40 protein-coding genes, 2 tRNA genes and 1 pseudogene (1 of these 43 only partly in view) are annotated in these 47,243 nt (G+C 67.4%); 19 read left to right on the forward strand and 24 right to left on the reverse strand.

The window, feature by feature from the left end:
* From scpB to MWN34_RS18310, 6 genes are all read right to left on the reverse strand, one after another.
* A protein-coding gene (gene scpB, locus MWN34_RS18285) for an SMC-Scp complex subunit ScpB (protein ID WP_247030749.1) crosses the window boundary here: on the reverse strand, window positions 1–328 show its 5' portion. Its footprint begins 416 nt before the window's first position; 328 of the gene's 744 nt are visible here — the first part of the coding sequence; it begins with the start codon at window positions 326–328; the stop codon falls past the left edge of the window.
* Window positions 325–1,158, reverse strand: a complete 834-nt coding sequence (locus MWN34_RS18290; protein ID WP_247030750.1) for a segregation and condensation protein A — start codon at window positions 1,156–1,158, stop codon at window positions 325–327. Before MWN34_RS18290 ends, scpB begins: the two co-directional genes overlap by 4 nt.
* Window positions 1,159–1,178: 20 nt before the next feature.
* Complete coding sequence (nagZ, locus tag MWN34_RS18295; protein WP_247030751.1) at window positions 1,179–2,207, reverse strand: beta-N-acetylhexosaminidase; 1,029 nt, start codon at window positions 2,205–2,207, stop codon at window positions 1,179–1,181.
* 113 nt (window positions 2,208–2,320) lie between these two features.
* Entirely contained in the window at window positions 2,321–4,429 is a 2,109-nt protein-coding gene (locus MWN34_RS18300) for an SPOR domain-containing protein (protein WP_247030752.1), read from the reverse strand.
* Between the two features lie 84 nt (window positions 4,430–4,513).
* Window positions 4,514–6,280: an arginine--tRNA ligase gene (gene argS, locus MWN34_RS18305; protein ID WP_247030753.1), complete on the reverse strand. Its 1,767-nt coding sequence runs from the start codon at window positions 6,278–6,280 to the stop codon at window positions 4,514–4,516.
* A gap of 56 nt (window positions 6,281–6,336) precedes the next feature.
* Window positions 6,337–7,509: a deoxyguanosinetriphosphate triphosphohydrolase gene (locus MWN34_RS18310; RefSeq protein ID WP_247030754.1), complete on the reverse strand. Its 1,173-nt coding sequence runs from the start codon at window positions 7,507–7,509 to the stop codon at window positions 6,337–6,339.
* A gap of 123 nt (window positions 7,510–7,632) precedes the next feature.
* Between MWN34_RS18310 and erpA the strand changes: the two genes are divergently transcribed.
* Genes erpA through xth form a run of 3 tightly spaced genes read left to right on the forward strand, consistent with a single transcriptional unit; the run spans window position 7,633 to window position 9,580 of the window.
* A complete protein-coding gene (gene erpA, locus MWN34_RS18315) occupies window positions 7,633–7,992 on the forward strand; it encodes an iron-sulfur cluster insertion protein ErpA (protein WP_247030755.1) in 360 nt (119 codons plus the stop codon).
* A complete protein-coding gene (locus MWN34_RS18320) occupies window positions 7,992–8,768 on the forward strand; it encodes a 5'-methylthioadenosine/adenosylhomocysteine nucleosidase (RefSeq protein ID WP_247030756.1) in 777 nt (258 codons plus the stop codon). Before erpA ends, MWN34_RS18320 begins: the two co-directional genes overlap by 1 nt.
* A 17-nt stretch (window positions 8,769–8,785) precedes the next feature.
* Window positions 8,786–9,580: an exodeoxyribonuclease III gene (xth, locus tag MWN34_RS18325; RefSeq protein ID WP_247030757.1), complete on the forward strand. Its 795-nt coding sequence runs from the start codon at window positions 8,786–8,788 to the stop codon at window positions 9,578–9,580.
* A gap of 45 nt (window positions 9,581–9,625) precedes the next feature.
* Here the strand turns inward: xth and MWN34_RS18330 are convergent, their stop codons facing one another.
* The 7 genes from MWN34_RS18330 to MWN34_RS18360 all read right to left on the reverse strand — a co-directional run bounded on the left by MWN34_RS18330 (window position 9,626) and on the right by MWN34_RS18360 (window position 19,331).
* Window positions 9,626–10,453, reverse strand: coding sequence for a tetratricopeptide repeat protein (locus tag MWN34_RS18330; protein ID WP_247030758.1), 828 nt, complete (start codon window positions 10,451–10,453; stop codon window positions 9,626–9,628).
* Window positions 10,440–12,167 carry a dihydroxy-acid dehydratase gene (gene ilvD, locus MWN34_RS18335; RefSeq protein ID WP_247030759.1) on the reverse strand — a complete coding sequence of 576 codons (1,728 nt, stop codon included), beginning with the start codon at window positions 12,165–12,167 and terminating at the stop codon, window positions 10,440–10,442. The genes MWN34_RS18330 and ilvD overlap by 14 nt, the downstream gene beginning before the upstream one ends.
* A gap of 300 nt (window positions 12,168–12,467) precedes the next feature.
* Window positions 12,468–13,184, reverse strand: a complete 717-nt coding sequence (locus MWN34_RS18340) for an MgtC/SapB family protein (RefSeq protein WP_247030760.1) — start codon at window positions 13,182–13,184, stop codon at window positions 12,468–12,470.
* A gap of 72 nt (window positions 13,185–13,256) precedes the next feature.
* Window positions 13,257–16,088: a valine--tRNA ligase gene (locus tag MWN34_RS18345; RefSeq protein WP_247030761.1), complete on the reverse strand. Its 2,832-nt coding sequence runs from the start codon at window positions 16,086–16,088 to the stop codon at window positions 13,257–13,259.
* Window positions 16,089–16,176: 88 nt separating this feature from the next.
* Window positions 16,177–16,545, reverse strand: a complete 369-nt coding sequence (locus MWN34_RS19670; protein WP_343311954.1) for a DUF2497 domain-containing protein — start codon at window positions 16,543–16,545, stop codon at window positions 16,177–16,179.
* 538 nt (window positions 16,546–17,083) lie between these two features.
* Window positions 17,084–18,496: a TolC family outer membrane protein gene (locus tag MWN34_RS18355; protein WP_247030762.1), complete on the reverse strand. Its 1,413-nt coding sequence runs from the start codon at window positions 18,494–18,496 to the stop codon at window positions 17,084–17,086.
* A gap of 172 nt (window positions 18,497–18,668) precedes the next feature.
* On the reverse strand, window positions 18,669–19,331 hold the full coding sequence (locus MWN34_RS18360; protein ID WP_247030763.1) for a protein-L-isoaspartate O-methyltransferase family protein: 663 nt from the start codon (window positions 19,329–19,331) through the stop codon (window positions 18,669–18,671).
* Between the two features lie 289 nt (window positions 19,332–19,620).
* On the opposite strand from MWN34_RS18360, the gene MWN34_RS18365 reads away from it, so the two are divergent.
* The 3 genes from MWN34_RS18365 (at window position 19,621) to MWN34_RS18375 (ending at window position 22,034) form a co-directional block, all read left to right on the forward strand.
* Window positions 19,621–19,694: transfer RNA gene (locus tag MWN34_RS18365), tRNA-Cys, on the forward strand.
* A 353-nt stretch (window positions 19,695–20,047) separates the two neighbouring features.
* Window positions 20,048–21,847 (forward strand): ABC transporter ATP-binding protein, encoded by a 1,800-nt coding sequence (locus tag MWN34_RS18370; protein WP_247030764.1) that lies wholly within the window; start codon window positions 20,048–20,050, stop codon window positions 21,845–21,847.
* A 111-nt stretch (window positions 21,848–21,958) separates the two neighbouring features.
* Window positions 21,959–22,034, forward strand: a tRNA-Asn gene (locus MWN34_RS18375).
* A gap of 142 nt (window positions 22,035–22,176) precedes the next feature.
* Here MWN34_RS18375 and MWN34_RS18380 read toward each other — a convergent pair.
* Entirely contained in the window at window positions 22,177–22,428 is a 252-nt protein-coding gene (locus MWN34_RS18380) for a GlsB/YeaQ/YmgE family stress response membrane protein (protein ID WP_247030765.1), read from the reverse strand.
* A gap of 108 nt (window positions 22,429–22,536) precedes the next feature.
* Here MWN34_RS18380 and MWN34_RS18385 point away from each other — a divergent pair, with 108 nt between their 5' ends.
* The 6 genes and pseudogenes from MWN34_RS18385 (at window position 22,537) to MWN34_RS18410 (ending at window position 27,919) form a co-directional block, all read left to right on the forward strand.
* The gene (locus MWN34_RS18385) at window positions 22,537–23,079 is read left to right on the forward strand and encodes a YidB family protein (protein WP_247030766.1); all 543 of its coding nucleotides are present in this window, start codon (window positions 22,537–22,539) and stop codon (window positions 23,077–23,079) included.
* 295 nt (window positions 23,080–23,374) lie between these two features.
* Window positions 23,375–24,694, forward strand: coding sequence for an NtaA/DmoA family FMN-dependent monooxygenase (locus tag MWN34_RS18390; protein WP_247030767.1), 1,320 nt, complete (start codon window positions 23,375–23,377; stop codon window positions 24,692–24,694).
* A 64-nt stretch (window positions 24,695–24,758) separates the two neighbouring features.
* Window positions 24,759–25,610: a transporter substrate-binding domain-containing protein gene (locus MWN34_RS18395; protein WP_247030768.1), complete on the forward strand. Its 852-nt coding sequence runs from the start codon at window positions 24,759–24,761 to the stop codon at window positions 25,608–25,610.
* Window positions 25,611–25,633: 23 nt separating this feature from the next.
* Window positions 25,634–26,359: an ABC transporter permease gene (locus tag MWN34_RS18400; RefSeq protein ID WP_247030769.1), complete on the forward strand. Its 726-nt coding sequence runs from the start codon at window positions 25,634–25,636 to the stop codon at window positions 26,357–26,359.
* The gene (locus MWN34_RS18405) at window positions 26,356–27,144 is read left to right on the forward strand and encodes an ABC transporter permease (RefSeq protein WP_247030770.1); all 789 of its coding nucleotides are present in this window, start codon (window positions 26,356–26,358) and stop codon (window positions 27,142–27,144) included. Before MWN34_RS18400 ends, MWN34_RS18405 begins: the two co-directional genes overlap by 4 nt.
* Before the next feature lie 14 nt (window positions 27,145–27,158).
* Window positions 27,159–27,919 (forward strand): annotated as a pseudogene (locus tag MWN34_RS18410) (amino acid ABC transporter ATP-binding protein).
* A 53-nt stretch (window positions 27,920–27,972) separates the two neighbouring features.
* Here the strand turns inward: MWN34_RS18410 and MWN34_RS18415 are convergent.
* From MWN34_RS18415 to MWN34_RS18425, 3 genes are read right to left on the reverse strand one after another with little or no spacing between them, the layout of a single operon-like run.
* On the reverse strand, window positions 27,973–28,485 hold the full coding sequence (locus MWN34_RS18415) for a flavin reductase family protein (protein ID WP_247030771.1): 513 nt from the start codon (window positions 28,483–28,485) through the stop codon (window positions 27,973–27,975).
* 32 nt (window positions 28,486–28,517) lie between these two features.
* Window positions 28,518–29,075 (reverse strand): flavin reductase, encoded by a 558-nt coding sequence (locus MWN34_RS18420; RefSeq protein ID WP_425532142.1) that lies wholly within the window; start codon window positions 29,073–29,075, stop codon window positions 28,518–28,520.
* 4 nt (window positions 29,076–29,079) lie between these two features.
* The gene (locus tag MWN34_RS18425; protein WP_247030772.1) at window positions 29,080–30,393 is read right to left on the reverse strand and encodes an NtaA/DmoA family FMN-dependent monooxygenase; all 1,314 of its coding nucleotides are present in this window, start codon (window positions 30,391–30,393) and stop codon (window positions 29,080–29,082) included.
* A gap of 281 nt (window positions 30,394–30,674) precedes the next feature.
* Here MWN34_RS18425 and MWN34_RS18430 point away from each other — a divergent pair, with 281 nt between their 5' ends.
* Window positions 30,675–31,898, forward strand: coding sequence for a LysR family transcriptional regulator (locus MWN34_RS18430; RefSeq protein ID WP_247030773.1), 1,224 nt, complete (start codon window positions 30,675–30,677; stop codon window positions 31,896–31,898).
* A gap of 6 nt (window positions 31,899–31,904) precedes the next feature.
* Here the strand turns inward: MWN34_RS18430 and MWN34_RS18435 are convergent, their stop codons facing one another.
* The gene (locus MWN34_RS18435; RefSeq protein ID WP_247030774.1) at window positions 31,905–32,369 is read right to left on the reverse strand and encodes a hypothetical protein; all 465 of its coding nucleotides are present in this window, start codon (window positions 32,367–32,369) and stop codon (window positions 31,905–31,907) included.
* 195 nt (window positions 32,370–32,564) lie between these two features.
* On the opposite strand from MWN34_RS18435, the gene MWN34_RS18440 reads away from it, so the two are divergent.
* From MWN34_RS18440 to sseA, 4 genes are all read left to right on the forward strand, one after another.
* Complete coding sequence (locus MWN34_RS18440; protein WP_247030775.1) at window positions 32,565–34,004, forward strand: cryptochrome/photolyase family protein; 1,440 nt, start codon at window positions 32,565–32,567, stop codon at window positions 34,002–34,004.
* A gap of 107 nt (window positions 34,005–34,111) precedes the next feature.
* Complete coding sequence (locus MWN34_RS18445; protein WP_247030776.1) at window positions 34,112–35,143, forward strand: cysteine synthase A; 1,032 nt, start codon at window positions 34,112–34,114, stop codon at window positions 35,141–35,143.
* 16 nt (window positions 35,144–35,159) lie between these two features.
* Entirely contained in the window at window positions 35,160–35,879 is a 720-nt protein-coding gene (locus tag MWN34_RS18450; RefSeq protein WP_247030777.1) for an alanyl-tRNA editing protein, read from the forward strand.
* A gap of 60 nt (window positions 35,880–35,939) precedes the next feature.
* The gene (sseA, locus tag MWN34_RS18455; RefSeq protein ID WP_247030778.1) at window positions 35,940–36,800 is read left to right on the forward strand and encodes a 3-mercaptopyruvate sulfurtransferase; all 861 of its coding nucleotides are present in this window, start codon (window positions 35,940–35,942) and stop codon (window positions 36,798–36,800) included.
* A 449-nt stretch (window positions 36,801–37,249) separates the two neighbouring features.
* Here the strand turns inward: sseA and MWN34_RS18460 are convergent, their stop codons facing one another.
* From MWN34_RS18460 to MWN34_RS18475, 4 genes are all read right to left on the reverse strand, one after another.
* Entirely contained in the window at window positions 37,250–38,047 is a 798-nt protein-coding gene (locus MWN34_RS18460; protein ID WP_247030779.1) for an amino acid ABC transporter ATP-binding protein, read from the reverse strand.
* 39 nt (window positions 38,048–38,086) lie between these two features.
* Window positions 38,087–39,475: an amino acid ABC transporter permease gene (locus MWN34_RS18465; RefSeq protein ID WP_247030780.1), complete on the reverse strand. Its 1,389-nt coding sequence runs from the start codon at window positions 39,473–39,475 to the stop codon at window positions 38,087–38,089.
* 10 nt (window positions 39,476–39,485) lie between these two features.
* Window positions 39,486–40,679: an amino acid ABC transporter permease gene (locus MWN34_RS18470; RefSeq protein ID WP_247030781.1), complete on the reverse strand. Its 1,194-nt coding sequence runs from the start codon at window positions 40,677–40,679 to the stop codon at window positions 39,486–39,488.
* 92 nt (window positions 40,680–40,771) lie between these two features.
* Window positions 40,772–41,788 carry an amino acid ABC transporter substrate-binding protein gene (locus MWN34_RS18475; protein ID WP_247030782.1) on the reverse strand — a complete coding sequence of 339 codons (1,017 nt, stop codon included), beginning with the start codon at window positions 41,786–41,788 and terminating at the stop codon, window positions 40,772–40,774.
* 380 nt (window positions 41,789–42,168) lie between these two features.
* Here MWN34_RS18475 and metC point away from each other — a divergent pair, with 380 nt between their 5' ends.
* On the forward strand, window positions 42,169–43,371 hold the full coding sequence (metC, locus tag MWN34_RS18480; protein WP_247030783.1) for a cystathionine beta-lyase: 1,203 nt from the start codon (window positions 42,169–42,171) through the stop codon (window positions 43,369–43,371).
* A gap of 42 nt (window positions 43,372–43,413) precedes the next feature.
* Here the strand turns inward: metC and MWN34_RS18485 are convergent, their stop codons facing one another.
* Entirely contained in the window at window positions 43,414–45,201 is a 1,788-nt protein-coding gene (locus MWN34_RS18485) for an ArnT family glycosyltransferase (RefSeq protein ID WP_247030784.1), read from the reverse strand.
* 220 nt (window positions 45,202–45,421) lie between these two features.
* Window positions 45,422–45,838: an RNA polymerase-binding protein DksA gene (dksA, locus tag MWN34_RS18490; protein ID WP_247030785.1), complete on the reverse strand. Its 417-nt coding sequence runs from the start codon at window positions 45,836–45,838 to the stop codon at window positions 45,422–45,424.
* A gap of 267 nt (window positions 45,839–46,105) precedes the next feature.
* Between dksA and MWN34_RS18495 the strand changes: the two genes are divergently transcribed.
* Entirely contained in the window at window positions 46,106–46,951 is an 846-nt protein-coding gene (locus tag MWN34_RS18495; protein WP_247030786.1) for an AAA family ATPase, read from the forward strand.
* Window positions 46,952–47,243 lie beyond the last annotated feature (292 nt).

Consider the following 47,243-nt stretch of genomic DNA (forward strand, 5'->3'; position numbering starts at 1 on the left):
TCTCCAGCGCGGCGCGGGAGAGCCTGCGAGGTTCCGGCTTGTCCCGCGCCAGCAGGAAGCCGAGGTCGGGTGCGGTGCGCATGGTCCAGCAACCGGCAACACGAACGAGGTTCACGCCGCGGACGGCATAGTCGGAGGACAGCTCGGCCAGCAGAGAGGAGAGGTCCGAACCCTCGGGCAGCCGTGCCGCCAGCGTTTCCTCGTCGAGCGGTTCGTCGCTCGCGAACAGCATCGCCTCCAGCAGCCGGAGCCCGAGCGCGCGATCCGGGGTCACGGAAGGATCGGGATGGGCGCGGAAGGCTTCCGAGCGAACAGCGTCCGCGCTCATGGCGCGCCCTCGCTGGCGGGGCCGGAAGGCGTGCCGCGCAGACGAATCCAGATGGGGGCGAAGGGGCCGTCCTGCTGCACCTCGATCAGCCCCTCCCGCACCATTTCGAGGCTGGCGGAAAAGCCGGAGGCAAGCGCGGTGGCGCGCATCTTCGGATCGGCCATCCAGTTCAGCAAGAACCCGTCAAGGCGCGCCCAATCGGCATTCCCCGTGCCATCTGCCGCCAGCCGGCCGATCAGCCGCTGCAGCCGCTCGCGCGCATCGGCCAGCGAGAGCACGTTGCGGGGGGCGAAGCGCACCTGGGAGAGCGCCGCGCGTTGACGTTGCGCGCCATAGGCGGCCAGCAGATCGTAAAGGGTCGCCTCATAGACCGGGCGCCCCTCGCTGCGCAGGGGTTCCGGCGCGCCACGGGCGAAGACCTCGTGGCCGAGGCGGTCGCGCGTCGCCAGATGGGCGGCGGCGGCGCGAATCCGCTCCAGCCTCCGCAGACGCTCGGCAAGGTCGGCCGCGAGATCGGCGGCGCTCGGACCTTCTTCCTTCGGCGGTTCGGGGATCAGCAGCCGCGACTTGAGATAGGCCAGCCACGCAGCCATCACCAGATAATCCGCCGCCAGCTCCAGCCGGATACGCCGTGCCTCCTCGACGAAGCGCAGATATTGCTCGGCCAGCTCAAGGATGGAGATGCGCGCCAGATCGACCTTCTGCGTCCGGGCGAGCGACAGCAGCAGGTCGAGCGGCCCTTCGAACCCACCGACATCGACGACGAGCGCCGGCTCGCCGGATGCACCTGCGGCATCCTCGGCCATGAAGGCTGGATCGGTCTGCGCCATTGCGGATGAGCCGTTCCCTCTCAGGAGACGGCGATCATAGCCGAAAATTGCGTGCGCGCTTCGGAAAGCTCGATGGATTGCCGCCCATTCAGCCGGGAAAGCGCGGCTGCACAGCGTCGCGCGGGCTCGCCCTTCAGCACGGGAGTCGCGCTCGCGACCTCCACCATCTCGTCCATCCGGCCGTTGCAATGGAGGGCGAGATCGCAGCCGGCGGCAAAGGCGGCTTCCGTCCGGGCGGCCAGCGTTCCGGACAGCGCACCCATGGAGAGGTCGTCGCTCATCAGCGCGCCGTCAAAGCCGATATGCCCCCGGATGATCTCAGCGATCACGGTGGGCGAGGTCGTCGCCGGGTGTCCCGGGTCGATCGCGGCATAGACGACATGCGCAGTCATAGCGAGCGGCAGGTCGCTGAGCCGGCGGAAGGGTTCGAAATCCGTCGCCTCCAGCTCGGCGCGCGAGGTTTCGACCACCGGCAGGCTCTCATGGCTGTCGGCGCGCGCCCGGCCATGGCCGGGAATGTGCTTGAGTACCGGCAGCACGCCGCCCGCCATCAGTCCCTCGGCCGCCGCCCGCGCAAGCGCGGCCACCTGCGCCGGCTCGGACCCATAGGCCCGGTCGCCGATGATGCCATGGCCTTCCGGCAGACGCAGATCGGCGCAGGGAACGCAATCCACATTGATACCCAGCGCCGCCATATCCTCCGCCATCAACCGCGCGCCGAGGCGGGCGGCCGCCTCGCCTTCGGCAAGACCGTCGCGCAGGGCGATACGCTCGAAGCACTCCGCAGCGGGATAGGCCGGCCAGTGCGGCACATTAAGGCGCTGGACCCGCCCGCCTTCCTGATCGACCAGCACCGGCGCATCGGGCCGCTCGACGACGGCGCGAAAAGCGTCGACCAGCGCCGCGACCTGCGCCGGACTCTCGATGTTGCGGCGAAAGATGATAAGGCCCCACGGATTGTTCGCGCGGAAGAAGCCCTCCTCCTCGGGCGTCAGCACGAGGCCGGCGCAACCGGAGATGAAGGCGCGGACAGAGGCGGGCTTGGACATGACGGGAATGCAGCTTCCGGGAGCGCGGGGACGGCGGTGCCGCCCTTGTTCTGGGACACACCTCCCGCCGGCACGGCCCTTTGACCGTCATCCGGCGGAAGAAGGGGTCTGGATCAGTACTTCTGCACCATGCACTGGCCGCCCTGGGTGCGCAGATTCTGGCACAGGTTCACGGCTTGGTCGCGATTGGCGAAGGGACCCACCTGCGTGCGGTAGTAGATGCCCTTGTCGGCGAGATCGACCCGACGGATGCTCGGCTTGTAGTTACCAAGCACGCCCGGATATTTCGTCTGCGCCGATTTCCACACGCCCTGCGCCTCGGCCTGCGAACCGACGGAGGCAAGCTGCACGAAGAAGCCGCTGGCGGTGGAGAGGCCCGAGGCCGCGTCGACGGCTGCTGTCTGGGTCCCGCCCGCGGGATCGCGGTTGGGCGGCAGCGGAACGCCGGCATCGTCACCCGCGGGCGTTGCCGGGGCATAGGCGATCGGCGTGGAATCGGTCGGCGAGGCACCGCCCACCGGCGTCGTCGGCGAGACCGGCGCGGGGGCCGGCGCGTCCACGACGGTGCCGTCGGCCCGCACGGTCAGCGTGCGCACGCGCCTGGGCTCGGTCGCCCCGGCGCCGGCCGCGGCGGGGGCCGCGCCACTGGCAGGCATCGCACCGGTGGGCGCGGGCGTGCTCGGGGTCGGGGCGCCGACCGTGACGTTGCGCGGCTGGGCGGCCTGCGTCACGTCCACCGGCTGCTCCTCGCGGGGCACCACCTTCTCGCCGCCCTGCGGCGCGTCGGCGCCAACGCGGTCATAGATCACCTTCTGGCCGTCGCCATTGGGGTCGCCGGTCGGCTTGTCGGGCGTCACCTTGTTGGGCGTGTCGTCCGCCTTGATGACGGGCGGCTGGCCATCGGCGCTGCTGGCGAAATGTGCCGAACCGCCGCCACCCTGACGCCAGACATAGAAGCCGGTGAGCGCCACCGTGCCGAGCAGAACCAGCGCGGTGACGACAACGAGCCGCTTGCGCTTGCGGGCGCGCTGCTCGGCATCGAACGCCTCATATTCCGCGGTGTAGTCGACATCGGCCTCGTCGTCATAGACGTCCTCGGCCGCACCGCGGTCATGGGCGCCGAGATCGAGGCGTTCATCCTCGTCCGCCTCGGGTCCGGGGCGGGCGGGCGCCGCGGGCTGGGCGGGCGCAACGGGAGCGAGAGGCTGGCGGCCGGCTGGAGCCGCGGGACGCTGGGCGGACCGGTCACGGGCAAGGAAATCGGGCAGTTGCGCATCGGAAGCGCGGGGCTCGGTGCCGCGGGCTTCCGGTACCGCCGCCGGACGGCCTGCCGGCTGCCGGGCCGCGCCATAACCCTGCGGCTGGCGCGGCGGGGGCACCGGCGCGTCCATGCCATCGAAATCGAACCCCTGCCCCAGCGCATCGGCCACCGCAGCGGCACCGGCACTGGACGTATCGCGTGCGCGCTCGGTCACGGCGGGGCGGCGCGTATCGACGAAAGGATCCTGCTGGCGCGAAACGGGACGGGAGGGGTTGCGGTTGAGCTCCCTCGCCTGATTCTCCAGCGCATGCTGGTGCGGTTGGCCCGGATAGGGATCGGCCGCATTGCGCGTGGGATCGGCATAAACGTCGCGGGCGTAATTGGAGAGCGGCCCGGGTGAACCGAGCGGCATGTCGCGCGGGGCCCGGTTGCCCTGGCCATAGGCCGGGATCCGCAGATTGGCGCGAGGATCGGTGGGCGCACGGGGAGCGTCCATTCGCGGATCGTGACGCTCCGGCTCCTGCCCGCGAGGAGCTTCGCCGCGTGGAGCCTGCCCACGCGGATCCGGCTGCCGCGGCTCCAGACGCGGATCGCGCGGACGCGGCTCATGGTTGCGCGGCGGCTGTCGCGGATCGGCGGGACGCGGCTCCGGGGCACGATAGTCCTGCCCACGCGTCTCTTGCCCACGCGGCTCCTGCCCGCGGCTCTCCGGGCCACGCGACGCCTGCGGCAAAGGCTGGCGACCACCCATCGGCGCGCGAGGTTCTTGTGCACGCGGCTCCGGCGCGCGAGGGGCCGCCGGTCGCGCGGCAGGCTGGCTCGCCATCAGGTCGGCAAAAGGGTCGTCCTGCGCGATCAGCCGCGCGAGTTCGGCCAACCGCTCGTCGGCCGCGGCCCGTTCCGACGCGGACTGGGGATGAGCCTCGTCCTGCCGGTAACGTCCCCTGCTCTCGTCAACCATCGCACCGATCCATCTGACTGCTGTCGCGTCCTGCCGGCTCGGGCGAGCCGGCACCATATACTGGGCGGCAGCCGATACCGGCGCTCACCGCATTTCTTCTGGCGCTGCGACCCCGAGAATGGCGAGCCCGGACGCGATTACGAGGGCGACCGCCTGCACCAGCGCCAGCCGAGCATGGCTCAAGAATCGATCATCTTCGATAATGAAGCGTAAATGAGGCAGGTCTTTACCGCGATTCCACTGGGCATGCAGGGCGCTGGCGAGGTCATAGAGATAGAACGCGACCCGGTGCGGCTCACGCGCCGAGGCTGCCTGCTCGATCAGCCGGGGATAGTTCGCGAGCTGCCGGATCAACGCAACCTCGCCTTCGTCCGTCAGCCGATCGAGCGGCGCGCCGGCATAGGCGGACAGGTCCGCGGGCAATTCGCCCAGCGCCTCCTTCGCATTGCGCAGGATCGAGTGCGCGCGGGCATTCGCATACTGTACGTAGAAGACCGGGTTGTCCTTGGTCTGCTCGATCACCTTGGCAAGATCGAAGTCCAGCACCGCGTCGTTCTTGCGGTTGATCATCATGAAGCGGACCGCGTCGCGGCCGACCTCGTCGACGACCTCGCGCAGCGTGACGAAGGAGCCGGAGCGCTTCGACATCTTCACCGGCTCGCCATTGCGCAGGAGCCGGACCAACTGGCACAGCTCCACCTCCAGCGTGCCCTCGCCGCCGGTCGCCGCGGTGACCGCCGCCTGCATGCGCTTCACATAGCCGCCATGGTCGGCGCCCCAGATGTCGATCATCCGGGAGAAGCCGCGGTCGAACTTGTCCTTGTGATAGGCGATGTCGGCGGCGAAATAGGTGTAGCTGCCGTCGGACTTCATCAGCGGACGGTCGATCTCGTCGCCGAAGGCGGTGGCCCGGAACAGGGTCTGCTCGCGATCCTCCCAATCCTCCACCGGCTGGCCCTTGGGCGGCGGCAGCCGTCCCTCATAGACAAGATCGCGGGTGCGAAGCTCATCCAGCAACCTGTCGATGATCGAGCCGTTGCCGCCCTCCCGGTCGTGCAGGGTGCGCTCGGAGAAGAACACCTCATGGCGGATGTTGAGGGCGGCGAGGTCGTCGCGGATCATCGCCATCATCAGGTCGATGGACACGGCCTTGGCGATGGCGATCTGCTGCACCTCCGGCATCGCGGCGAGCGCGGGGCCGTATTCCCTGGCCAGCGCCTCGCCGACCGGCACGAGATAGTCGCCGGGATAGAGGCCCTCGGGAATGGAGATCGTCTCGCCCAGCGCCTCGCGGTAGCGCAGCAGCGCCGAGCGGGCGAGCACCTCGATCTGGGCGCCAGCGTCGTTGATGTAATATTCGCGCGTCACCTGCCAGCCGGCAAAGGCCAGCAGGTTCGCCAGCGCGTCGCCGAACACCGCGCCGCGGCAATGGCCGACATGCATCGGCCCCGTCGGGTTGGCCGAGACATATTCGACGTTCACCGCCGCGCCCCGGCCGAGATCGGCCTTGCCATAATCGACGCCCGCCAGCAGCATCGCCTTGAGCAGCGCCGGCCAGGCGGCGCCGTCCAGCGCGATGTTGATGAAGCCGGGACCGGCCACATCCACCCGGGTGACACCCTCCACCGCGCGCAGCTTCTCCGCCAGCTTCTCGGCGAGGTCGCGTGGCTTCATCTTCGCGTCTTTGGATAGGACCATGGCCGCATTGGTCGCGAGGTCGCCATGGGCAATATCGCGTGGCGGCTCGACCACGACGCGGCTGCCATCCAGCCCTTCCGGCAGCGCGCCCTCGGCGACAAGGGCGTCAACGGCAGCGCGAACGTGATCGGCGAAGATCGCGTAGAGATTCATCGGGCAGGCTCCGAAAGGATCGGGCGGGGCGCTTCCCCCGCAAAGGTGCCGAGGCCCTAGCGCAGTTCCGGTGTCCGGTCAAAGAGCCGCTGGTGCTCGGCCAGCGCATAGCGGTCGGTCTGGCCGGCAATGAAATCGGCGATGCGGCGGGCTCGCCGGGCTTCGGGAAGGTTCTCCACCGTCTCGCGCCACTCCGCCGGCAGGGCCGTGCTGTCGTCCATGTAGCGGGCGAAGAGATCGCGCACCACCTGTCCGGCCTCGTCCATGATCCGCACGACCCGCGGGTGCCGGTACATGCGGCGGAACAGAAAGGCCTTGATGGTGCGCTCCGCCTCCGCCGTGCGTCCGGAAAAGCCGACCAGAGCCTGCCCGGCATGGCGCACATCGTCCGACGACGCGAGGCCGAGCGTCCCGGCGCGACGGTGCGTCTCGCGCACGACATCCTCGATCAGCACCGTGATCATGCGCCGGCCGATCTCATGCACGAAGCGCGAGGTGCCGATGCCCGGCCAATCCGCCCGGATGCCCGCCACCACCTCGCCGAGCAGCGGAAGCTCGGCCAGCTCATCGACGGTGAACAGCCGGGCGCGCAGGCCGTCATCCATGTCGTGGACGTCATAGGCGATGTCATCGGACAGGGCGGCGACCTGCGCCTCCGCGCTCGGCCAGCTCCACAGCCACAAATCCTGCCGCTCGGCATGGGCGGCGATCGCATGGGGCGGCGGCTCGGCGAGCGGACCGTTGTGCTTCACGATTCCTTCATGGCTCTCCCAGGTGAGGTTGAGCCCGTCAAAGGCCGGATAGCGGTTCTCCAGCCGGGTGACGACGCGGAGCGACTGCGCATTGTGGTCGAAGCCGCCATAGGCCGCCATGCAGGCATCGAGCACCCGCTCGCCGGCATGGGCGAAGGGCGGGTGGCCGAGATCGTGCGCGAGCGCCAGCGCCTCGGCCAGATCCTCGTCGAGCCCCAGCGCCCGCGCGATGGAGCGTGCGACCTGAACCACCTCGAGCGTGTGGGTGAGCCGGGTGCGGAAATGGTCGCCTTCATGATAGACGAAGACCTGCGTCTTGTGGGCGAGCCGGCGGAAGGCGCTGGAGTGGATGATGCGGTCGGCGTCGCGGCGGAAGGCACTGCGATTGCCGGCGTCGCTCTCGGCCACGATGCGCCCGCGGCTTTCCTCGGCGCGGGCGGCATAGGCCACGCGCGGCACGGCTGCGGCGACCGCCATCCGGTGTTCTCCCTGGCTCCGATGTCGCCAGCGCACGGCAGAAGCGCGCCGGCGGCCCTTTGACTCGCGGCCGCGCGCACTTAACTATTGCGGCAGATCATATTCAACCGCGAAGGCTGCGCGATGAACGCACCTCTTTCCCCGGAATCCGGCGACCCCATCCCCGTCATCGTGACGGAGCGGGCGGCGCGCCGCATTGCCGAGATCCTCTCCGGCGAGCCCGACGCCAGCGTTCTGCGCGTAAGCGTGGAAGGCGGCGGCTGCTCCGGCTTCCAGTATCGCTTCGACATCACCCGCGAACGCGAGGACGACGACCTCGTGATTGCCGAAAGCGGGGCGACGGTCGTGATCGACCCGGTCTCGCTGGAATACATGTCCGGCTCGCAGCTCGATTTCGTCGATGACCTGATCGGCGCGTCCTTCAAGATCAGCAACCCGCACGCCACCGCGTCCTGCGGGTGCGGCACCAGCTTCGCGCTCTGATGGCATCCTCGGGCGGCCCGCTTGGAGTGCTGTGCGCGCTCCGCGAGGAACTCGCCGTCCACATCGCCGAACTCGACCATGATGAGACCGTCGATGTCGCCGGCATGCGCTTCCATCGCGGCCGGATCGACGGGCAGGAGGTCGTTCTGGTGCTCGCCGGCATGGGCAAGGTCAATGCCGCCATCGCGGCGACCCTGCTGATCGCGCGTTTCAAGGCCCGCTGCCTCGTCTTTTCCGGCGTGGCGGGCGGGCTGGATCCGGCGCTTTCCATCGGCGATGTCATCATTGCCGAGCACGTCATCCAGCACGATGCCGGCTACACGGCTGCCGATGGCTTCGTGCCGTATCAGCCCGGGTTCCTGCCCTTCTTCAATCCCACCGATGCGCTCGGCCTTTCCGCCCACGCCGCGCTCCTCGCCCGTGCGCGCCTCGCGCTGGAGGCACTGACCCTCGCCCCGCTCTCGCAGGCGGCTGGCGGGGCGGGGCGGGCACCGGGGATCCACTTCGCCCGCATCCTCACCGGCGACCAGTTCGTTGCCTCCGAGCCGCTACGCGAGCGCCTGCACCGTGAGTTTTCCGCTGCCGCGGTGGAGATGGAGGGCGCCGCGATGGCGCAGGTCTGCGAAGCCTTCGGCGTGCCGTGGCTCGTCATCCGCGTGCTGTCGGATCTTGCAGGCCGGGATTCGCATATGGATTTCGCCGCCTTCGGCGCGGAGGTGTCCCTCGCCTGCTCCCGCATCCTTCGCACGCTTCTTCCGGTACTGTCGGCACCGTGATTCGAAGGGAAGACCGCATGCGCATCGCCACCTGGAACGTGAACTCGATCAAGCAGCGGGTGGACCACGCACAGGCCTGGCTGAAGGAGACGCAGCCGGACATCGTGTGCCTGCAGGAGATCAAATGCGTGGATGAAGCCTTTCCGCGCGAGGTTTTCGAGGGGCTCGGCTACAACGTCGCCGTGCACGGCCAGAAGGGCTTCAACGGCGTCGCCATCCTCTCCCGATACCCGTTCGACGAGGTACGCATCGGCCTGCCGGGCGATGACAGCGACGTGCAGTCCCGCCTGATCGAGGTGGTGGTATCGACCGCGAGCGGCGTGGTGCGCGTGTGCGGCATCTACCTGCCGAACGGCAATCCGCCGCTGACCGAGAAATACCCCTACAAACTCGGCTGGATGGCGCGCCTGAAGGCGCTGATCGCGGACCGGCTGACGCTGGAAGAACCTTTCATCGTCGCCGGCGACTACAACGTCATCCCCGCCCCGGAGGACGTTCACGACCCGGCCGCCTGGGCGGGCGACGCCCTGTTCCTGCCGCAAACGCGAGAGGCATTCCAGCAATTGCTCAATCTCGGCATGACCGATGCGCTGCGTGCCGCGAGCGACGCGCCGCAGCTCTACACGTTCTGGGATTATCAGGCCGGCGCCTGGCACAAGAACAACGGCATCCGCATCGACCACCTGTTGCTCTCGCCACAGGCCGCGGACCGGTTGAAGGCTGTCGGCATCGACAGGCACACGCGGAGTTGGGAGAAGCCCTCCGACCACGTGCCGGTTTGGGCCGATATCGACCTCGCCGCACGGGCTTAGGGACAGCCTGCCCGATCCATTCGCTTCGATTGCAAGCTCAGGCGATTAGCGATCGACCTTCAAGTGCTGCTCGAGATAGACCAGCGCCATCGCCCGCTCGTCCGAGTTCGCCGCATTGAAGGCATCGTCATACAGGTCGACGATCCACTTGTCGTTCGGTCCGGCCGCCCCGTCGCGGGCCAGCGTCAGCCACATAAGGCCGCGTGCCGCCTGCCTGGGAATGCCCTCGTCGCCCTTGAACAGCAGGCTGCCGAGCGCCGCCTGCGCCTGATACTGGCCCTTCTGCGCCGCAAGGCCCAGCCAGCGGGCGGCAAAGCGCGGATCGCGCTGCACGCCGTTGCCGTCGATATAGAGCCGGGCAAGCTGGTACTGCGCGTCGGGATCGCCAAAATAGGACGCCGCATAGGCGAACATATCCCGCGCGCGGCCGAGGTCGCGGCGCACCTTGCTGTTGGGAATCCCGCTCAGATAGTAGCTGCCCAGCGCCACGAAGGCATCCGCCACGAAACGCGCCTGCGGGGCCGAGGGGTTGTCGTCGGCATGCATGTTGGCGATCTGGGTGAAGTAGTCGAATGCCTTCATCTGGTCGCGAGCGACGCCCTCGCCATCGGCATACATGCGCCCGAGCTTCCACTGCGCGCCGGGGTGGCCCTGCTCGGCAGCATAGCGCAGCGAGTCGATGCCCTTCTCGGTATCGCCGGAGCGCAGCGCCTGCGTGCCATAGCGCACGGCTTCCTCCAGCGGCGCTCCGGCGGGAAGGGCCGGAGCCGGGGCGGGCGCGGATTCCGTGTCGCCACTGAACGCGGCAACCGGCAGCGGCGCAAGACAGAGCGCCACCAGAAGGACGAAGAGGGAGCGCTCAAATGTCCGCATAGCACGATATCTCGGCTGCGCCGCCGGGATGAGTGACCGCGCCCTGGCGGGCGGGCCCCACGGCCTGCGCGAACTTCCAGATGGCCCCCGAGCCAAACGAAGACGGACGCGATACCCACTCCGCCCGGCGGGCGGCGAGTTCCTCGTCGGACAGGGCCACGTTCAGCGTGCCCTCGACCGCGTCGATCGAAATAATATCCCCGTCGCGCAGCAGCCCGATCGGCCCGCCAACCGCCGCCTCCGGTCCGACATGGCCGATGCAGAAGCCGCGGGTGGCGCCGGAGAAGCGCCCGTCGGTGATGAGAGCGACCTTGTCGCCCATGCCTTGCCCGTAAAGAGCAGCGGTGGTGGCCAGCATCTCGCGCATGCCGGGACCACCTTTCGGCCCCTCATAGCGGATCACGAGCACTTCGCCTTCGGCATAGGTCCGGTTGGTGACGGCCTCGAAGCAAGCCTCCTCGCTGTCGAAGCAGCGGGCCGGCCCGGTGAAGGTCTGGTTCTTCAGGCCGGCCACCTTCACGATCGCCCCGTCGGGCGCGAGGTTGCCGGCAAGCCCGACCACGCCGCCGGTGGCGGTGATCGGCGCATCGGCCGGGCGCACCACGTCCTGATCCGGGTTCCACTTCACCGAAGCGAGGTTCTCGGCGATCGTGCGGCCGGTCACGGTGAGGCAGTCGCCATGCAGAAAGCCATGGTCGAGCAGCGTCTTCATCAGCAGCGGAATGCCGCCCACCTCGAACATGTCCTTGGCGACATAGCGCCCGCCGGGCTTGAGGTCGGCGATATAGGGCGTGCGCTTGAAAATGGCCGCGACGTCGAACAGATCGAAGGCGATGCCCGCTTCATGGGCGATCGCCGGTAGGTGCAGTGCCGCATTGGTCGAACCGCCCGAAGCCGCGACCACGGTGGCGGCATTCTCCAGCGCCTTCCTCGTCACGATGTCGCGCGGGCGGATCTGCCGGGCGATGAGGTCCATGATCTGCTCGCCGGCCATGGCGCAGAACCGGTCGCGGATCTCGTAGGGCGCCGGCGCACCGGCCGAATAGGGGAGCGCGAGGCCGATCGCCTCGGAGACGGTCGCCATGGTGTTGGCGGTGAACTGCGCGCCGCAGGCCCCGGCGGAGGGGCACGCCACCTGCTCGATCTCGTCGAGGTCGGCGTCGGACATCAGGCCGACCGAATGCTTGCCAACAGCCTCGAACATGTCCTGCACGGTAACCGGCTGGCCGCGGAACGAACCGGGCAGGATCGAGCCGCCATAGATGAAGATCGACGGCACGTTGAGCCGCACCATCGCCATCATCATGCCGGGCAGTGACTTGTCGCAGCCGGCGAGGCCGATCAGGGCGTCATAGGAATGGCCGCGGATGGTGAGCTCGACGGAATCGGCGATCACCTCGCGCGAGGCCAGCGAGGATTTCATGCCCTCATGGCCCATCGCGATTCCGTCGGTGACGGTAATGGTGCAGAACTCGCGCGGCGTACCCTTGGCGGCAGCGACGCCTTTCTTGACCGCCTGGGCCTGCCGCATCAGCGAGATGTTGCAGGGAGCGGCCTCATTCCAGCAGGATGCGACGCCGACGAGCGGCTGGTGGATCTGCTCGGCGGTCAGCCCCATCGCATAAAGATAGGACCGGTGCGGGGCGCGCGACGGTCCTTCCGTCACATGCCGGCTCGGCAGGTCCTTCTTGTCGATGATGGTGGTGACGCCCATGTCCAAGCACGCTTTCCATCTGCAATGGCAAGGTCAGAGCTTTGCGCTCATTCCTTAATGTCCACTGCGTCTCGGACGGATTTCGTGCCGGTTTGTGGCGGCTTCGCGGCGTTTGGGCCGAAGGTTCCTTTCCATCTGGTTAATGAATCGTAGTGTTGCTCACACGTCACAAATCGTTGTTGGCGCCCGGCGAAGCGGGTTCCTTGCCTTCCGCAACGGGAGAAACAGTGAAAGCGCTGCCGCAGGATCCGCCGCCAAGCACCTGCGCAGTTAGGCCGTTGGGCCATCTTCCGCTAACGACTAGTCCGCCACGCGACTCATCCAGCCCGCACTCGTCACCCCCGGCAACTGCCGCAGCGAGGCGACGGCGGCGTTGAGCTCGTCCACACGCACCGAGGTGGCGACCAGCGTGGCGTTGAGCTCTTCATGTTCTTCGCCGCGCTCGGTCGCCTCGATCTCGCCGACCGGGTATTTCGCTGCCTGCAGCACCCCGGCCATTTTCGCGCGAACCTCGCTCGCCCGTTCGGTGCGTACCACGACGAAGACCTCGAAGGTCGATTCCACGGCGCTGATATCGTGCGGCAGGCGCTCCAGCACCCGCACGAGCGGCCGCAGCATGGTGTTTCCGGCGAGCACGAACAGGGTTAGGAGCCCCGCCTGGGCGATGAGATCGGCTCCCGCGCAGGCGCCCACCGCGGCCGAGCACCAGAGCGTCGCCGCCGTGTTGAGGCCGCGAATATTCGCGCCTTCCTTCATGATGACGCCGGCGCCGAGAAAGCCGATGCCGGAGACCACATAGGCGACCACCCGCACCGCGCCATCCGGGCCGGCAAGGTGCATCGCCATGTCGACGAACTGGCACGCGCCGATCGACACCAGCACATTGGTGCGCAGTCCTGCCGTGCGCTGCCGCCACTGCCGTTCGGCCCCGATCAGCGTGCCGAGCGCGAAGGCCGCCACAAGGCTCACCAGCGTGTCGAGGAAGTCGGCTGAGCGGAAGGTGTCGATGAACTGCATGGGTTCGCCGGTTCAGGCGGCGCGTCCCCGGATCAGCGCGATCCGAGGACGGCCGTAAGGAGAAGCAGGCCGTCAGCCACTCGCACCGAGCCGGGTCAGCGCCTCGCGGATCTTCGCCACGCGGGCCTCGGCGGCCTCGCGGCGCTCGCGCTGCTCCTCGATCACCTCTTCCTTGGCGCGGGCGAGGAAATCGGGATTGCCGAGCTTGGCGTCGACCTTGCGGATGTCGTCCTCCGCCTTGCCGCGCTCCTTGGTGAGGCGCGCGACCTCGGCGGCCATGTCGATCACGCCGGCCAGCGGCAGCGCGGCCACCTCACCACGCACGACGAGCTGCACCGCGCCACCCGGCGCCTCATCCGCGAAGACGACCGAGGACAGGCGCGCCAGCCGCACCAGCGCATCGTTCCAGCGCTGCGCCCGCTCGCGCGTCGCGGCATCGACGCCGACCAGCACCAGCGGGATCTGCGCGCCGGCCGGCACATTCATCTCAGCGCGGACCGAGCGCACCTCGGTGACGAGATCGACCAGCCAGCCGAGCTCGGCCTCGGCATCGGGTGCTTCCAGCCCTTCGGTCGCCGACCAAGAGGCCAGCGCCAGAAGCGAGGTGCGCGCCGGGCCGACCTCCCCGGTGCGCGCCCACAACTCTTCGGTGAGGAACGGCATGAAGGGATGCAGCAGCTTCAGGATCTCGTCCAGCACATGGGCGGTGGTCGCCCGGGTCTCGACCTTCAGCGCCTCGTCCTGTCCGGTGAAGACGGGCTTCGCCAGCTCCAGATACCAGTCGCAGAAGATATTCCAGACGAAGCGATACGCCGCGCCCGCCGCCTCGTTGAAGCGGTAGTCGACCAACGCCGCCGTGATCTCCGCGCCAGCCTGCTGCGCCTCGCTGACGATCCAGCGGTTCAGCGTCGACGACACCTGCGCGGGATCGAAGCCCGCGACCCTCCGGCACTCGTTCATCTCGGCGAAACGGGCGGCGTTCCACAGCTTGGTCGCGAAGTTGCGATAGCCCTCGACGCGGCTAGTCGCGAGCTTGATGTCGCGCCCCTGCGCCGCCATGGCGGCCAGCGTGAAACGCAGCGCATCGGCGCCGTACTGGTCGATCAGCGACAGAGGGTCGATGACGTTGCCCTTGGACTTCGACATCTTGGCGCCCTTCTCGTCACGGACGAGGGCGTGGATGTAGACGTCCCTGAACGGCACCTCGCCATCCATGAAATGCAGGCCCATCATCATCATCCGTGCGACCCAGAAGAAGATGATGTCGAAGCCGGTGATGAGCACCGAGGTCGGGTAGAAGCGCTTCAGTTCCGCCGTCTCGTCCGGCCAGCCCAGCGTGGAGAACGGCCAGAGCGCGGAGGAGAACCAGGTGTCGAGCACATCCTCGTCGCGCGTCACCAGCGCGCCGATCTTTTCCGGGTCGTTGGCGAGCGCCTCCGCCTCCGTGGCGGAGACGATGCCGGCCTGCACGCAATGGGCGAGCGCCGCGGCGTAGGCCTCCTCTTCGGTCTCCTCGACAAAGACCGTTCCGTCCGGCCCGTACCAGGCCGGGATCTGGTGGCCCCACCAGAGCTGGCGCGAGACGCACCAGGGCTGGATGTTCTCCAGCCACTCGAAATAGGTCTTCTCCCAGTTCTTCGGCACGAAGGCCGTGCGCCCCTCGCGGACCGCGGCCAGCGCCGGCTGGGCGAGCGTGTGAGCGTCGACATACCACTGGTCGGTCAGCCAGGGCTCGATCACGACATTGGACCGGTCACCGTGGGGCACCATGTGGGTATGCGGCTCGATGGCGGCGAGCAGGCCGCGCTCCTCCATCATCGCGACGATGGCCTTGCGCGCCGCCTCGCGGCTCTGGCCCTCCAGCGCCAGCACGAGATCGAGATCCGGCCCCGGTGCCGCGGCATCGAGGAAATCACCATTGCCCGCGAGGGTGAGTCGCGCCTCGGCATCGAGCACGTTGATCATCGGAAGATCGTGCCGGCGGCCGACCTCGAAATCGTTGAAGTCGTGCGCCGGCGTGATCTTCACCGCACCCGTCCCCTTGGCCGGGTCGGAATAGGTATCCGCGACGATGGGAATCATGCGGCCGACCAGCGGCAGACGGACCTTCTTGCCGACCAGATGACGATAGCGCTCATCGTCCGGATGCACGGCGACGGCGGTGTCGCCGAGCATGGTTTCCGGCCGCGTCGTGGCAACCGTGATGTAATCGCGGGTCTCGTAGTCCGTCGGATTGCCGTCCTCGTCGAAGGCGACCGGATGCTGGTAGGTCGCTCCGCCTTCCAGCGGGTAGCGGAAATGCCAGAGGCTGCCCTTCACCTCGACCTGGACGACCTCCAGATCGGAGATCGCCGACTGGAACTTGGGGTCCCAGTTCACGAGGCGCTTGTCCTTGTAGATCAGACCTTCCTTGTAGAGGCGGACGAACACCTTGGCCACGGCCCGGGAAAGGCCCTCATCCATGGTGAAACGCTCGCGCGACCAGTCGCAGGAGGCGCCGAGCCGACGCAGCTGCCCGGTGATGGTGCCGCCCGATTCCTCCTTCCATGCCCAGACCCGCTCGACGAAGGCGGCGCGGCCCATGTCGCGTCGGCCGGGAAGCTGCCGCTCGGCGAGCTGGCGCTCCACCACCATCTGGGTCGCGATACCGGCATGGTCGGTGCCCGGCTGCCACAGGACGTCCTTGCCGCGCATCCGCTCGAAGCGGCAGAGGATGTCCTGCAGCGTGTTGTTGAGCGCGTGGCCCATATGCAGGGAGCCGGTGACGTTCGGTGGGGGAATTACGATGCTGAAGGGTTCGGCGCCCGCGCGCTCGGGACGTCCGGCCTTGAACGCATCCGCGTCCAGCCACGTCTGGTAGATGCGGCCCTCGACCGCGGCGGGATCAAACCTGTTATCGAGCATGACGGCTCCGAACCTTTAAGATTGGAGCCGAGACAAACCAGAGCCGGGGGGCGAAATCAACTGCCCGCGGTGTCAGGCAGCGTCCACCTCACCGCCCGCCGCGGGCGATGCGCTCGATTTCCGCCCGCACCAAGCGCTCGACCAGCGGAGTGAGGTTCTGGTCCAGCCACTCGCGCAGCATCGGGCGCAGCAGGTCGACCACGACATCGTCCAGCGTGCGGCTGCCGAGCGGCAGGGCGGACATGGGCGTGGCCGCTGCCGGCGCGCGATTGAGTTCGGCGAAGGCGGCACCGGCCTGCGCCATCACCTGCGGCGAGAGCAGGCGTGCGTCCTCCGGGGCATCGGTCGCGGGCGCGTCTGGTTCTTCCGCGGCGGGCGGCTGCGCACTCGCCGTTTCCACGCCGGCTGAGGCGGCGAGCACGGAGGATACCGTCAGCGGCGTCTCCAGCGAAACCACGCGGGCCGATTCCTCGCGTGACTCGGAACGCGGCGCCGGTTCACCGCGTGCGGGTGCGGCGGCAGAGAGACGAGCCGAAGACATTGGAGCAGGCTGCTGCGGCGCTGCGCTGTGAGCCGGGGCACTGCGCATCGGAGCCGGACGAATGACCTCCTCCGCGACGCGCGAATGAACCGGAGCCGGAGCCCCCTCGCCCGGCCGCAGGCGGCGCGGCGGCAATTCGTCCGAAATGATACGGCGGATGGACGCGAGGATCTCCTCCATGGAGGGATCGACAGCCCTAGCACTCGACGACATGAATGGCCCCCGGATCCTGCGGAAGAAACAACCCCAAGCGGCTGCGCGACTCGATCGGCCTGCGCCTTGAGATTGCAGCGAATCGCATGATTTCGCCGAGTATCGCACCGCGCCACCCGACGGACCATAACAGCTTCAAAGTGCCGTTATTGCAGTGGAAAACCCGCCGGTGTTACCGGCTGACCCATTTGTACGACCATAGTGCGCCGCCGGTTGGGGCGGCGCGGGATGTGGACGACCGTTACTGGCCGTCCGGCGTTCGCACGCCGATCCAGGCGTCGCGGACCTGGTCATAATGGATCGTCGGGTTGTAGGACGCGACCTTGAGCCCGAGCGACTTCGCACTCAGCTGCCCGCTTGCGGCGAGGAGAGCATAGGACGCGACCACCCGGTCACGCTGCGCGACGACGAGGCTGGCTCGGGCATTGAAGAGGTCGGTGGTCTGCTGCAGCACGTCCAGCGTGGTGCGCTGGCCGACCCGCCATTCCTCGCGTACGCCCTTCAGCGCGATCTCGTTTGCCGTCACCGAAGCCTGCGCCGACTGGATAGCCGACTTCGCAGCCTCGAGGGCGCCCCAATATTGCACGACATTCGCGCGCACCTGCTCGCGATTGACGTCCACCTCGATGCGCTGCTGGCTGAGCAGTTCCTTGGACTGGCGGATCGAGGCGAATTCGGCGCCGCCCTGATAGATCGGCACGGTGAGGTTGAGCAGCACCGTCGCGTCGGTGGCGCGCTGCACGGAACTGCTGCTGTTGTAGTCGTTGCTCACGCTGCCCTGCAGGCCGACCGTAGGCGACAGGGCCGACTCGGCGACCTTCACACTCTGCACGGCTGCATCGACGGCGAATTCCGCCGCCTTGATCGCCGGGTGCTGGCCGAGGCCGGAGACGACCGCCTTGTCCAGCGAGCGCGGCAGCATCCCGTCGATCGGACGGCCCGGCGAAAGCTTGTTCGGCTGCAGGCCGATCACCTGGAAGAAGGTAGCGCGCGCCGTGTTGAGATTCGCTTCGGCCTGGGCGACCTCGCTTTCGGCGCTGGCCACGCTGGCCTGTGCCTGGGCGACGTCGGTTCGGGTCACCTCGCCGACCGCGAAGCGGTCATTCGTGGCCCGCAGCTCTTCGCGGAACGCCTGCAGGTTCTGACGGCTGAGCTCCAGGAGCGCGCCGTTCTGCAGAACGTTCATATAGGCCGTCGTACCGTCGAGCAGCACGGTCTGCTCGGTGTTGCGCAGCAATTCGCGCTGGCCTTTCACCTGGAATTCGGCGCCGCGCACCGAACTGGCGGTCTTGAGGCCGTCATAAATGGTCTGGTTGATGACGATGCCGACGCCGACGGGCGACAGCCCGTAGCTTGCCTTCACCGTGATGTTCTGCCCGCTGAAGGGGTCCGTCGCCCGCGCCCGCGCATCGACCCAGGTCTGGCCGGCATAGGCGCTTCCGTTGATCTTGGGGCGATAGCCGGACAGCGCCATCGGCACATATTCGTCGGTCGCCCGGGTGGCGGCGCGCTGGGAGTTGAGGTTCGGGTTCTTCTGGTAGGCCGATGCGAGCGCCTGATCCAGGGTCTGCGCCTGCGCCGGAACAGCGAAACAGATCGCCACAGCGACCGCTGCCGACGCAACGACCTTGCCCCCGGTCGTACGATGCCACATAGCCCAACCCCTGCCTACGCAAGTTGAAAAGGAGGCGCCTTCTACGGGCACCCTGCACTATTAACGGCGCAAGAATAGGTAGCGAATCTCGCCCTGTGAACCGGTTGGTTCACCTTCCCTTACCGATTTGTGCGGTGCGCGGCACAATCGCCACAGCAGACCCTCCAGCTCTTCAAAAAACGAAGGCCGGCTTGGGTTCGAAGCCGGGCAGGACCGGCACGCCGGCATCGAAGACGATGCGCGAGCCGATGCCGCCTGTGGTATTCGTGAACACCGTTGCCCGCCCGGCCCGGCCGAAGCCGACCACCGCGACGAGCCGGCCGCCCGCCTTGAGCTGCGACAGCAGCGCCGCCGGCACCGATTCGACCGACCCGTTCAGCAGGATGACGTCATAGGGCGCCTCGGCCTTCCAGCCGGCGGTCAGCGGGCCTTGCACATAGGCGGCATTGAGCAGGCCGAGTTCGGTGAGCGCGGCAGCGCCCTGCGCGGCAAGCTCCACATCCTCCTCCAGCGCCACCACCTGCCCGGCGAGCCGGGCCAGCACCGCGCTGGAATAGCCGGTTCCCGCCCCCACATCGAGCACCAGGTCGTCCGGGCCGACATCGGCCGCCTGCAGCAGCTTCGCCAGAACCATCGGCTCCATGAGGTAGCGCGCGGGGCTCCCTTCCTTCACCTGCAGATCCTCGTCGATATAGGCGAAGTTGCGCAGATTGCCCGGCACGAAGCGCTCGCGCGGCATCTCCATCATGGCGGAGACGATCCGCAGATCGGTCACGTCGTTGGCACGAACCTGCGCATCGACCATGGCGCGGCGCATCTCGGCGAAATCGATCATTGCTGGACTTCCTGGCAGGCAACAAAGAGGGGTTCCAGACTGGAGGTTTGCGGCAGCCGCGCGCGCAATGCAAGTGCTCCGCGAAAAGCCGCGCCGCGGCGCAGCATCGGGCCCGTCACCCGCCCCTTCCCTGCCGCCCAACGCGCGCCGGCGGCCGCGACATCCACAGGGCGCATGGCATGACAGCGCGGCCATGCGTTGCCGTCGCCCCTGCGCTCTGTTATGAGGCCGCGTCGCCTTCGGGGAAGGTCCGGTTCAAAGTGGCCTTTCCCGATGCCGCGATCGCCTCGGCCACGTGGCGGAGTGGTTACGCAGCGGACTGCAAATCCGCGTACGGGGGTTCGATTCCCTCCGTGGCCTCCAGCACGGCCCATGCGCCGCCGTCGTCGAAACCCGACGCGGCGGCGCATGTCGTCGAGGGGGTATCATCGCGGGACGATGCCCGTAGGCCTCGATTGCCGGGCCTGCCGCTCCGGCGCCACAGTGCCAGCGGAATTGCCTTGAAGGTACTGAAGTCCGCCACGAGGGGCCTTGGCGGCCGTGTAGAATGACCCGGCTTGGGTCCGCGTTCATTGACATCGCGGGCCGTCCGGGATTGATGAAGGCCCATTGTCCGGCCTTATCGCGCGTGCGGGAAGCCTTGGTGCAGAGCCCTGGAACGACCCGCCTCAGGCCATCAGGCCTGCGCATCGCCGGACACCCTTAAGGACCGCGTTATGCGCCAATCGAAATTCCTCGCGTCCCTCACCAATCTCGTATCGCCCGAGACGCGGGACACGATCGCCCGGCTGTTTCTGACCGATGGCCGCCGTCACTGGAAGGGGTATGCGCTCTCCTTCGTCTTCATGGGCATCATGGCGGCCACCACATCGGGCCTCGCCTATCTCATGGGCACCGTGATCAACCGCATCTTCGTGGAGCAGAACTCCTCGGCGATCTGGCTGCTCTCCGGCGCGGTCTTCCTGCTCAGCGTGGTGAAGGGGTTCTCGGCCTACGGGCAGGCGGTGACGCTGGCTTATGTCGGCAACCGCATCGTGGCCGACAACCAGAAGAAGGTGCTCGACCGCCTCCTTCATCAGGACGTGCGTTTCTTCGCGGGCATGCACACGGCGGAAATCTCCCTGCGCTTCAATTCCGGCGCCCAGGCTGCGCGCAACGTTCTGAATCTCATCATCACCAGCCTCGGACGAGACCTGCTCTCGGTCATCGGCCTCACCGCCGTGATGTTCCTGCAGGACCCGGTAATGGCGCTGATCGGCCTCGGGGTCATGCCAATCGCCGTGGCCGGCGTGCGCCGGCTGATCCGCAAGGTGCGCAAGATCTTCGAACGCGAGTTCCATGGCGCTGTGCAGATCATGGCGGAGTCGATCGAGACCTTCCAGGGCATCCGCACCGTGAAGTCCTTCAACATGGAGGACGCGCTGCGGGCCCGTTTCGCCAGCCGCATCGATTCGCTGGAACGCGCCTCCAACCGCATGATCCGCGCACAGTCGCAATCCGGGCCGCTGATGGAGGCGCTGGCCGGCGTGGCCATCGCGCTGGTCATCATGTATGCGGGCTGGAGCGTGCTGCATGGCGGGCGCACGCCGGGCGAATTCTTCTCGGTCATCACCGCGTTGCTGCTGAGCTACGAGCCGGCCAAGCGACTTGGCCGGCTCAATCTCGACCTTACGAGCCAGTTGCTCGGCGCCCGGATGCTGTTCCAGGTGCTCGACATGAAGGCGACCGAGGCCGACGAGCCCGGCATGCCGGGGCTCAAGGTCGAGGGCGGGCGCATCGAATTCGAGGACGTCACCTTCGGCTATCGCGAAAACGAGCCGGTGCTGCGCGGCCTCTCCTTCGTCGCCGAGCCCGGCCAGACCACTGCGCTGGTCGGGCCGTCAGGCGGCGGCAAGACCACCGTGATGAACCTCATCGAGCGGTTCTACGACCCGGAAAGCGGGCGCATCACCATTGACGGGCAGCAGATCGAGCGCGTCACGCGCCGTTCGGTGCGTGACAACGTCTCCTATGTGAGCCAGGACGTCTTCCTGTTTTCCGGCACGATCCGCGAGAACATCGCCTTCGGCCGGCCATCCGCCAGCCCGGAAGAGATCGAGCAGGCCGCCCGCGCTGCCCATGCGCACGATTTCATCCTGAGCTTCGCCGGCGGCTATGACAGCAAGGTCGGCGAACATGGCGCGCAGCTTTCGGGCGGCCAGCGCCAGCGCATCGCCATCGCCCGCGCCTTCCTGAAGAACGCGCCGATCCTGCTGCTCGACGAGGCCACCGCCGCCCTCGACAGCGAGTCGGAAGCCGAGATCCAGAAGGCGCTGCGCACGCTGCAGAAGGACCGCACCACGCTCGTGATTGCTCATCGCCTGCAGACGGTCGTGAACGCGGATCGCATCTGCGTGGTGGATGGGGGGCGCGTCGTGGAATGGGGCCGTCACGACGAATTGCTGGCGCGCCGCGGCCGCTATTTCAACTTCCACCAGCTGCAGTTTGCCGACCAGCGCGAGCGCCTTCTCGCCTGAGTCATCCCCAGCCTTCTGCCAAAATGACAACCGGGCGGCTTCACAAACCCGCCCGGCGTTGCTATACGGCGCCCACACAGACGGCGAACGCGCCACGCGCATCCGCCCTGTTCCCTGATAGCTCAGTTGGTAGAGCGTTCGACTGTTAATCGAATGGTCGCAGGTTCGAGTCCTGCTCAGGGAGCCATCCTTTCCCCCGACACTGTTTATTGATCAGGCTCCGCGAAACTCTGTTTCGATGGAACTAGATCTCGTGGAACGGCCTTCGTCGTCCCACGACGGCAAACCGTGCCAGGCCCTGGGGCCCGCCGGTCATATGCTAGGCGTGCCTATGCCCGGCGGGCGATCATGCCGTAGATCACCAGCACGATAATGGCGCCTACAACCGCGCCGATCAGACCCGCCCCCTGGTCCGGGCCGTACCAGCCCAGCGCCTGGCCGAGAAACGTGGCGACGAAAGCGCCGACAATGCCGAGAATCGTCGTCAGGATGAAGCCCGACGGTTCGTTGTTTCCCGGCATGATCAGCTTGGCGATCACGCCTGCGACGAAGCCGATGATGATGGTCCAGAGAATCCCCATGATGCCCTCCCAGTGAAAATTGACGCTGTGAGGAACCAGCACCGTGCAATTTTGTTCCTTCCACACCCCAATAAGGGGTGACTGGGCGGGACAAGGGAGGAACAGATCATGAGTGATCGCGGCTTTCCGTCAATGACGGCGCTGCTGGGACTGCTGGCAATCGCCGGTTTCCAGAACAGGGACAAGATCGCGGAGATGATCCGCAACGCCACCGGCGGCGGGGAACAGGACAACCCCAATGCTGCGCCGCCCACCGCTCCGGGCACGGCGTCGGATACGGGCGGGTTTGGCGGCGGCCTGGGCGGCATGCTCGGCGGGGGAGGCCTGGGCGGCCTTCTCGGCGGACTCGGCGGCATGCTCGGCGGCACCGCGGGCAGCGCCAATTCAGGCGCCGTCGTTCAGGATGGCCTGACGGAAATCCTCAACCGCTTCCAGCAGAACGGCCATGGCGACACCGCGGCTTCCTGGGTTGGCACGGGCGAGAACCGGAATATCGACGACCAGAGTCTGGAACAGGCCATCGGTCCGGATGTGATCGACACGCTGGCGCAGAAGACAGGCCTCTCCCGCGAGGATCTGCTCGCCCGCCTGTCGCGCGCATTGCCGCAGGCGGTCGACGCCCTAACGCCCAACGGGCGTATCGGAGCCTGAGCGCACAAGTCTCCTGACCGTATGAGCCGTCGGCACCCACCGGCGGCTCCCCCCGCCAGGAGCCCACACCGCCCGACCGTCCATTCACCCGGCGCGTCCGCCGTGCGCCGGGACAGGAATTGCTTGTGTCCATAGCGTCGGCGTAACGCACAAAATTTATGCACGCTCACGGTTCAGGCAATCAAATCAAGCTTCGCGTCTTGGCGATGGTCCGGCCTCCGCCTCCGGCCCTACGGTTTCGCTGCGTCCCTGTCCATCGAGGGATGCGTGGTGCCGTCGGAGGAAAGAGCGTCCCATGCCTGCCAACCCCTTCCATCTCGCCTGGTTTCTTCAGGGCTCCAGCATCCAGGCATGGAATGAGCCGTGGACCGGCAACATTGCCCAGGAGTGGATGAGCGCGGACATTTTCGTCGACCTCGTCCGCGGGATGGAGCGCGCGTGCTTCGACTACCTGCTGATCGAGGATTCGATCTATGTCGGTGAGAACTGGCAAAATTCCCGCGACATCTTCCTGAAGGGCGGCATCTGCATTCCGCGGCAGGAGCCATCGGTGGTCGCGACGCTGCTGGCGAGCCAGACCAAGCGGCTCGGCATCGTCTCGACGCTCTCCACCTTCGCCTACCATCCCTACCTTACCGCCCGCATCATCTCCTCGATCGACCAGATCTCGGGTGGGCGCGCCGGGTGGAACATGGTGACCGGCTCGTCCGACCTGTCCGCGATGAATTTCGGCCTCGACAAGCTGCCTGAGCATGACGAGCGCTATGTGATGGCGCAGGAATATATCGAGATCGTCAAAAAGCTCTGGGGCTCCTGGGAGCCGGGCGCGATCATCGACGACCGCGAGAACGGTGTCCTGATCGACCCCTCAAAGGTGCATACGATCGACTACAAGGGCACCTATTACGGCTCGCGGGGACCACTGAATTCCGGCCCCTGCCCGCAGGGGGTACCGGTGATCGCACAGGCCGGCGGCTCGAAGAGCGGACGCACCATCGCCGCGACCCATGCCGACACCATCGTCGCGGCGCCGAACGGCATCGCCAACATGAAGCAGTATCGCGACGACATCCGCGCCCAAATGGCGGCGATGGGACGTGATCCCGATTCGTGCAAGGTGCTGTTCCTGCTCTCGCCCATCGTCGCCGAGACCGAGGACCAGGCTCGCTACTTCGCCGACCAGCGCCGCGTTTCGGCGGCGGCCAACCTCGATGCCCGCATGGCGCGCTTCGGCTGGAGCACCAATCTCGACCTCTCCGGCCTCGACCTCGACACGCCGGTCAGCCAGCTCACCCTCACCACCAACGGACACCAGTCGAGCCTCTCGCAATTCCTCACCCGCGCCGGCGACAAGCCGCTGCGCGAGGCGATGATCGACCATGTGAGCTGCGGCTATTGCGTCGACGTGGTCGGCACCCCCGACAGCGTCGCCAGCCAGATGGACGAGATCATGCAGGAGGTGGGCGGCGACGGCTTCCTGCTCGTGCTGCCAGACGTCTCGCGCCGCTCGGTAGCCACCATCATGGATGGCCTCGTGCCGGTGCTGCAGCGTCGCGGCCTCACCCGCCGCGCCTACGAGCACGCGATGCTGCGCGACAACCTGCTCGCCTTCTGACGACGCGTGTCCCGACGCCTGCGCCGCCTTTGCGCCCCCGCGCCCCACTCATGGACCCACACCGATGATCCAATGGACCCGCGTTCCGCACCGCCTTCGCCGCACCGCCCTGATCGCCGCCGCCGGCCTGATGGCGAGCGGCGCGCTCGGCGCCGCGCAGGCGGAAAAACTCCGCCTCGGCAATGAGGGCGTCTACCCGCCCTTCTCCATGGTCGATTCCAACGGCAACCTGACCGGCATGGAGCCCGAACTCGCCCGCGAGATGTGCAAGCGCATCGGGGCCGAGTGCGAGATCGTCGTCATGGACTTCAAGGCGCTGATCCCGTCGATGCTGCAGGGCAAGTTCGACGGCATCGTCACGCAGATCGCACCGACGCCGGAGCGCAAGGACAAGGCGCTCTTCGCCATGCCGATCGTCTACAACCCCGCGACCTTCATCGTGAAGAAGGACAGCAGCTACACGCTGACCAAGGAGGGCGTCGCCGGCAAGGGCATCAAACTTGCTTTGCAGCGCGGCTCCTCCCTGGTGCCCTACATCCACGACCATTTCGGCAAGGACACCTTCACCGAGGTGTTCTACGACAATCCGGATCAGGAGAAGCTCGACCTCCTCGCGGGCCGCGTCGATGCGGTCTTCGATTCCAAGATCAACTGGACGCTCGAGCTGATCTCCAAGCCCGAAGGCAAGGACTACATGCTCGCCGGCGGCGACCACTGGCTCGGCGATCCGGCCATTCCCGAGGACAAGCGCGGTTATAGCTGGATCTTCCCCAAGACCAGCCAGGCGCTCGTCGACCGTGTGAACACCGCCCTGGAAGGCATGATCAAGGACTGCACCTTCACCACCATCCGCAAGAAGTTCGTGCCGGTGGCGACGCTGGCGGCGGAAGCCGCCTGCGAGAACAAGGTGAACTGACCGCGCGCCGGGAACCTCCAGTGATGACCCATCTCTCCCTTGCCGAGATCAACGGCTATCTCCGCCAACTCGGCGAGGGGGCGCTCATCACGCTGGAGCTGTTCCTCACCAGCTTCGCGCTCGCCTTCGTCATGGGTGTGTTCATCGCGCTCGCCACCCTGTCGCGCGGCCGCATCGTCACCGCCGCGTGGCGCATCTACGCCTCCATCTTCATGGGCGTGCCGTCCCTGCTGGTGATTTTCCTCGTCTATTACGGCGGCAGCGCCATGCTCATCGGCCTGTTCGGCGCGTGGGGACGCTCGATCGACGTGTCGCCCTTCGGCGCCGGCGTCGCGGCGCTCTCCATCGTTTATGCGGCCTATATCGCCGAGCTGGTGCGCGGGGCCATCGACAACCTGCCGAAAGGCCAGTTCGAGGCCGCCCGTGCACTCGCACTGCCCCGCGGCGTGCTGTGGGGCAAGGTGATCCTGCCGCAGGCGATGCGCCTCGCCTTGCCGGGCCTCGTGAATGTGTGGAGCTTCATGCTGAAGGAGACCCCACTGGTCTCGCTGGCCGGGCTTCAGGATCTGGTCGCCAGCGCCAAGATCGCGGCCGGCGCGACCAAGGAACCCTTCATCTTCTTCATCGCCACCGCCTTGCTCTTCATCGCCTTCAGCGGGCTGACGCTGAAGCTTGCCATGCGGCTGGAGAAGCGGCTCGACCGCGGCCAGAACCGGGACGAGGCGCCTGCCTCCGAGGTAGCGGCATGACCGGGCTGCCCATCGACCTGACGCTTGCCCGCGACAGCCTGCCGGCCCTTCTCGTCGGCCTCAGGACCACGGTGTTCGTCGTGGCGCTGTCGCTGCTGTTCGGGCTGGCGCTGGCGTTCCCCATCTGCTTCGCGCGCATGTCGAAGCTCCGGTTTCCGGCGCTCATGGCGGAGACGTTCGTGGTGTTCTTCCGCGGCGCGCCGGTGCTGATCCTGCTTTATCTCGTCTATTATGGCTTCGGCCAGATCGACGCGCTGCGCAACGGCCCGCTCTGGATCCTGTTCGGCTCGGCCTGGGGCTGCGCGATCGTCGCGCTCAGCCTCAACCACGCGGCCTACATGACCGAGATCCTGCGCGGCAGCCTTCTTGCGGTGCCGCGCGGCATCGTGGAGGCAAGCGAGGCGCTCGGCGTCTCCCAACGCAACATCTTCCTGCATGTGAAGATGCCGCTCGCGATCCGCTACGGCCTCAAGGCCTACCAGAACGAGGTGGTGAGCTTCATCAAGGGCACGGCGGTGGTGTCGGTCGTCACCATCACCGATCTCGCGGCGGTGGCGAACGGCATTTTCGAAGAGACCTACGACCCCTTCACACCTATTCTCTGCGCCGCCGCGCTCTACTGGGCATTCGTCAATCTGGTGCGCATCGGCTTCGACCTTTGGGGCCGCTGGCTCGATCGCCACAAGATGGACCGAGAACGCGCTCCGGTCCCAGTGCTGCAGAACGTGCCGACCCGTGGCCGGCTGCTGCGGCAGATCGGCCGCGTGCGCGGGAGGGTGTTGTGAGCGCGCTCACCTCGATGCCGCCCGCCCCGCTCGCCGTGCCGGCGGATGTCGCCATCGCGCTCACCGGCGTCGAGAAGCGCTATGGCACCCACCGGGCACTCGCCGGCATCGACCTCGCCGTCGGCCGCGGCGAGCGCATCGTCATCTGCGGGCCCTCCGGCTCCGGCAAGTCGACGCTGATCCGCTGCATCAACGGGCTGGAACGGCACGATGGCGGGCGGATCGTGGTCAACGGCATCGAGCTGACCTCCGAGGATGGCACCGTACAGGACGTGCGCCAGGAAGTCGGCATGGTGTTCCAGCACTTCAACCTGTTCCCGCACCTGAACGCCCTGGAGAACTGCATGCTGGCGCCGCGGCTCAATCGCGGGCTGTCGCGCGCGCAGGCCGAGACTCTGGCGATGAAGCATCTGGAGCGGGTGCACCTCGCCGATCACGTGCGCAAATATCCCGGCCGCCTCTCCGGCGGCCAGCAGCAGCGCGTGGCCATCGCGCGGGCGCTGTGCATGGAGCCACGCATCCTGCTTTTCGACGAACCGACCTCCGCGCTCGATCCGGAATGGTCAACGAGGTGCTCGGCGTCATGGAGGAACTGGCGGCGAGCGGTGTGACCATGCTGTGCGTCACCCACGAGATGGGCTTCGCCCGCCGTGTCGCCGACCGCTGCATCTTCATGGACCGCGGCGCCATCCTCGAATCCGCACCCGCCACGCGCTTCTTCGACGCGCCGGAGAGCGAGCGGCTGAAGGTCTTCCTGTCCCAGATCCTCCATTGAAACGAAACGGCCGGGACGAGCCCGGCCGTGATGCTTCGCGATGACGGCTGCGCTCACGCCGCGGGCGTGAGCCCGGCGATGGTTTTGCCGCGGAAGAACAGTAGCGGCTCCCCGGTACCCGCGGCATGCGCGCCGACCACCGTGCCGATCACGATCGAGATCGAGCCCCGCTCGATCACCTGCTCCACCACGCAGTCGAACACGCCGAGCGCGGCCGTGAAGGTAGGCGCGCCGGTTGCGATGGTGCCCCATTCGCCGGCCACGAAGCGGTCCGCACCCGACAGTCCGCCCTTGCCGGAAAAGGCGTCGGCGACATGGCCGGCTTCGGCGGGCAGAAAATTCACGGCGAAATGCTTCTTCGCCAGGATCGGCCCCAGCGCGCTGGTCTTGGCATCGACCGAGACCAGCATGGTGGGCGGATCGGCGGTGACATGCGCGGCGGAGAGTCCGAGGAAACCGGCCGGCCCGTCATCTCCGGCCGCGGTCACGACGGTCATGCCGGTGGCGCGCTCGCCCAGCGTGCGCCAGAAGGTCTTCATGTCGATGGGAGTGGGCGTCTCGCTCATCTGCGGCGCTCTCCGGTCACGAGCATCAGGCGTCAGCCGAGGTGGTGGAACCGTCGGCCGAAATAGACGAGGCCCTGGCTGCTGCCGCCTTCATGGATCGCCAGCACCTCGCAGAACATCACGTCATGGGTCCCGACGCTGGACATCTGCGTCACCCGGCAGTCGAAGGCCACCGTCGCCTCCGTCAGCACCGGGGCGCCGGTGGCAAGCGCAGTCCATTCGCCGCCGGCAAAACGCTCGTCCATCGCCTTCACCCCGCCGGCGAAAGCCATGGAAAGCGCCTCGTGATGCGGGCCGGCCAGCGTATTGACGCACAGCACCTGGCTGGTCGCGATGGCGCGGTGCGACTGGTTGGAGCGGTTCACGCAGACCAGCAGCGTCGGCGGGCTGTCGGTGACCGAGCACACCGCCGAAGCGGTGAAACCGCAGCGCCCGTCCTCGCCGAGGCTGGTTATGATGTTCACCGCGGCCGGCAGCTTGGCCATGCCCGCGCGGAAATGGTCGCGGGCCACGGCATCGGCGGCCGGAAGCGGCAACGCGGATACATGCGGTTCGCTCGCAGTCATGGTCACCCCGGAATGAGCATTCATCGCATCAGAACTCCCGCAAGGTTTCGCGCAGGGTGGTCTTGGTGTAGGCGGTGCGGGCGAGCCCGCGCCGCTGCAGGGCCGGCACCAGCCCCTCGCAGATGTCGGTGATGTATTGCCGGCTGATATTGGTGGTGAAGGGTCGGGTGATGAGGAACCCGTCGCCGCCGACCTCGGCCATGACCTCGCCCATGCGATCCGCCACCTGCTCGGGCGTGCCGACCAGCCCGTCGAGCCCGCGCGACACCTGCTCGGCGCAGAGCTGGCGCACCGTCTTGCCGGTACCCCATTGCTGGAAGGCGTCGAGGGTGCCCTGCTCGCCATTTGTGGTGAGCTGCTCGGGCAGCGGCTTGTCGAGGTCATAGACCGAGAAATCGATGTCGGTGGTCGCCGCGATCATGGCGAGCGCCTTCTCGCAATAATCCGGTGCTTCGGAGATCCGGGCGGCCTTGGCCTTCGCCTCGTCCTCGGTCTCGCCGAGGATCGGCGCCACCACGAACAACACCTTGATCTCGTCCGGGTCGCGACCCCCTGCCGCCGCCCGCGCCCGCACGTCGTCGCGATAGGCCTTCAGCCCGGCGACACCCATGGAGGGGGCGATGATGCTGTCGGCCGTCATCGCCGCGAATTCCCGGCCGCGCGGCGAACCGCCGGCCTGCACGAAGGCAGGGCGGCCCTGCGGCGAGGGTGCGCAATTCAGCGGGCCGCGGCAGCTGTAATATTTGCCCTTGAAGTGGATCGGCTTCACCTTGGTGAAGTCGGCATAGGTGCCGCTGGCATGGTCGCGCACCACCGCATCCGGCTCCCAGCTCGCCCAGAGCTGCTTGCACAGCTCGACATATTCGTCGGCCATGTCGTAGCGCGCCTGGCGGGGCGGCAGCTTGTCCATGCCGAAATTCTCGGCCGCCAGATCTTCGCCGGTGGTGACGATGTTCCAGCCGAAACGGCCCTTGGCAATGCCGTCGAGCGTCGAGCACAGACGCGCCAGCATGAAGGGCGGATAGGCCATGGTGGAGAAGGTCGCCACCACGCCGAGCTTCGTCGTATTGGCCGCGATCAGCGCCGCCATCGGCGAGGGATCGGCCTTCGGACCCATGATGTTGTGCTTGAGATAGACTTCGGTGCTGCCGCCATAGGCCTCGGAGATCATCAGCGTGTCTTCGAGCATGATGTAGTCGAAGCAGGCGCGCTCCATGGCCTTCGCCATGTCGACATAGAACTGGCCATCCCACGGATCGCCGCCGCCGCCCGTGAATGGCTTGGTCCATTCATCGACCGCGAAATTGGTGAACCATCCAAGGTGGAATGGCCGAGCACGCATCAAAAACCCCGACGACAGCAGACTGCGATGCGACAGGCTAAGACTGCCGGCCGTCGGGCAACCATCGCGAAAACCCCAAGCGATGATCCGGCCCCGACGTGGCTCCGTCTTGGGCAGGCGCATTGATCCTGATCAATATTACGGCAATCTCCTTTCTCGATCATTCTATGAGCAGCATCGATTTTACTGCTGTGTCAACGCACTGCTGGCTCTTCCGCATGCGGCGCGCGGCTTGCAATGGTCGAGCCGTCGCCCCGAGGGCGCACCAGCAGGAGGCCGGCATGGCGAACATCAGCCAGATCTACGATATCGACCTGAAGCTGCTGCGCTGCTTCTGTACCATCGTGGAGGAGCAGAGCTTCACGGCCGCGCAGGCCGCGCTGAATCTCTCGCAGTCAACATTGTCGGAAAATCTCAAATCGCTTGAGATTCGCCTCGGCACCCGGCTGTGCCGACGGGGGCCGAAGGGCTTCAAGCTCTTCCGCGAGGGCGAGGCGGTCTACAAGGCGGCGAAGGAGCTGTTCGCCTCGGTGGAGGCGTTTCGGCAGAAGGCCTCCAACATCAATCAGAGCGCCGGCTACGAGTTATGCGTCGGCATCCAGGACGGCATCGTCGAGAACCCCTCCGCCCGCATCCACGAGGCCATCCACCGCTTTTCCGAATATTACCCGAATGTCCGGTTCCGCATGGAGGTGATGCAAGGCTTCCAGCTCACCGGCCGGGTCGCGGAAGGCATGATCCATGTCGGCATCGGGCTGGTGAACGACCAGTTCCCGCAGCTCTCCTACGAGCATCTGTTCGACGAGCAAGGCTTCATGTGCTGCAGCGACAAGCACCCCTTCTTCGCGATCCCCGATGAGGAACTGACGCTGCAGGACATCGAGACGGCGGCCTATTGCAACCGGGGCCATCTCGAATATTACCATCCCGAGCGCAGCCGGCACGGGGTCACCTGCGGCGATATCGGCCTCGGCATACAGGCGCAGCTCGCCCTCATCCTGTCCGGGCGCAACATCGGCTATGTGCTCGACCAGACCGCGCAGCCGCTGATCGCCGGTGGCATGCTGCGGCCGCTGAAGCCGGACGAGGTGCGCATCGTCAACCCGGTGACGGCGATGATGGGTCCCGGCGCGGCCGACTTCAAGCTGGCGCGCCGCTTCGTCGATTGTCTCGTCGATGTCCATATGGAGCTCGGTGCCGAACGCCTGCTGCCGCGCCCCGCTTTCGCAACGAGCTGCGGCACGGTGGTCGAGCATGAAGGTACCTATCAGGTGCTGAGCGCCGCCCGAAGCCCGGTGCCCGGCGCGGCGCGGCGCGAGCCGGAGCCGGATGGGGACGGCGAAAGCGAAGCCCCGCCACGCGAAACCGCCGCGCGCGAAGCACCCGCGAGGGACAGTTCGGGGCGTCGCGAGACGGCGCCGCGGCATGAGCATTCCGCCGGCGTGCACATGCCCGCCGCCGCGCCGGAGCCGCGTGGCCGGCGGCGCCCGCGCAGCGTCGCGTGAGGCACACTATTCGCCCGACAGCATCAGCACATTGCGGTCGAACCGGCCGAGCGCCGCGCGGCGGGCCTCCCCCTTCGCCGAGCAGACGGTGTCGGCCAGATCGAGCGCATAGGTCACGATCTCGTCGGCCTCGGGCTCCAGCTCGTCCCGCCGGTCGGCGATGTCGATGAAGAAGGCGTCCTCGAAACTGCCCATGAAGCCGTAACCGACCACGATGCGGTATGGCTTGCCCTGCCGATAGAAAAGCTGCATCCGCTCGACCGTGCCGCCGGCATTGCGGGAGACGACCTCCATCGCGCCGCCATTCTCGTCGGCGCAACGCATGGCGACCGGCATCAATTGCTCACCGGCGGAGCGCAGCGCCATGGTCTGCGCCGCATGGAGGGGTGTCGCCGCCACGCCCGCGGCAACCGCAACCAGGGCGATCCGGGCTACCCATTTCCATAGCCTTGCTGCCGGCACCTGTGCCATTGCCCACTCCCCGGCGATGCATCGGTCGACGTCGAACATCCTTCATGGAACCTGCTAGCAATCAGCGTGCCTGCGAACGGGCAGCGGGTCCATCCTCCAAAGGTGGTCGAGGCATCGCCTTTCGTTTTCACCACGGAGACCCGAAGCCCCGCTTGCGCGTTGCTCCTTGCCGCACCGGGCACCCGAGGAAACCATATGACCACCGCCCGCCCTGCCCTCGTCTGGTTCCGCGACGATCTGCGCCTCGCCGACCACCCCGCCCTGGCTGCGGCGACCGCAAGCGGACGCCCGCTGGTCGCTCTCTACGTGCTCGACGAGATGAGCCCCGATCTGCGTCCTCTCGGCGGCGCGGCCCGCTGGTGGCTGGGCGAGGCTCTGGCGATGCTTGGCGAAGACATCGCCCGGGCCGGCGGCGAGCTGGTGCTGCGCCGCGGCCCGGCGCGCGAGGTGGTGGCAGATCTCGTCGCCGAGGCCGGCATCGGGGCGGTCTACTGGAACCATCGCCATCTGGCCCCCGCCGCCGCGATCGACAACCGCATCGCGGAGGACCTCGCCGCGACCGGGATCGAACATCACGGCTTCCCCGCCGCCCTGCTCCACGATCCCGATGCGGTAAGAACCAAGGGCGGTACGCCCTTCCGCATGTTCACGCCCTTCCACCGCGCAGCGAGCGCCGGTCCCCTGCGTGCCGTGCTGCCGAAGCCCGTCCGCTTCGTCTGGGCGGAGCCGCCGCGGGGCGACCACCTCGCCGATTGGGCGCTGGCACCAGGCAAGCCCGATTGGACCGGCGGCCTTCGCGCCACATGGACGCCGGGCGAGGCCGGCGCGCACCGGCAGCTCGGTGCCTTCCTTGCCGAAGGCTTCGCCGGCTACGCCACCACCCGCGACCGGCCCGATCTTCCCGGCACCTCGCGGCTGTCGCCCTTCCTGCGCTTTGGCCATCTTTCTCCGCATCAGGTGGTGGCGGCCCTGCACCGGGCGAGAGAGGCCGGCAGCGCCCCGCCGGCGGATGTCGCCGCGTTCGAACGCCAGCTCTGGTGGCGGGAATTCGCCTGGCATCTGCTCGCCCATTTCCCCGGCATCGAGCGCCGCAACGTGCAGCCGCGCTTCGATGCGCTGCGCTGGCGGCACGACGATGCCTTTCTCGCCGCCTGGCAGCAGGGATGCACGGGCTACCCCATCGTCGATGCCGGCATGCGCCAGCTCTGGCAAACGGGGTGGATGCACAACCGGGTTCGCATGGTCTCCGCCTCGCTGCTGGTGAAGCACGGGCTCATTCACTGGAACGCCGGCGAGGCATGGTTCTGGGACACGCTGGTCGACGCCGATGCGGCCAACAACGCGATGAACTGGCAATGGGTCGCCGGCACCGGTGCGGATGCCGCGCCCTATCTGCGGGTGTTCAACCCGGTGCTGCAGGGCCGCAGATTCGATCCCGACGGCGCCTATATACGCGCCTTCGTGCCCGAACTTGCACGCTTGTCGCCAAACGCCATCCACGCCCCCTGGCAGGCCGAAGCCGCGGTGCTGGACGCCGCCGGCGTCACGCTCGGCGTCACCTATCCGCACCCGATCATTGGGCACGAGGTCGGCCGCGAACGCGCGCTGCGCGCCTATGCGGCGATCCGGGACTGAGACACGAGGGCGCGACAGCGGCGGCGGAAACACGCCGGACCCCGTTGCTCCGCCGCCAGTGCTCCACTAGTTTCGTCGACCATCGGTAAAGGACGATTTTGACGGCTATGACCATTCGGAACGGCCTCGTCGAGGCGATCGGCAACACCCCCCTCATCAAGCTGCAGCGCGCCTCCGAGGCGACCGGCTGCACGATCCTCGGGAAAGCCGAGTTCCTCAATCCCGGCCAGTCGGTGAAGGACCGCGCCGCGCTCTACATCATCAAGGATGCGGTGGCGAAGGGCCAGCTCCGCCCCGGCGGGGTGATCGTGGAAGGCACCGCCGGCAATACCGGCATCGGCCTCGCCCTTGTCGGCAACGCGCTCGGCTTCCGCTCGGTGATCGTCATTCCCGAGACCCAGAGCCAGGAAAAGAAGGACATGCTGCGGCTCGCCGGCGCCACGCTGGTGGAGGTGCCGGCGGTCGCCTATGCCAATCCCAACAACTATGTGAAGGTCTCCGGCCGCCTCGCCGAAGCGCTGGCGCAGAGCGAGCCCAACGGTGCGGTCTGGGCCAACCAGTTCGACAATGTCGCCAACCGGCAGGCCCATTTCGAGACCACGGGCCCGGAGATCTGGGACCAGACCGAGGGCGCGGTCGAGGGCTTCATCTGCTCGGTGGGCAGCGGCGGCACGCTGGCCGGCACCGGCATGGCTCTGAAAGAACGCAATTCGCTCGTCAAGATCGGGATCGCCGACCCCTTCGGCGCAGCCCTGTTCAGCTACTACACCACGGGCGAGCTGAAATCCGAGGGCTCTTCCATCACCGAGGGCATCGGACAGGGTCGCATCACCGCCAACCTGGAAGATGCGCCGGTCGATCTCGCCTACCAGATCCCGGACGCGGAGGCGGTGCAGGTGGTGTTCGACCTGCTGGAGCATGAGGGCCTCTGCCTCGGCGGGTCCTCCGGCGTCAATGTCGCTGGCGCGATCCGCATGGCGAAGGAGATGGGCCCCGGCCACACCATCGTGACCGTGCTGTGCGACGGCGGCGCACGCTACCAGTCCAAGCTCTTCAACCCGGATTTCCTGCGCGAGAAGGGTTTGCCGGTGCCGGGATGGCTGGAGCGCACCATCACCGTGCCGAACGTCCTCGTCTGAACCACTGGGGGCGCCCATGACCGAGCTGCTGTTCCGCACCGACGCCTATCTGGCCGAGACGTCGGCCACCGTGCTGGCGGTGACGCCGGAGGGCGGCGTCATCCTGGACCGCACGGTGTTCTACGCCACCGCCGGCGGGCAGCCGGGCGATACCGGAACGCTGCTGCGGGCCGATGGCAGCGAGGTCGCGATCACCGGCGCGGTCTATGACGCGGCGAAGGACGTGGTGCACCTCATCCCGGCCGACGCCGCCCGGCCCGCCATCGGCGAGGTGGTGACCGCCCGGCTCGACTGGGTGCCGCGCCACGCGCGGATGCGGATGCACACGGCGCTGCACCTGCTCTCCGTCGCCCTGCCCTTTCCGGTCACCGGCGGCTCGATCGGCGACAGCGAGGGGCGGCTCGATTTCGACATGCCGGACACGCCGGACAAGGACGCCCTCGCCGCCCGCCTCGCGGAGATGATCGCGACCGACGCCGCTGTGACCGATCGCTGGATCAGCGACGAGGAGCTCCTCGCCAATCCCGGGCTCATCAAGACCATGTCGGTGAAGCCGCCCATGGGAACGGGGCGCGTCCGGCTCGTCGAGATCGCCGGCGCCGACGGCGCGCCGCTCGACCTCCAGCCCTGCGGCGGCACCCATGTTCGGCGGCTGTCGGAGATCGGGGCGGTGAAGGTGGCGAAGATCGAGAAGAAGGGCCAGATGAATCGCCGGGTGCGGATCGCCTTGGCCTGACCGGCGTCGACCGCAACGAAACGCGCCGCCTCTCTTTGCCGTCTGCCCAGGAGAACCACCATGCCGCTCGACACGCCGCTCGATCCGCACTTCGTCAGCACCGACTGGCTGGCACGCCACCTCGGCGCACCCAATCTCGTCATCGTCGACGGCTCCTGGCACATGCCGGCCGCCGGTCGTAGCGGGCGGCAGGAATATCTGGAACGGCACATTCCCGGCGCGGTGTTCTTCGACCTCGACGCCATCTCCGACCCCGCGACGGCGCTGCCGCACATGCTGCCCTCCGAGGCGCTGTTCCAGGGCGCGATGGAATCGCTCGGCATCGGCCGCACCATGAAGATCGTGGTCTACGACACCGAAGGCCTGTTCTCCGCGCCACGGGTGTGGTGGACGCTGAAAGCCTTCGGCGCAGTCGACGTGCAGATCCTCGACGGCGGTTTCCCGAAATGGCTGGCGGAAGGCCGCCCCGTCGAATCCGGCAAGGGTGCGCATTTCCCCGCGAGCTTCGTGCCGCATCTCGACCGGAGCTGGGTCGCCAGCATGGACGATGTCGCCCGCCGCCTCGCCGATCGCAGCGCGCAGGTGGCGGACGCCCGCTCGCCCGAACGCTTCCGCGGCGATGTGCCCGAACCGCGTGCCGGCCTGCGCTCCGGCCACATGCCCGGCGCCCGCAACCTTCCCGTCAACGCGGTGGTGAAGGATGGAAGGCTGGTCGAGCCTGCCGTCATCCGCGCCGCCGTCGCCGCCGCCGGAATCGACACCAGCCGGCCGGTCATCACGAGCTGCGGCTCCGGCGTCACCGCCGCGACTCTCTGGCTGGCGCTCGACGTGATCGGCGCCCGCCCGGCGGCGCTTTACGACGGCTCATGGACCGAATGGGGCGGCTCGGACCGGCCGGTGGCGACCGGGCCAGCGGTTTAGCGCGTTCTCCATGGAGCATGTCCGGTTCACCGGACGCTCCAGCCATGCGTTTCCACGCATTCTCTTCATGCGAACCGTGTCCGCCTCGCTCCGGATCCGGGCGCTACTACCTGATCGGCCAGTTCCCGCTGGCGCGCCTCGTCACGCCAGCGCCGCCTGAAATGCGTCCAGATCGCTCGCCGCGCCGGGAGCCGGGGTCATACGCCGAGCCGGCCTCCGCGGAACCGCGGGAAAAATGAAAATGCAGATGGCCGACGGACTGTCCGGCAGCCGCGCCCTTCGCATGCAGGAGATTGAACCCGTCAGGTCCGAACCCTGCCTCGAACGGGACGGAGAACACCTCAATACCACGGACAGATCCGTGCCGATCCCGGGCGGACAACGTCGAACGCCCCCTCCGCATACCGGCTCCGCGATGGCAGAACGCCACCCGGCGAACGCCCGCACCCTCAATGCAGGATCTGGCTCAGGAACAATCTGGTCCGCTCGTGCTGCGGGTTGGAGAAGAAGGCGTCCGGCTCGTTCATCTCGATGATCTGGCCGGCGTCCATGAAGATCACGCGGTTGGCGACCTGGCGGGCGAAGCCCATTTCGTGGGTCACGCACAGCATGGTCATGCCTTCCTCGGCGAGGCTCACCATGGTCTCCAGCACCTCCTTCACCATTTCCGGGTCGAGGGCGGAGGTCGGCTCGTCGAACAGCATGATCTTCGGCTTCATGCACAGCGCGCGGGCGATGGCGACGCGCTGCTGCTGGCCGCCGGAGAGCTGGCCGGGATATTTGTTGGCCTGCTCCGGGATCTTCACCTTCTTCAGAAAGTGCATCGCCAGTTCCTCGGCATCCTTCTTCGGCATCTTGCGCACCCAGATGGGGGCCAGCGTGCAGTTCTCCAGGATGGTGAGGTGCGGGAACAGGTTGAAGTGCTGGAAGCACATGCCGACCTCGCGGCGGATTTCGTCGATCCGCTTGAGGTCGTTGGTCAGCTCGATGCCGTCCACCACGATGGTGCCCTTCTGGTGCTCCTCCAGCCGGTTGATGCAGCGGATCATGGTCGACTTGCCGGACCCGGACGGCCCGCAGATCACGATGCGCTCGCCGCGCCGCACCCTCAGGTTGATGTCCTTCAGCACATGGAACTCGCCATACCATTTGTGCACGCCGATCAGTTCGACGGCCGTTTCCCGGCCGGGCTCGGTGTGCACCGCGGGCAGTTCGTCGCTGGCTACGATCGAGGTGGCTTCGTTCATCGGTCGGAATCTCCGTAGGTGTCGGTGGCGATGGCCGCGTCAGTGGCGATGCGAGGTGTCGAGGCGCCGCTCGACGAACATCGAGTAGCGGGACATGCCGAAGCAGAAGAGGAAGTAGACGATGCCGGCAAAGGCGAAGCCGGTGTAGAGGGTCACCGGGCTCGCCCAGTTCGGGTCGGTGAAGGCCGCGCGAAGCTGGCCGAGGAAGTCGAAGATCGACACGATCAGCACCAGCGTCGTATCCTTGAACAGGCTGATGAAGCTGTTGACGATGCTCGGGATCACCAGCGTCAGGGCCTGCGGCAGGATGATGAGCCGCATCATCTGGCCCCAGGTGAGGCCCATCGCCATCGCGCCCTCATATTGGCCCTTCGGGATCGCCTGAAGCCCGCCGCGCACCGTCTCGGCCAGATAGGCCGCGGTGAACATGGCCACGCCGACCAGCGCACGCAGCAGGCCGTCCGGATTGGTGCCGGTCGGCAGGAAGAGCGGCAGCATGTAGGTGGCGAAGAACAGCACCGTGATGAGCGGCACGCCGCGCCAGAACTCGATGAAGATGATGGAGAGCAGCCGCACGATGGGCATTTTCGAGCGCCGGCCCAGCGCCAGCAGGATGCCGAGCGGCAGCGAGGTGACGATGCCGGTCACCGCGATGACGAGGGTGACGAGCAGCCCGCCCCATTGCCGTGTCTCGACCGGCTGCAGACCGAAATCGATATCCCAGGCGAGGATGATGACGCCCAGCACCAGCATGGTCGCCGCGACCGCACGGGCCAGGCCGCGCGCATTGCCGAGCAGCGCGCCGAGGCCGGCCCCGACCGCCGTGAGGATGTAGTCGGCCCAGAAGGCGACATTCAGCCCGGCCACCGTCACATCGCCGGTCAGCGGCCGGATGAGGTTGAAGCGCTGCAGCAGGAAGGCGGAGGCGTTGATGTTGCCGCCGGTCAGCAGGATGAAGGCGATGACCGGGTAGACGCCGAAGAACAGGAAGGCGTTCAGCTTTTTGCCCGGCCAGGAGAGCACCAGCAGGGGCGCCAGCAGCGCCGCGCCCAGCGCGAACACGACGTTCACCCGCCAGCGCTGGTCGATCGGGTAGAAGCCGTAGATGAACTGGCCGAACTTCGCCTTCACGAAGGGCCAGCAGGCGCCTGTGCCGGGTGCGAGGCAGGCCTCGCGGTTGTCGCCGGTCCACACCGCGTCGATGACGAGGAAGCGCACCAGCGGCGGCACGATCAGCAGCACCAGCGCGATGCCGACGAGGGTGAGGATGGTGTTGAGGATGCTGGAGAACAGGTTCTCGCGCATCCACCCGATGATGCCGACCTGCCGGCGCGGCGGCGGCAGGGCCGCCTGCATCTCGCGGCGCACGAAGGTGTGATCGTCGACCGCGACGATCTCTGCGGCAAAGGGCTCTGCCGGAACGTTCATGGCCTCCCCCTCACCGCTCGACCAGCGCGATGCGCCGGTTATAGGCGTTCATGATGGTGGAGGTGATGATCGACAGCAGCAGATAGACGCCCATGGTGATGGCGATGATCTCGATCGCCTGCCCGGTCTGGTTCAGCGAGGTGCCGGCGAACACCGCCACGAGGTCCGGATAGCCGATGCCGACCGCCAGCGAGGAGTTCTTGGTGAGGTTCAGATACTGGTTGGTGAGCGGGGGAATGATCACCCGCAGCGCCTGCGGGATCACCACGAGACGCAGCGTCAGGCTCGGCTTGAGGCCCAGCGAATAGGCCGCCTCGGTCTGCCCCTTGCTCACCGACTGGATACCGGAGCGCACATTCTCGGCGATGAAGGCCGCGGTGTAGGTGGAGAGCGCCAGCGTCAGCGCCACGAATTCCGGGATCACCCGCGTGCCGCCCGCGAAGTTGAAGCCCTTCAGCTCCGGCCGCTCGAAGGTGAGCGGGAAGCCGGCGGCGATCATGACGATCAGCGGCAGGCCGATGACGAGGCCGAGGCCGATCCACAGCATCGGCAGGCCGCGCCCCGTCTCCTCGCGCCGCGCATTCGACCAGCTCGACAGCAGCACGGTGAGCAGGATGCCGGCGCCGAAGGCCAGCAGCACCGTGCCGCTGCCCTCGCCGAAGATCGGGCGGGGAATGATGATGCCGCGATTGGAGAGAAACACCTCGCCGAACAGGCTGATCGACTGCCGCGGGCCCGGCAGCGCGCTCAGCACCGCGAGGTACCAGAACAGGATCTGGAACAGCGGCGGCAGGTTGCGCAGCACCTCGACATAGGTGGTGGAGAGCAGCCGCACCACGAAGTTCTTCGACAGCCGGCCGATGCCGACCAGGAAGCCGATGATGGTGGCGACGATGATGCCGACCACCGCGACGAGGATGGTGTTGAGCAGGCCCACCAGGAAGGCGCGGCCATAGGTCGAGGTTTCGCTGTAGGGGATCAGCGTCTGGCTGATGCCGAAGCCGGCGGTGTTGTCGAGAAATCCGAAGCCGGTGGCGATCTTCTGGGCCGCGAGATTTTCGCGGGCATTGCCGATGAACATCCAGCCCAGCACGACGACGAGGACCAGCGCCACGACCTGCAGCACGATGCTGCGCACTTTCGGATCATTGATGAAGGACGTGCCGGAGCGTGCGCCCCGCTCGGTCCCTGCCAGCTCTGCCATATGCCCTCGCCTCGTGCCGCCTCGCTTCGTCGGAGGCTCCCTTGAATGGCGAGGCGGGCTCCGCGGTCGATCCGCGAAGCCCGCCAGGATCCTCAGCGGATCGGCATGCCGTATTGCAGGCCGCCCTTGTTCCACAGCGCGTTGACGCCGCGGGCCAGCTTCAGGGGCGTGTCGGGGCCGACATTGCGGTCGTACATCTCGCCGTAATTGCCGACATGCTTGACGATGCGGTAGGCCCAGTCATTGGTGAGGCCCATGCCCTCGCCGAACTTGCCCTCCGTGCCGAGCAGCCGCTTCACTTCCGGGTTGGCCGACTTGAGCTGTTCTTCGACATTCTTCTGGTTCACGCCGAGTTCCTCGGCATTGAGCTGGGCGAAGTAGACCCATTTCACGATGTCGAACCACTGGTCGTCGCCATGGCTGACCGCCGGGCCGAGCGGCTCCTTGGAGATGATCTCCGGCAGCACGATATGGTCGTCCGGATTGGTGAGCTTGAGGCGCTCGCCGGCCAGGCCGGAGCGGTCGGTGGTCAGCACGTCGCAGCGGCCGGCGTCATAGGCCTTGACCACCTCGTCATTGGTCGCGAAGGCGATGACCTCATAGGTCATGTTGTTGGCGCGGAAGAAGTCGGCCAGGTTCTGCTCCGTGGTGGTGCCGGTCTGGGTGCAGACCGAGGCGCCGGAAAGCTCCATCGCCGAGTTCACCTTCTTGTCCTTGCGGATCATGAAGCCCTGGCCGTCATAATAGATGACGCCCGCGAAGTTCAGGCCCAGCGAGGTGTCGCGACTGATGGTCCAGGTGGTGTTGCGCGACAGGATGTCGATGTCGCCGGACTGCAGCGCGGTGAAGCGGTCCTTGGCCGAGAGCGGGGTGAACTTCACCTTGGTCGGATCATCGAAGATGGCCGAGGCGACCGCGCGGCAGAAATCCACGTCGATGCCGGTCCAGTTGCCCTTGTCGTCCGGGGTGGAGAAGCCGGGGAGGCCCTGGCTGACACCGCACTGTATGAAGCCCTTGGACTTGATCTGATCCAGCTTGGCGGCCTGCGCGCCGGCAGCCGCAAGGCCGAAGGCGCCGCACAGGGCGAGCGTGGACAGGAGGCGTTTCATGAGTTCAGCCTTCTTGCGTGAGCGTGGAGCGACACGGGCCTTGCGGAACCCGCGAGGTGGAAGACGGCAGGCAATTAACGTGCCGTAACCGGCAACGTCATGTTCTCCTGCCCCGTCGCGGCTGCAATGCCGGGCGCGTGGGCGGATAGGTGCCGCGTGATGCCGCATTGCTGCGCAGGGACGCGGCCGGCAGCCGGCAATCGGGCTCGACGTTGCGCCATCGTCTCTCGTTGCGCCATCGTCCCTCCCTGCGCCGCGGCAGCCGCAGCGTAAGGGCATCAGAGCGCTGCGCCGTCGCGGGGTCAAGCGCTTGACGGCCGCGCCGTTGAGCCGGCAAACACGGAGCTGTCACACCGGCAAAGCGGAGCGGGCAACGGGACATGGCGAAGAATTCAGCGTCGGACGGCAGCAATGCCCGCTGGGAGAACCAGGAGGTCGATACGCGGCTGGTCACGCTTGGCCGCGACCCAGCCCGGTTCGACGGTTTCGTGAACACGCCCGTGGTGCGCGGTTCGACCGTGCTCTCCCCCACCGTCGCCGATCTCGAAGGCCACACCGGCCGCTATTCCTATGGCCGGCGCGGCAACCCGACGCTCGAGGGCATCGAGGCGGCACTCGCCGCGCTCGACGGCGGGACCGGCGTGGTGCTCACCCCCTCGGGCCTCTCGGCCTGCAGCCTCGCTCTGCTCTCCTGCCTGCGCGCGGGCGATCACCTCCTGATGACCGACAGCGTCTACCAGCCGACGCGGCGGGTCTGTGCCACCGTGCTGAAGGGCTTCGGCATCGAGACGACCTTCTATGATCCCCTCGTCGGCGGCGGCATCGCCGCCCTGCTGCGGCCGAATACCGGCGCGATCTTCATGGAGTCGCCCGGCTCGCAGAGCTTCGAGATGCAGGACGTGCCGGCCATCGTCGCCGTGGCGAAGGCCCATGGCGTCACCACGCTGATCGACAACACCTGGGCAACGCCGCTCTACTACCGCCCGCACGAGCAGGGCGTGGACCTCGCCATCCAGGCCGGCACCAAATATCTGGGCGGCCATTCCGACCTCAATCTCGGCGTGATCTCGGCCAATGAGGCGCTGTGGCCGCGGCTCAAGGCGATGCATGGCGATCTCGGCATCACCGTCGCCCCGGAGGACGCCTTCCTCGCCGCGCGCGGCCTGCGCACGCTGAAGGTGCGGCTGGAGCGCCACCAATCCTCCGCGCTCACCATTGCGAGCTGGCTCGCCGGCCGGCCGGAGGTGTTGAAGGTGCTGCATCCGGCCCTGCCCTCCGACCCCGGCCACGCCATCTGGCGCCGGGATTTCTCGGGCGCGAGCGGGCTGTTCAGCATCATCCTGAAGCCTGTGCCGAAGGCCGGCGTCGACGCGCTGCTCGACAGCCTGAAGCTGTTCGGCCTCGGCTATAGCTGGGGCGGGTTCGAGAGCCTCGCCATTCCCTTCGACTGCGCGAGCTACCGCACCGCGACGGCCTGGGCGCCGGGCGGGCCGGGCGTGCGACTGCATATCGGTCTGGAAGACCCGGAAGATTTGATCGCCGACCTCACCCAAGGCTTCGCCGCGCTGCAGGCGGCGTGCTGAAGGGCGAAGCATGAGGAGACAAGGCGTAAGGAGGCGCGGCGACTACCAGTCGCGCCGGCTGGCGCGGTAGAGCGCGATGCGTACCCTCCGGCCGGTGTTCATGTTGAAGCCGCGCAGGTCCTGCCCGCGCATGATGTGCAGGCCCAGCGCCTCGGCCCTCAGCGCGAAGCGCCGTTCCTCGCGCCTTTCCACCAAAGCGGCGCGGCACCCGCCTTCGCCGAGGAACTCCGCCGCCGCCGGCGCCTCCATGTAGTGCACCGGCCCGGCGAGCTGAAACATCAGGCTCGGTTCGCTGTAGCCCACGGCTGCGATCTCCGCAGGCCGGCCCCCGCAGGCCGCGCCCGCCGCCATCGCGGCAAGCCGGGGCGAGATCCACACGCTGTCCATGCGCGGCAGGATGAGGTGCATCACCCCGAAGCCGGAGATCAGCATGCCGGCGATGCCGAGCAGCGCCGCGCGGTCCAGCCCGTAATCGCGCGCATAGGTCGCTGCGGTCACGAGGAAGAAGAAGCCGGCGATCAGCAGCGGCCAGGCGAGCAGCGAGGTGGTGCCGTCGAACACCGCGAGCCCCAGCAGCACCGCCACCGCGATGGCGGCGCCGACGATCGGCCACAGCCAGAGCAGCCGCACCAGCCGGGTATTGGCGATCGCCATGGCTCCGCGCTCCATGGCGAGCGCGATCAATATCGCGATGGCCGGAAAGGTCGGCACAACATTGCCGGCGAGCTTGGCCGGCACCAGCTCGAACACGATCCAGGCCGGCACGATCCACACCAGCAGCGCGCGCACTGCCCTCAGCCGGCGCGCCTTCCACACGATCGGCACCGCCAGCGCGGCGAGCGGCGCCGCCGGCCAGAACAGGCCCCAGAACATCAGGAGATAGATACCGGGCGGCCCGACGAGACCGCGCTGGTCCGGCGCCACCCGGCCCACCGCCTGCTGCACCGCCCCGGCGGCGGATTCCGCCGAAAGATGGCGCGCATAGGCCCAGAGGCCGGCGATGACGGCAAGCGCGATCAGTCCGCGCAACGGGGCCAGCACCCGCAGGAAGCGCGGCGAACGGTCCAGCGCGACCAGCCCGGCGACGGCGAACGCGGGATAGAGCGGAGCCTGAAGGCCCTTCACCACCAGCGCAACGCACAGCGCGCCCCAGAAGATCAGCGCGAGGCGACTGTCCACCGAATCGCCGCCCTGTCGGGGCGCCTCGTCGTCGAACAGCAGGGGACGCTCGCGATGGGCGGCGAGATAGGCACGACCGAGCGCACCGGTCATCGCGGCGATGGCGGCGAGGAAGATGGCCTCCGGAATGGCGAGCCGCGCCCCGACATCGAGCGCCGCCGATGATGCGATGAAGATGCCCGCCAGCGTCGCTCCGGGCCGCCCGACAAAGCCGAGCGCCGCCCAGAAAACGAGCAGCACAGCCGCCACTGCACCGGCCAGCGATGGTATCCGGTAGAGCCAGATGGTGCGGGTGGCGTCCGGCACGCCCAGCGCCTCGCCGGTTTTCACCACCACGGCCTGAACCCAGTGGAGCGCCAGCGGGCGCGTGTGATTCGGCTCGTCGCCGATTCGCGCGACCGTATAGGCGCCGGTCTCGACCATCTGCCGGGTGATCTGGGCGAAGCGCGCCTCGTCGCGGTCGACGGGCGGCAGGGCGAAGAAGCCGGGCAGGAAGGCCACCGCGCACAGTCCGAGAAGCAGCGTCACCGCGCGCCGGTTGCTGCCGATCGCCCAGGCGAAGAGTGCGGCGATGGCCCCGGCCGCCCCACGGCCATAGGCATTCACACGAATGCCCCGCGGGCGCTCACGCCCCATCACCGTCTGCACCATCGCGCGTCGTTCCGTCCGCCGGGGCCATTCCCATGGTGGGCGCCCCGTCGCGAAACCATAGCAGAAAGCGGATGTCCGGCTGTGCCCGGCCGGCCACAGGCCCGCGGCCGTGCGCGGCGCAGGGCGAACGTTCCGGGGCCACGGCCCGGTTCGCCCCGGTCGCCAGGAAAAGGCCGGAGGCGGCATCCCGCTTCCGGCCCCGTGTTATTGGCCTCGTGTCTCAGTCGTCGCGATAGACCCGCTCGCGCCGCTCGTGCCGCTCCTGCGCCTCGATGGAGAGCGTCGCGATCGGCCGCGCCTCCAGGCGCTTGAGCGAGATCGGCTCGCCGGTTTCCTCGCAATAGCCGTAGCTGCCATCCTCGATGCGATCGAGCGCGGCGTCTATCTTCGCAATCAGCTTGCGCTGGCGATCGCGTGCCCGAAGCTCGATCGCGCGGTCAGTCTCGGAAGACGCCCGATCCGCCAGATCGGGGTGATTCTGATTCTCGTCCTGAAGGTGCTGAAGCGTCTCTTTCGCCTCGCGCAGGATGTCGTCCTTCCAGTTGAGCAGCTTGTTGCGGAAATATTCCCGCTGCCGCTCATTCATGAAGGGTTCGTCCTCGCGGGGGCGATACTCCTCGTCGATCTCGACCGACATCGGCTTTCGTCCTCGTCCTTGGGGGGAGAACCCGGCCCTCGCGGGACAGGTCCGCCTGGAGCCCCTCTCGGGCGCACGCTTATAGCGTTCCGATATCGACGGCACAACTGCCCGAAATGTCATGCGGACGCCACGAAATGGTGGATTTTTCAGCAGGTTGCGCGAAAGAAGGAGGCAAAGCAGCCGCGACGTACCGTCCGCTGTCGGGACGGCTCCATTCACCCTATGCTGCCCACCCCGCAGCATCGGCAGAGGGAAGGCCCCTTCATGCGCTTCACCGGAACGACCGGCTACATCGCCACCGACGACCTGCGAATCGCGGTGAATGCGGCCATCGTGCTGGAGCGCCCGCTGCTTGTGAAGGGCGAGCCGGGCACCGGCAAGACCGTGCTGGCCGCCGAGATCGCCCGTTCGCTGAAGGCCCCGCTGATCGAGTGGCACGTGAAGTCCACAACCCGCGCCGCGCAGGGCCTCTATGAATATGACGCGGTCTCGCGCCTGCGCGACGGGCAGCTCGGCGATCCGAAAGTGTCGGACATCTCGAACTATATCCGCCGCGGCAAGCTCTGGGAGGCCTTCGTCGCCCCCGAGCGCCCGGTGCTGCTGATCGACGAGATCGACAAGGCCGACATCGAGTTCCCCAACGACCTGCTGCAGGAACTCGACCGGATGGAGTTCCACGTCTACGAGACCGGCGAGAGCGTGCGTGCCGTGCGGCGGCCGGTGATCATCATCACCTCGAACAATGAGAAGGAGCTGCCGGACGCCTTCCTGCGCCGCTGCTTCTTCCACTATATCCGCTTCCCCGACGCGGCGACGATGGAGGCGATCGTCGATGCGCACTATCCCGGTATCAAGCCGCGGCTGGTCGCGGAGGCGCTGCGGCTGTTCTATGAGCTGCGCGACGTGCCGGGGCTGAAGAAGAAGCCGTCCACCTCCGAACTGCTGGACTGGCTGAAGCTGCTGGTGAACGAAGATGTCGCGCCGGAGACCCTGCGCGAGCGCGACCCGCGCCGCCTCATCCCCCCGCTTGCCGGCGCGCTCGTGAAGAACGAGCAGGACACCCATCTGCTGGAGCGCCTCGCCTTCATGGCCCGGCGCGAGGCCCGCTAAGCGTTTCGAGCGAAACAGATGCCGGTCGCGTGAAGAAAATGCGGCCTGTCGGTATGTTAGACGCAAAAAGGGCGCTCCCGTTCGGGAGCGCCCCTTTTTGTGTTCAGGCAACGTCGGCTCAGTTGGACGAGCGGGCGTTCTGCAGGACCTGCTGGTTGATCGCCGCATTGGCGTTCGCAGCATCGGCGACCGGGGCAGCAAAGGCAGCGTTGCGGCCTTCGGTCAGGGTCTGGGTCTGCGCGGGACGGCCATAGAGGCTGGGGTCACGGCCGCCATCGGCATAGGCGGAAAC

Source organism: Ancylobacter crimeensis (assembly GCF_023016805.1).
Classification (GTDB): domain Bacteria; phylum Pseudomonadota; class Alphaproteobacteria; order Rhizobiales; family Xanthobacteraceae; genus Ancylobacter; species Ancylobacter crimeensis.

What these genes read in the sequence shown, in the direction of transcription:
- MWN34_RS18310 (WP_247030754.1), bottom strand. Translation starts at nt 7,509, where the DNA reads ATGGCGGTCGCCGCAGCCGTGCCGCGCGTGGCCTATGCCGCCCGCGCC.
- MWN34_RS18495 (WP_247030786.1), top strand. Translation starts at nt 46,106, where the DNA reads ATGCGCTTCACCGGAACGACCGGCTACATCGCCACCGACGACCTGCGA.
- MWN34_RS18420 (WP_425532142.1), bottom strand. Translation starts at nt 29,075, where the DNA reads ATGAATGCTCATTCCGGGGTGACCATGACTGCGAGCGAACCGCATGTA.
- MWN34_RS18405 (WP_247030770.1), top strand. Translation starts at nt 26,356, where the DNA reads ATGACCGGGCTGCCCATCGACCTGACGCTTGCCCGCGACAGCCTGCCG.
- MWN34_RS18415 (WP_247030771.1), bottom strand. Translation starts at nt 28,485, where the DNA reads ATGAGCGAGACGCCCACTCCCATCGACATGAAGACCTTCTGGCGCACG.
- erpA (WP_247030755.1), top strand. Translation starts at nt 7,633, where the DNA reads ATGAACGCACCTCTTTCCCCGGAATCCGGCGACCCCATCCCCGTCATC.
- argS (WP_247030753.1), bottom strand. Translation starts at nt 6,280, where the DNA reads ATGAATCTCTACGCGATCTTCGCCGATCACGTTCGCGCTGCCGTTGAC.
- MWN34_RS18475 (WP_247030782.1), bottom strand. Translation starts at nt 41,788, where the DNA reads ATGAAACGCCTCCTGTCCACGCTCGCCCTGTGCGGCGCCTTCGGCCTT.
- MWN34_RS18460 (WP_247030779.1), bottom strand. Translation starts at nt 38,047, where the DNA reads ATGAACGAAGCCACCTCGATCGTAGCCAGCGACGAACTGCCCGCGGTG.
- MWN34_RS18290 (WP_247030750.1), bottom strand. Translation starts at nt 1,158, where the DNA reads ATGGCGCAGACCGATCCAGCCTTCATGGCCGAGGATGCCGCAGGTGCA.
- nagZ (WP_247030751.1), bottom strand. Translation starts at nt 2,207, where the DNA reads ATGTCCAAGCCCGCCTCTGTCCGCGCCTTCATCTCCGGTTGCGCCGGC.
- metC (WP_247030783.1), top strand. Translation starts at nt 42,169, where the DNA reads ATGGCGAAGAATTCAGCGTCGGACGGCAGCAATGCCCGCTGGGAGAAC.
- MWN34_RS18400 (WP_247030769.1), top strand. Translation starts at nt 25,634, where the DNA reads ATGACCCATCTCTCCCTTGCCGAGATCAACGGCTATCTCCGCCAACTC.
- MWN34_RS18380 (WP_247030765.1), bottom strand. Translation starts at nt 22,428, where the DNA reads ATGGGGATTCTCTGGACCATCATCATCGGCTTCGTCGCAGGCGTGATC.
- MWN34_RS18465 (WP_247030780.1), bottom strand. Translation starts at nt 39,475, where the DNA reads ATGAACGTTCCGGCAGAGCCCTTTGCCGCAGAGATCGTCGCGGTCGAC.
- MWN34_RS18485 (WP_247030784.1), bottom strand. Translation starts at nt 45,201, where the DNA reads ATGGTGCAGACGGTGATGGGGCGTGAGCGCCCGCGGGGCATTCGTGTG.
- dksA (WP_247030785.1), bottom strand. Translation starts at nt 45,838, where the DNA reads ATGTCGGTCGAGATCGACGAGGAGTATCGCCCCCGCGAGGACGAACCC.
- MWN34_RS18450 (WP_247030777.1), top strand. Translation starts at nt 35,160, where the DNA reads ATGACCGAGCTGCTGTTCCGCACCGACGCCTATCTGGCCGAGACGTCG.
- xth (WP_247030757.1), top strand. Translation starts at nt 8,786, where the DNA reads ATGCGCATCGCCACCTGGAACGTGAACTCGATCAAGCAGCGGGTGGAC.
- MWN34_RS18430 (WP_247030773.1), top strand. Translation starts at nt 30,675, where the DNA reads ATGGCGAACATCAGCCAGATCTACGATATCGACCTGAAGCTGCTGCGC.
- MWN34_RS18470 (WP_247030781.1), bottom strand. Translation starts at nt 40,679, where the DNA reads ATGGCAGAGCTGGCAGGGACCGAGCGGGGCGCACGCTCCGGCACGTCC.
- MWN34_RS18370 (WP_247030764.1), top strand. Translation starts at nt 20,048, where the DNA reads ATGCGCCAATCGAAATTCCTCGCGTCCCTCACCAATCTCGTATCGCCC.
- MWN34_RS18320 (WP_247030756.1), top strand. Translation starts at nt 7,992, where the DNA reads ATGGCATCCTCGGGCGGCCCGCTTGGAGTGCTGTGCGCGCTCCGCGAG.
- MWN34_RS18385 (WP_247030766.1), top strand. Translation starts at nt 22,537, where the DNA reads ATGAGTGATCGCGGCTTTCCGTCAATGACGGCGCTGCTGGGACTGCTG.
- MWN34_RS18390 (WP_247030767.1), top strand. Translation starts at nt 23,375, where the DNA reads ATGCCTGCCAACCCCTTCCATCTCGCCTGGTTTCTTCAGGGCTCCAGC.
- MWN34_RS18425 (WP_247030772.1), bottom strand. Translation starts at nt 30,393, where the DNA reads ATGCGTGCTCGGCCATTCCACCTTGGATGGTTCACCAATTTCGCGGTC.
- MWN34_RS18445 (WP_247030776.1), top strand. Translation starts at nt 34,112, where the DNA reads ATGACCATTCGGAACGGCCTCGTCGAGGCGATCGGCAACACCCCCCTC.
- MWN34_RS18345 (WP_247030761.1), bottom strand. Translation starts at nt 16,088, where the DNA reads ATGCTCGATAACAGGTTTGATCCCGCCGCGGTCGAGGGCCGCATCTAC.
- MWN34_RS18395 (WP_247030768.1), top strand. Translation starts at nt 24,759, where the DNA reads ATGATCCAATGGACCCGCGTTCCGCACCGCCTTCGCCGCACCGCCCTG.
- sseA (WP_247030778.1), top strand. Translation starts at nt 35,940, where the DNA reads ATGCCGCTCGACACGCCGCTCGATCCGCACTTCGTCAGCACCGACTGG.
- MWN34_RS18440 (WP_247030775.1), top strand. Translation starts at nt 32,565, where the DNA reads ATGACCACCGCCCGCCCTGCCCTCGTCTGGTTCCGCGACGATCTGCGC.
- ilvD (WP_247030759.1), bottom strand. Translation starts at nt 12,167, where the DNA reads ATGGGCGTCACCACCATCATCGACAAGAAGGACCTGCCGAGCCGGCAT.
- MWN34_RS18435 (WP_247030774.1), bottom strand. Translation starts at nt 32,369, where the DNA reads ATGGCACAGGTGCCGGCAGCAAGGCTATGGAAATGGGTAGCCCGGATC.
- MWN34_RS18360 (WP_247030763.1), bottom strand. Translation starts at nt 19,331, where the DNA reads ATGATCGATTTCGCCGAGATGCGCCGCGCCATGGTCGATGCGCAGGTT.
- MWN34_RS18300 (WP_247030752.1), bottom strand. Translation starts at nt 4,429, where the DNA reads ATGGTTGACGAGAGCAGGGGACGTTACCGGCAGGACGAGGCTCATCCC.
- MWN34_RS18330 (WP_247030758.1), bottom strand. Translation starts at nt 10,453, where the DNA reads ATGCGGACATTTGAGCGCTCCCTCTTCGTCCTTCTGGTGGCGCTCTGT.
- MWN34_RS18340 (WP_247030760.1), bottom strand. Translation starts at nt 13,184, where the DNA reads ATGCAGTTCATCGACACCTTCCGCTCAGCCGACTTCCTCGACACGCTG.
- MWN34_RS18355 (WP_247030762.1), bottom strand. Translation starts at nt 18,496, where the DNA reads ATGTGGCATCGTACGACCGGGGGCAAGGTCGTTGCGTCGGCAGCGGTC.